At 46.0% G+C, this 57671-nt stretch carries 48 protein-coding genes and 1 riboswitch; of the genes, 13 read left to right on the forward strand and 35 right to left on the reverse strand.

Annotated elements, in window-relative coordinates; translation table 11 throughout:
* The 8 genes from AB4Z50_RS30955 to thiC all read right to left on the reverse strand — a co-directional run.
* Window positions 1–5391 (reverse strand): hypothetical protein (locus tag AB4Z50_RS30955; protein ID WP_441885409.1); only part of this gene is annotated, 5391 nt, incomplete at its 3' end.
* A 159-nt stretch (window positions 5392–5550) separates the two neighbouring features.
* Window positions 5551–6582 carry a FecCD family ABC transporter permease gene (locus AB4Z50_RS30960; RefSeq protein ID WP_441885411.1) on the reverse strand — a complete coding sequence of 344 codons (1032 nt, stop codon included), beginning with the start codon at window positions 6580–6582 and terminating at the stop codon, window positions 5551–5553.
* 2 nt (window positions 6583–6584) lie between these two features.
* Window positions 6585–7625: a FecCD family ABC transporter permease gene (locus tag AB4Z50_RS30965; RefSeq protein WP_441885413.1), complete on the reverse strand. Its 1041-nt coding sequence runs from the start codon at window positions 7623–7625 to the stop codon at window positions 6585–6587.
* A gap of 185 nt (window positions 7626–7810) precedes the next feature.
* Window positions 7811–8959, reverse strand: coding sequence for a glycine oxidase ThiO (gene thiO / locus AB4Z50_RS30970; protein ID WP_441885415.1), 1149 nt, complete (start codon window positions 8957–8959; stop codon window positions 7811–7813).
* On the reverse strand, window positions 8959–9777 hold the full coding sequence (locus AB4Z50_RS30975) for a thiazole synthase (protein ID WP_441885417.1): 819 nt from the start codon (window positions 9775–9777) through the stop codon (window positions 8959–8961). The genes thiO and AB4Z50_RS30975 overlap by 1 nt, the downstream gene beginning before the upstream one ends.
* 5 nt (window positions 9778–9782) lie before the next feature.
* Complete coding sequence (thiE, locus tag AB4Z50_RS30980) at window positions 9783–10679, reverse strand: thiamine phosphate synthase (RefSeq protein WP_441885419.1); 897 nt, start codon at window positions 10677–10679, stop codon at window positions 9783–9785.
* A gap of 1 nt (window position 10680) precedes the next feature.
* Window positions 10681–11748 carry a ThiF family adenylyltransferase gene (locus AB4Z50_RS30985; protein WP_441885421.1) on the reverse strand — a complete coding sequence of 356 codons (1068 nt, stop codon included), beginning with the start codon at window positions 11746–11748 and terminating at the stop codon, window positions 10681–10683.
* Window positions 11741–13504, reverse strand: a complete 1764-nt coding sequence (gene thiC, locus AB4Z50_RS30990) for a phosphomethylpyrimidine synthase ThiC (RefSeq protein WP_441885423.1) — start codon at window positions 13502–13504, stop codon at window positions 11741–11743. Before thiC ends, AB4Z50_RS30985 begins: the two co-directional genes overlap by 8 nt.
* 128 nt (window positions 13505–13632) lie before the next feature.
* On the opposite strand from thiC, the gene AB4Z50_RS30995 reads away from it, so the two are divergent.
* Window positions 13633–13755 carry a hypothetical protein gene (locus AB4Z50_RS30995; RefSeq protein ID WP_441885425.1) on the forward strand — a complete coding sequence of 41 codons (123 nt, stop codon included), beginning with the start codon at window positions 13633–13635 and terminating at the stop codon, window positions 13753–13755.
* A 61-nt stretch (window positions 13756–13816) separates the two neighbouring features.
* Window positions 13817–13921, reverse strand: a riboswitch (TPP riboswitch).
* A 74-nt stretch (window positions 13922–13995) separates the two neighbouring features.
* Here AB4Z50_RS30995 and AB4Z50_RS31000 read toward each other — a convergent pair.
* From AB4Z50_RS31000 to moaA, 7 genes are all read right to left on the reverse strand, one after another.
* Entirely contained in the window at window positions 13996–15153 is a 1158-nt protein-coding gene (locus AB4Z50_RS31000) for a glycosyltransferase family 4 protein (RefSeq protein ID WP_076270260.1), read from the reverse strand.
* A gap of 83 nt (window positions 15154–15236) precedes the next feature.
* On the reverse strand, window positions 15237–16268 hold the full coding sequence (ytvI, locus tag AB4Z50_RS31005; protein ID WP_076270261.1) for a sporulation integral membrane protein YtvI: 1032 nt from the start codon (window positions 16266–16268) through the stop codon (window positions 15237–15239).
* Between the two features lie 64 nt (window positions 16269–16332).
* Complete coding sequence (gene yfkAB / locus AB4Z50_RS31010; RefSeq protein WP_441885428.1) at window positions 16333–17472, reverse strand: radical SAM/CxCxxxxC motif protein YfkAB; 1140 nt, start codon at window positions 17470–17472, stop codon at window positions 16333–16335.
* Window positions 17473–17608: 136 nt separating this feature from the next.
* Window positions 17609–18727: an HD-GYP domain-containing protein gene (locus AB4Z50_RS31015; RefSeq protein ID WP_076270263.1), complete on the reverse strand. Its 1119-nt coding sequence runs from the start codon at window positions 18725–18727 to the stop codon at window positions 17609–17611.
* A 147-nt stretch (window positions 18728–18874) separates the two neighbouring features.
* Window positions 18875–20323 carry a bifunctional metallophosphatase/5'-nucleotidase gene (locus AB4Z50_RS31020; protein ID WP_441885430.1) on the reverse strand — a complete coding sequence of 483 codons (1449 nt, stop codon included), beginning with the start codon at window positions 20321–20323 and terminating at the stop codon, window positions 18875–18877.
* A 42-nt stretch (window positions 20324–20365) separates the two neighbouring features.
* Window positions 20366–20860 carry a hypothetical protein gene (locus AB4Z50_RS31025; protein ID WP_441885432.1) on the reverse strand — a complete coding sequence of 165 codons (495 nt, stop codon included), beginning with the start codon at window positions 20858–20860 and terminating at the stop codon, window positions 20366–20368.
* On the reverse strand, window positions 20850–21851 hold the full coding sequence (gene moaA, locus AB4Z50_RS31030) for a GTP 3',8-cyclase MoaA (protein ID WP_441885434.1): 1002 nt from the start codon (window positions 21849–21851) through the stop codon (window positions 20850–20852). Before moaA ends, AB4Z50_RS31025 begins: the two co-directional genes overlap by 11 nt.
* Window positions 21852–21953: 102 nt before the next feature.
* On the opposite strand from moaA, the gene AB4Z50_RS31035 reads away from it, so the two are divergent.
* The 5 genes from AB4Z50_RS31035 (at window position 21954) to AB4Z50_RS31055 (ending at window position 27267) form a co-directional block, all read left to right on the forward strand.
* On the forward strand, window positions 21954–22688 hold the full coding sequence (locus AB4Z50_RS31035; RefSeq protein ID WP_441885436.1) for a molybdenum cofactor biosynthesis protein: 735 nt from the start codon (window positions 21954–21956) through the stop codon (window positions 22686–22688).
* A gap of 58 nt (window positions 22689–22746) precedes the next feature.
* Window positions 22747–23823, forward strand: coding sequence for a ThiF family adenylyltransferase (locus AB4Z50_RS31040; RefSeq protein WP_441885438.1), 1077 nt, complete (start codon window positions 22747–22749; stop codon window positions 23821–23823).
* Between the two features lie 92 nt (window positions 23824–23915).
* Window positions 23916–24971 carry an HD-GYP domain-containing protein gene (locus tag AB4Z50_RS31045; protein WP_430063499.1) on the forward strand — a complete coding sequence of 352 codons (1056 nt, stop codon included), beginning with the start codon at window positions 23916–23918 and terminating at the stop codon, window positions 24969–24971.
* 161 nt (window positions 24972–25132) lie between these two features.
* Window positions 25133–26251, forward strand: a complete 1119-nt coding sequence (locus AB4Z50_RS31050; RefSeq protein WP_441885441.1) for a hypothetical protein — start codon at window positions 25133–25135, stop codon at window positions 26249–26251.
* A 215-nt stretch (window positions 26252–26466) separates the two neighbouring features.
* Window positions 26467–27267, forward strand: a complete 801-nt coding sequence (locus tag AB4Z50_RS31055; RefSeq protein WP_441885443.1) for a DUF2935 domain-containing protein — start codon at window positions 26467–26469, stop codon at window positions 27265–27267.
* 306 nt (window positions 27268–27573) lie between these two features.
* Here AB4Z50_RS31055 and sufB read toward each other — a convergent pair whose 3' ends face one another.
* From sufB to AB4Z50_RS31085, 6 genes are all read right to left on the reverse strand, one after another.
* Window positions 27574–28971, reverse strand: coding sequence for a Fe-S cluster assembly protein SufB (gene sufB, locus AB4Z50_RS31060; RefSeq protein ID WP_076270269.1), 1398 nt, complete (start codon window positions 28969–28971; stop codon window positions 27574–27576).
* Between the two features lie 28 nt (window positions 28972–28999).
* Window positions 29000–29428 (reverse strand): Fe-S cluster assembly sulfur transfer protein SufU, encoded by a 429-nt coding sequence (sufU, locus tag AB4Z50_RS31065; RefSeq protein ID WP_076270270.1) that lies wholly within the window; start codon window positions 29426–29428, stop codon window positions 29000–29002.
* The gene (locus AB4Z50_RS31070; protein WP_441885445.1) at window positions 29415–30641 is read right to left on the reverse strand and encodes a cysteine desulfurase; all 1227 of its coding nucleotides are present in this window, start codon (window positions 30639–30641) and stop codon (window positions 29415–29417) included. The genes sufU and AB4Z50_RS31070 overlap by 14 nt, the downstream gene beginning before the upstream one ends.
* Window positions 30638–31945, reverse strand: coding sequence for a Fe-S cluster assembly protein SufD (gene sufD / locus AB4Z50_RS31075; protein WP_441885447.1), 1308 nt, complete (start codon window positions 31943–31945; stop codon window positions 30638–30640). Before sufD ends, AB4Z50_RS31070 begins: the two co-directional genes overlap by 4 nt.
* Before the next feature lie 21 nt (window positions 31946–31966).
* Entirely contained in the window at window positions 31967–32746 is a 780-nt protein-coding gene (sufC, locus tag AB4Z50_RS31080) for a Fe-S cluster assembly ATPase SufC (RefSeq protein WP_076270273.1), read from the reverse strand.
* A gap of 282 nt (window positions 32747–33028) precedes the next feature.
* A complete protein-coding gene (locus AB4Z50_RS31085) occupies window positions 33029–33610 on the reverse strand; it encodes a DUF1802 family protein (RefSeq protein WP_441885449.1) in 582 nt (193 codons plus the stop codon).
* Between the two features lie 144 nt (window positions 33611–33754).
* Here AB4Z50_RS31085 and mtnK point away from each other — a divergent pair, with 144 nt between their 5' ends.
* Both mtnK and mtnA read left to right on the forward strand, forming a co-directional pair.
* Window positions 33755–34966 (forward strand): S-methyl-5-thioribose kinase, encoded by a 1212-nt coding sequence (gene mtnK, locus AB4Z50_RS31090; RefSeq protein ID WP_441885451.1) that lies wholly within the window; start codon window positions 33755–33757, stop codon window positions 34964–34966.
* Window positions 34967–34991: 25 nt separating this feature from the next.
* Window positions 34992–36047, forward strand: coding sequence for an S-methyl-5-thioribose-1-phosphate isomerase (gene mtnA, locus AB4Z50_RS31095; RefSeq protein ID WP_076270276.1), 1056 nt, complete (start codon window positions 34992–34994; stop codon window positions 36045–36047).
* 81 nt (window positions 36048–36128) lie between these two features.
* Here mtnA and AB4Z50_RS31100 read toward each other — a convergent pair whose 3' ends face one another.
* The 3 genes from AB4Z50_RS31100 to AB4Z50_RS31110 all read right to left on the reverse strand — a co-directional run bounded on the left by AB4Z50_RS31100 (window position 36129) and on the right by AB4Z50_RS31110 (window position 37308).
* Window positions 36129–36434 (reverse strand): YunC family protein, encoded by a 306-nt coding sequence (locus tag AB4Z50_RS31100; RefSeq protein WP_076270277.1) that lies wholly within the window; start codon window positions 36432–36434, stop codon window positions 36129–36131.
* Window positions 36435–36644: 210 nt separating this feature from the next.
* The gene (locus tag AB4Z50_RS31105; protein WP_441885453.1) at window positions 36645–36911 is read right to left on the reverse strand and encodes a hypothetical protein; all 267 of its coding nucleotides are present in this window, start codon (window positions 36909–36911) and stop codon (window positions 36645–36647) included.
* Window positions 36912–37113: 202 nt separating this feature from the next.
* Entirely contained in the window at window positions 37114–37308 is a 195-nt protein-coding gene (locus AB4Z50_RS31110) for a transcription initiation factor TFIIIB (RefSeq protein WP_441885455.1), read from the reverse strand.
* A 1057-nt stretch (window positions 37309–38365) separates the two neighbouring features.
* Between AB4Z50_RS31110 and AB4Z50_RS31115 the strand changes: the two genes are divergently transcribed.
* Together AB4Z50_RS31115 and AB4Z50_RS31120 are read left to right on the forward strand one after the other, a co-directional pair.
* Window positions 38366–38740, forward strand: a complete 375-nt coding sequence (locus tag AB4Z50_RS31115; RefSeq protein WP_441885457.1) for a DUF3992 domain-containing protein — start codon at window positions 38366–38368, stop codon at window positions 38738–38740.
* A 26-nt stretch (window positions 38741–38766) separates the two neighbouring features.
* Window positions 38767–39108 (forward strand): DUF3992 domain-containing protein, encoded by a 342-nt coding sequence (locus AB4Z50_RS31120; protein ID WP_076270281.1) that lies wholly within the window; start codon window positions 38767–38769, stop codon window positions 39106–39108.
* A 55-nt stretch (window positions 39109–39163) separates the two neighbouring features.
* Here AB4Z50_RS31120 and AB4Z50_RS31125 read toward each other — a convergent pair whose 3' ends face one another.
* Complete coding sequence (locus tag AB4Z50_RS31125; protein ID WP_441885459.1) at window positions 39164–39502, reverse strand: S-Ena type endospore appendage; 339 nt, start codon at window positions 39500–39502, stop codon at window positions 39164–39166.
* A gap of 419 nt (window positions 39503–39921) precedes the next feature.
* Complete coding sequence (locus tag AB4Z50_RS31130; protein ID WP_441885461.1) at window positions 39922–41544, reverse strand: hypothetical protein; 1623 nt, start codon at window positions 41542–41544, stop codon at window positions 39922–39924.
* 657 nt (window positions 41545–42201) lie between these two features.
* Here AB4Z50_RS31130 and AB4Z50_RS31135 point away from each other — a divergent pair.
* A complete protein-coding gene (locus tag AB4Z50_RS31135) occupies window positions 42202–42744 on the forward strand; it encodes a hypothetical protein (RefSeq protein ID WP_441885463.1) in 543 nt (180 codons plus the stop codon).
* A gap of 59 nt (window positions 42745–42803) precedes the next feature.
* Here AB4Z50_RS31135 and AB4Z50_RS31140 read toward each other — a convergent pair whose 3' ends face one another.
* Complete coding sequence (locus AB4Z50_RS31140) at window positions 42804–44705, reverse strand: EAL domain-containing protein (RefSeq protein WP_441885465.1); 1902 nt, start codon at window positions 44703–44705, stop codon at window positions 42804–42806.
* A gap of 151 nt (window positions 44706–44856) precedes the next feature.
* Window positions 44857–45237 (reverse strand): DUF423 domain-containing protein, encoded by a 381-nt coding sequence (locus tag AB4Z50_RS31145; RefSeq protein WP_430063522.1) that lies wholly within the window; start codon window positions 45235–45237, stop codon window positions 44857–44859.
* A gap of 63 nt (window positions 45238–45300) precedes the next feature.
* Here AB4Z50_RS31145 and AB4Z50_RS31150 point away from each other — a divergent pair, with 63 nt between their 5' ends.
* A complete protein-coding gene (locus AB4Z50_RS31150; protein WP_441885467.1) occupies window positions 45301–45798 on the forward strand; it encodes a hypothetical protein in 498 nt (165 codons plus the stop codon).
* A 78-nt stretch (window positions 45799–45876) separates the two neighbouring features.
* Here AB4Z50_RS31150 and AB4Z50_RS31155 read toward each other — a convergent pair whose 3' ends face one another.
* Both AB4Z50_RS31155 and AB4Z50_RS31160 read right to left on the reverse strand, forming a co-directional pair.
* The gene (locus tag AB4Z50_RS31155; protein WP_441885469.1) at window positions 45877–48969 is read right to left on the reverse strand and encodes an AAA family ATPase; all 3093 of its coding nucleotides are present in this window, start codon (window positions 48967–48969) and stop codon (window positions 45877–45879) included.
* Window positions 48966–50141 carry an exonuclease SbcCD subunit D gene (locus AB4Z50_RS31160; protein ID WP_441885471.1) on the reverse strand — a complete coding sequence of 392 codons (1176 nt, stop codon included), beginning with the start codon at window positions 50139–50141 and terminating at the stop codon, window positions 48966–48968. Before AB4Z50_RS31160 ends, AB4Z50_RS31155 begins: the two co-directional genes overlap by 4 nt.
* Window positions 50142–50356: 215 nt before the next feature.
* Between AB4Z50_RS31160 and AB4Z50_RS31165 the strand changes: the two genes are divergently transcribed.
* Window positions 50357–51601, forward strand: coding sequence for an MFS transporter (locus tag AB4Z50_RS31165; protein WP_441885473.1), 1245 nt, complete (start codon window positions 50357–50359; stop codon window positions 51599–51601).
* 68 nt (window positions 51602–51669) lie between these two features.
* Here AB4Z50_RS31165 and AB4Z50_RS31170 read toward each other — a convergent pair whose 3' ends face one another.
* The 5 genes from AB4Z50_RS31170 to AB4Z50_RS31190 form a co-directional block, all read right to left on the reverse strand.
* A complete protein-coding gene (locus AB4Z50_RS31170) occupies window positions 51670–53142 on the reverse strand; it encodes a CoA-acylating methylmalonate-semialdehyde dehydrogenase (RefSeq protein ID WP_441885475.1) in 1473 nt (490 codons plus the stop codon).
* Window positions 53143–53239: 97 nt separating this feature from the next.
* The gene (locus tag AB4Z50_RS31175; protein WP_441885477.1) at window positions 53240–53467 is read right to left on the reverse strand and encodes a hypothetical protein; all 228 of its coding nucleotides are present in this window, start codon (window positions 53465–53467) and stop codon (window positions 53240–53242) included.
* 70 nt (window positions 53468–53537) lie between these two features.
* Window positions 53538–54932, reverse strand: coding sequence for a dihydropyrimidinase (gene hydA, locus AB4Z50_RS31180; protein ID WP_441885501.1), 1395 nt, complete (start codon window positions 54930–54932; stop codon window positions 53538–53540).
* A gap of 1 nt (window position 54933) precedes the next feature.
* On the reverse strand, window positions 54934–56238 hold the full coding sequence (gene preA / locus AB4Z50_RS31185) for an NAD-dependent dihydropyrimidine dehydrogenase subunit PreA (RefSeq protein WP_441885479.1): 1305 nt from the start codon (window positions 56236–56238) through the stop codon (window positions 54934–54936).
* Window positions 56231–57604, reverse strand: a complete 1374-nt coding sequence (locus tag AB4Z50_RS31190) for an NAD(P)-dependent oxidoreductase (RefSeq protein ID WP_441885481.1) — start codon at window positions 57602–57604, stop codon at window positions 56231–56233. Before AB4Z50_RS31190 ends, preA begins: the two co-directional genes overlap by 8 nt.
* Between the last annotated feature and the right edge of the window lie 67 nt (window positions 57605–57671).

Raw genomic sequence — 57671 nt, forward strand, 5'->3', positions numbered from 1 at the left:
CGTCAGCTGTTCCGCACCTACGCTGCCAATTCCCAGCTTCGTCGTTGTCACGCTTCCGTCCATTAAGTGCTCTGAACCTATGCTATCATACGCCAGTTTCGATGAAGTTACGCTTCCGCCCATCAGCTGTTCTGAATCTACACTGCCATAAGCCAGCTTCGATGTAGTCACGCTTCCGTCTGCCAACTGTTCTGAACTTACGCTTCCATGCGTAAGCTTCGCTGATGTCACACTTCTATCCGTCAGTTGTTCTGAACCTACGCTTCCATACGCCAGCTTTGTTGATGTCACACTTCTATCCGTCAGTTGTTCTGAACCAATGCTTCCATTCGCCAGCTTTGCGGATGTCACGCTTCCGTCCATCAGCTGTTCCAAACCTACGCTGTCAAATGCTAGCTTGGTCGTCGTCACGCTTCTGTCTATCAAGTGTTCTGAACCTACACTGTCATATGCCAATTTTGATGATGTTACACTTCCGCCCATCAGCTGTTCTGAATCTACGCTTCCATACGCAAGCTTCGCTGTCGTCACACTGCCGTCCGTCAGCTGTTCCGAATTTACACTGCCAAATGCCAGCTTCGTTGATGTCACACTTCCGTCCATCAGCTGATTCGGACCTACGCTGCCTAGCGCCAGTTTCTCTGTTGTCACACTTCCGTCAGTCAGCTGGTCTGATCCAACGCTTCCATACGTAAGCTTCGCTGATGTCACACTTCTATCCGTCAGTTGTTCTGAACCAACGCTTCCATACGCAAGTTTCGCTGATGTCACACTTCTATCCATTAGTTGTTCTAAACCAATGCTTCCATACGACAGCTTCGATGTTGTCACACTGCCATCTGCTAGCTGCTCCGAACCTATGCTTTCATACGCCAGCTTCGATGTCGTCACACTGCCGTCCGTCAGCTGTTCCGAATTTACACTGCCAAATGCCAGCTTCGTTGACGTCACACTTCCGTCCAACAGCTGATTCGAGCCTACGCTGCCAAATGCCAGTTTCTCTGTTGTCACACTTCCGTCTGTCAGCTGTTCTGATCCAACGCTTCCAAACGCTAGTTTCCATGCAGTCACGCTTCCATCCATTAACTGCTCCGAGCCTATGCTCTCTAACGCAATCTTTGTTGTAGTTACACTTTCATCTGACAACTGATCCGTACCTACGCTGCCTAGCTCAAGCTTCGATGTCGTCACACTGCCATCCGACAACTGATCCGTACCCACGCTGCCAAGCACCAACTTCGTCGTCGTCACACTGCCATTCGACAACTGATCAGAGCCTACACTGCCTAGTTCCAGCTTCGATTTTGTTACACTGCCGTCCGCCAACTGATCCGTACCCACGCTGCCAAGCACCAACTTCGTCGTCGTCACACTGCCATTCGACAACTGATCCGAGCCTACACTGCCTAGTACCAGCTTCGATTTTGTTACACTGCCATCCGCCAGCTGCTCCGTACCTACACTGCGCAGCTCCAGCTTCGATTTCGTTACACTACCATCCGCCAACTGATCCGTACCTACACTGCGTAGCTCCAGCTTCGATTTCGTCACACTGCCATCCGACAACTGATCTGGGCCTACACTGCCAGGTACCAGCTTCGATGTCGTCACACTGCCATCCGACAACTGATCCGTACTCACGCTGCCAAGTACCAGCTTCGATGTCGTCACACTGCTATCCATCAACTGATCCGTACCCACGCTGCCTCGTACCAACTTCGTCGTCGTCACACTGCCATCCGACAACTGATCCGAGCCTACACTGCCTAGTACCAACTTTGATTTTGTTATACTACCGTCCGCCAACTGCTCCGTACCTACACTGCCTAAATCAAGCTTCGATGTCGTTACACTGCCATCCGTCAACTGATCCGTACCCACGCTGCCAAGTACCAGCTTTGATGTCGTCACACTGCGATCTGATAACTGCTCCGTACCTACACTGCGCAGCTCCAGCTTCGATTTGGTCACACAACCATCTGACAACTGCGCCGAGCCTATGCTGCCTAGCTCCAGCTTCGACGAACTTACACTTCCGTCCGACAACTGCTCCGTACCCACACTGCCTAGTTCCAGCTTCGATGTCGTTACGCTGCCGTCCGACAACTGCTTCGTGCCTACGCTGCCTAGTACCAATTTCGTCGTCGTCACACTTTCATTCGCCAGCTGCTCCGAACCTACACTGCCTAGTACCAGCTTCGATGTCGTTACGCTTCCGTCCGACAACTGATCCTTTCCTACGCTACCTAGCTTCAGCTTCGACGTCGTCACGCTTCCGTCTGCCAGCTGCTCCGTCCCCACACTGTCGACTGACAACAACTTACTATCGATAGAGCCTTCCTTAATCTTTCTTCCCAAAATACTGTTGTCAGCAATTCGGTCAAACACAAGCACGTCATTAGCCAAATGAGCTAGTGTAATCGTGCCCTTGCGAACGTGATAGCCTTGAATCGAATCGGATTTCAAATGTTTGCCGGCAAGTGATTCGAGCTGTACATGCTCGCTTGAGACGGCATCTTGAGCCAGCTTTGCACTCGTCACCGACTCATCCTGCAATGCATGTTCGTTTACACTATTTATTGTTAAATGCGTTGCATTTACCGACTCTGGCTTAAGCTGCTTCGCGCCGATGGACAATTCCGCTATTTTACCCGACGTAATGGCTCCTGGTGCGATATGATCCGTACCTACAGCACCTTTGCTTATAACATCAGCACCTACGGAATCGTTTTGCAATTGCGCTGGTCCAATACTGTTTGCTGTCAGCTTTTCAATCGTAATCGAATCATCCGCCAAATGCGCGGCATGAACCGCTCCTTCTCCCAAATGGATTCCAAGCACGGATGCATTTCCCAAATGACGGCTAAGCACCGCTTCATTTGCTATCTGCTTTGATTGCACAGCGCCGTAAGCTAGTTTAGCAGATGTAATGACACCATCTTGAAGGTGCTCATTTCCGATCGATTGATCAGCCAAATGTTCAGCTCCAATTGCATGAGCTTCAATATGGGTCGAGCGAATCGATTCTGCTTGTATGTGGTGGGAAGCAATCAAATTGGCTCCGAGATGCCCTGGCATAATAGCTTGAGACGCAATCTTGACACTCGATACGCTTCCGTCTGCGAGCTTGCCAGTCGAGACGCTTAAATCAGCCAGCTTATCCGTCGTAACCGATTCAGGGGAAAGCTTTAATGAATTTACAGTATGATCTGCCAAATGATGCGAAAAAACTGCACCTGAAGCAATAGCTTGATCCGTGACAGCGCCTTTCGTTAGCTTGCTGCTCGTAACTGAACCGTCTTGCAGCTTTTTGTTATCTACAGCATCCTTTGCGAGATGGCGTCCTTCAATGATCTCCGATTTTAAATGCATGCTGTTCACTGCTTCAGAAGAAATCGCTTCACCCGTTACGGCACCCTTAGTAAAATGATACGACCTTAACACTTCAGGAGCCAGCTTCTGAAACGTTACCGATTCATCCTGAAGATGCCGGGATTCAATAGCAAAGTTTGCTATGACTTTACTATCAACAGCACCATCAGCCAGCTTACTTCGCGTTATTGAAGCATCCGCTAATTGAGTAGTACCAACAGCCTCCATACCAATATGGTCAACACGAATGGATAATGGCGCGATTTTATCTTCATTAACAATGCCGCTTTGTAGATGATCCCGTTTAATTGCATTTGGTGCAATATGCTTCATGTTTACTGCATCTGTTGTCAGATGCGCCTGCAATATTTGCCCATCAGCAATTTTGTCGGATGTAATGCTTCCAGAGCCCAAATGACGGCTGTGAACGGAGTCATTCGCGAGCTTCTGAGCATTAACGGATTGATCAGAAAGCTTGGAAATCGTTATCGAATGATCAACAATTTTAATGGTGGATACCGATTGATCCGCAAGCTTCCTAGAGTTAATGGACTGATCCGCGATGTGCTCACTTGTTATTTGCCCTGTTCCAATGTGGGAGCTTAGAACGGCCGCTGCTTGCAGATGAGATGAAGATACCGATTCGTCCGCTAATTGTTCTGCTTTTACCGCTTTTGGCTGCAGTTCCCTTGTTCCGACTGCTCCTTCTGCTAGATGTTCCGCGGCTATGTCTCCGAGGGCCAAATGCTTTCCCTGAATAATACCAACTGCGACATGCTCAGATAGCAGCAATCCAGGCTTCAAATGCTCCGCTTCAATCGCTTCTGCTGCTATCTTCTCACTCGTAACTGCAGAGTCACGAAGCTTGGAGTGTGTTACTGCTCCTTCAGAAAGCTTTGAGTTGTCAATGGCTTCATTAGCCAAATTTTCCGGCCCAATCGTACCGCTTTTAATTTTATCGCCAGTAACGGCTTGATCGGCAAGCAGGTCTGTTGTAATGAGCAATGACTTCAAATGCCTGGATTCGATCGACCCTTCTGCAATTTTGTCCATACTGATCGTACGATCTGCAAGCTTCTCCGACGAGATGCTGCCATCTTGAATCTTATTTCCAGAAATTGAATAATCCAAAATTTTGTTTCCGGTAATCGAGTGGTTTACCAAATGCTCGCCCATAATCGATTCTGTTGCAATTTTAGCGGAGTTGATTGTGCCGTCAGCTAAATGGATGGTGTGAATGGAATAATCGGCAATCGTGCTTGCCTGCACGCTGCCAGCTGCCAGCTTGCTGCTATCGATCGACCCAGGTGCAATTTTCTCTGATGTAACCGAAAAGTCTACCAAATCATCCGTGTATATAAAAGCTGGAGGACCTTCCGGCGCCAATTTCTCATCAAGTTTCTCAAACTTTTCTTCCAAGCTTAACTGAGCAATCTGCTGGGCAAGCTCTTCGACAGCGAGCTGCTCTTGCTCTTCAATCTGGTGCAGCTGCTCCAGCGTATCCAAATGCTCTAATTGCTCCTGCAGCTCTTCTCCATGCGATTGTTCCAATTGTTCATTTAGTTCCAGCTGCTCCCCTAGCTCCAACAGCCTTGCTTGCTCCTGCTGCTCTTCTTGCGATTGTTCCGATTGTTCCAGCTGTTCCCCTTGCTCCAACAGTTCTACTTGCCCCACTTGTTCCTGCTGCTCTACTAGTTCCAGCTGCTGCTCTTGCTCCACCGGTTCCACTTGAATAAGCTGTTCTAACTGTTCAATCTCCTCAGCGTCCTCCACCGTGACAACTTCCGAATCCATCTGCTCTGATGGATTCTCAAGTATGAGAGCGAGTGCGTTAATGCTCGCTTTCTCCTTCTCTTCTTCCTCTTTTTTAATCAACGTTTTAGCTGCATGTGCTTGTGCAACAGCGGCCTTCTTCCTGTTCAAATCATCTAGCCACTTTAACTCGGAAGCATTCGGATTATCAACATAAAAAAGCGGCTTTCGCCCCTTCGGGCTTTTCCCTTTTCTGTTTTTTGTCATAGTCCTCTCCTTCTTCCACCTGAAATGTCATAGGTAATATATGCAGGTACCTATGGGCTCGCTACAAGGAGTACAGACAAATGTACATAAGCGGCTTTTAAAAAACAAAAAACCGCGGGAGCATGCAGCTCTCCGCGGTTTCTGTTTCAACTGTTTTAACTATTTCGATCTGGACAATAAGTATAAGAAATAAGGTGCTCCAATAACAGCAACAACAATGCCTGTTGGAATTTCGTTTGGCTGGAATGCCCATCTGGCAAGTGTATCCGCCACAATAACGAGCAGCGCGCCTACAAAAGCTGAAGCTGGCAATAATACCTGATGCTGCGGACCGACAAGTCTTCTTGCCAAGTGAGGCGCTATGAGTCCGACAAATCCGATGCCCCCGCCGACAGCAACGCAAGAACCAGCTAGGCCTACCGCTGCAGCAAGCAGCAATGCCCGCTCCTTGTTCACTTGAGCTCCAAGTCCAACTGCCAATTGATCGCCTAAATTTAATGCATTCAATGCTTTCGCCTTATATTGCACGATTGGAAAAATAACGATTAACCATGGGAGCAGTGCAACCACATACTTCCAGTTCGTTCCCCAAATGCTCCCCGCCATCCATATAGCAAAAAACTGATATTTCTCAGGCGTTAGACGCAAAATCAGAAGCTGCATCGCTGCGCTAATACCCGCCGCTACAGCGATACCTACCAATATCATCCGAGTTGGCAATAACCCTCGATGTCTTTTATACGAAAGTACAAAAATGAGCAATGCGGTAAACGATGCTCCGATTAATGCWAGAAACGGCATCAAAAATATAGAGCCCTTTTCCGTCGTCGGATAAAAAGAAATAAACAAGATAACTGCAAGCCCTGCGCCCGCGTTTATACCCAGCAGCCCTGGATCAGAAAGCGGATTGCGCGATAATCCTTGAATAATACAGCCCGATACTGCAAAACCTGCACCAATTAATATAGAGATGACAATCCGCGGCAAGCGGAAATCAAATAGAATTAGCTCCTGCTTAGCCGTTCCCGATCCAATTAACGTTTTGAATACGTCAAGCGGTGCTAAGCGAATAAATCCTGTGTTCATACTGATGATAACGGACAATACAATAAGTACGCTAAGCACGGTCATTACGAGGACTGCGCGTTTTCTTCTACGCTGTTCGGTTTCGGTAATAAAGTAAGTATTCATGCTTATTCTCCCTTCATTCTTGTTACAAGATAGAGGAAGAACGGAACGCCTATAACCGCGATTATAATACCGATAGCCACTTCCTGAGGCGGATTAATCAATCGCCCGCCAATATCAGCCAGCACCATAAGTAAACTTCCCAAAACCGCCGAGCATGGAATGATCCATCTATAGTCGACACCAACTAGGAATCGTGAGATATGAGGAATAATCAAGCCTACAAAACCGATAGAGCCGACCGCTGAAACGGCGGTGCCTGCCAGCAATAAGACTATAATGACGCCAGCTGCTTTTACTAGGCCAGTTCGTTGTCCAAGACCTGCAGCAACATCATCGCCTAAGCTTAACAATGTAATGGAGCGCGATAACACGATGGCGCCAAGCAGTCCACCAACTACCCATGGCCATACAATTTGAATTTGCAGCCATTTCGTTCCGGCTACCCCGCCAGCATACCAAAAAGCCAAATCCTGACCAATTTTATAATAAATCGCTATGCCTTCTGTTATAGCAAGCAGCAATGCCCCTACAGCCGCACCAGCCAGTGTAAGCCGCACAGGTGTTAGGCCGCCTTTTGCTAATGAGCCGATTCCGTATACGAGTCCCATTGCAACTGCTGCACCCGCAAAACACACAAACWTAAGACCAAGATAAGATATCGAAGGGAAAAAAGCGAAGCAAAGCGCCAACATAAAACCTGCTCCTGCGTTAATTCCAAGCAAGCTCGAGTCTGCTAATGGGTTTCTAGTCATGCCTTGCATAACAGAACCTGCGACAGCGAAAGCTGCTCCCACCAAAGCAGCGGCTAACGCACGCGGCATACGAAGCTCTTTAATAATTTGATGCTGAATGTTTTCCTCATTGAAGTGGAATACGCCATCCCAAACCGTTGAGAGACTGATATCTGCTGCACCGACGGAGATAGATAATGCGAGCGATAATAAGAGTGCTGCAAACCCGCCAAATAAAATAATCGTAGCCACTAGCGGCCGTGTGCGCAGCTTTGTGCCTGCCAGCGCTTTATTGCTTGATAGAGAAGACATTGAAAACTACCCTTCTGTATGTATACTTTGGTTGATAAAAAATGCTTCATAAAGGAAGTCTGTTTCCAGACATAAAAAAAAACCTACTCAACTGATAACGATTCTCGTTTTCAATATAGCAGATTTTTCATATGTTTTCAATGCAATAATTTAGATATTTCGTGCTGCCTTAATGCAGCTTCCTATCAAGTAGAAAGTCTTCCTCTCATAGCAATAGTCGTAAAGCGGTTAGGAGAAAATCTGCTGATCGACGGTTCTCCCTGCTTTTCTTCCAATAGATCAGCAACAATATGAGCTGTGATTGGACTTAGCAAAATACCGTTGCGATAATGACCTGCGGCCATAATAACGGCTGGCATTCCCTCTACTTGCCCAAGCATTGGCATTCCATCTCGCGTTGCGGGACGCAAGCCTGCCCACCGATGTGCGGTTTCTTTGCCTTTAAGAAATGGAAAAAGCTGATTGCTGCTGCGAATTAAGCGGCCGATGCCTCGTTCTGTCACACTCGTCTCAAAGCCCGCGACATCTTCAGAAGCACCGCATACGAGCCGAGCATTTCTTTTTCCGACCCAATAGGCTTGGCTGGAGAAGATCATATGGCGAACTTCAGTTTCTTGATGCTCGTAAGAACAGATTTGTCCCCGAATGGGATGTATCGGAACAGAAAGTCCGAACCATCTTTCATATTCACCTGACCAAGCGCCCGCGCAGACGACTAGCCGATCGGCATGAACCTTCTTTATCATCGTTTCTGCTCGGACAGACGCTCCCCCGCTCTGTTGAACTGCAACCTCTTCAATTTTACCCGCATGGGATAGGATGACGACACCTAACCTCCGGCAAGCTTCTTCAAGCGCTGCAACAAGCTTTGGCGCGTAAACATGGCTCTCCTTTGGCGTAAATACGCCAGCAATTGCCGAATGAGCAAGCATCGGCTCCAGCTTCCTAAGCTGAGCTGCATCAATAAGCTGAGCTTCGGCTCCCCATTCATTTTGCCACTGCAATCTGGATTGTATGGGCAAAACGTCTGCTTCATGCATAAAAACGTTAATGCTTCCGCTCTGCACCCACTCCGTCGACATGCCGGATTGTTCCTCGATCGCTTTAATCCACGCCGGGTAGCTGCGGTGACTGTTTAGGCACAGCTGAAAAAATTGATCGGGCTGCTCCGTATTTTCTGAAAATGGAGCAAGCATGCCTGCCGCTGCGCCGGATGCTTGCCCTCCGAGTGCGCTTGGCTCAATGAGTGTTACGTTCATGCCTCTACGCGCCGACTCGAAGGCACAAGACAAACCAATAATGCCGCCTCCTAGTATAATTACCGATTGGGGCATTATTGTTCCCCTCCTGCGCTAACTCCTGTTTCAAATAATGAACCTGCCCAATCACTGCTTGCAGATGCATAACGTTTTTTCGGTATGCGGCCAGCCAGCCATGCCAATCGCCCTGCTTCAATCGCTAATCGAAATGCGCGAGCCATCATAATCGGGTCCTGTGCCTTAGCGATAGGCGTATTAGCCAAAATGCCGTCCGCACCTAGCTCCATCGCTTCCGCAGCATCCTTCGCCGATCCAATACCCGCATCGATGATGACTGGAACCCTCGACTGCTCCGCAATAAGTCCGAGGTTATAGGGATTGAGCAATCCGAGCCCAGATCCAATTGGCGATCCTCCAGGCATGATTGCTGAAGCTCCAGCTTCCTCTAATTTCCGGCATAGGATTGGGTCATCGGATGTATAAGGAAGAACGATAAAACCCTCGTTCGCAAGCTGCTCCGTAGCACGCAGCGTTTCTATAGGGTCAGGCAGAAGTGTTCGATGGTCTCCGCTGATTTCAACCTTAATCCAGTTGCCAAGCCCAGCTTCTCTCGCCAGACGCGCGATTCGAACAGCCTCCTCCGCTGTTCTCGCACCAGATGTATTCGGCAAATATTGCATTTGTCTATCTTCAAAGTGTTGAAGTACCGAATCATCCTCTACACTCTCTAGATTAACCCTTCTAACCGCGAACGTAATAACCTCCGAGCCCGACGCTTCAAGCGCCTGCTGCAGTACAGCAGGACTTGGAAATCGCCCCGTACCGAACAAAAAACGCGACCGCAGCGCATGTCCTCCAATAAGAAGGGTATCTTCATGATCCCAATTTCCCAAAATGTTCAGCCCCCTCCAACAAAATGTACAAGTTCTATAGAGCTTCCGCCAAGTAATTCAGTTTCAGCCCACCTTGCACGTTGTACGATCATACCGTTAAGCTCAATAACGAGCTTTTTATGTTGTTGTCCCAGCTGGACGACCAGTTCCTCCACTGTTTTAGCGCTGGTCTGCTCCTCGCGGCCATTAATCTTCACTATCTTAAAGGGAGGAACATATTCAGAACGGTGGGCATCGATTTTCTTTAAGAAAGCCTGACAAACACTAGCCGGGTCATTATGGCCAACAATGGCTGAAACTGCGCATATTCGTGTCGCTCCCGACGCTAGTACGACATCAACATTTTCAAGTGTGATACCTCCAATAGCCACGAACGGTATCGATATATGATGCGCTGCTTCCCTGACATAACTCGTAGTAACAGCCGTACGGCCCGGCTTTGTTTCGGTAGGATACACTGGCCCAACGCCGATATAATCGGCTCCCTCCTGTTCAGCAGCTAGTGCTTGCTGCAGGTTATGCGTGGATATGCCAATTATGCGGTCAGTACCAAGCCATTCTCTTGCTTTGGCAATTGGCATATCATCCTGACCTAAATGAACACCGTCAGCATCCGTCTCAAGAACAAGATCAGGATAATCATTAATGATAAGAGGCACTTTATATTTTCGCGTTAGTATTCGAAGGGCTTTGGCCTCTTCAAGCACCTCTTCCCTCGTCCCCGTTTTGTTGCGAAGCTGAACCATTTGAGCTCCGCCAATCAGCGCCTGCTCCATCACTTCAACGACTGATCTGCCAGGGTGATTAGATTTCGCTGTAATGGCGTAGAGCTTGAAGTTCCGCCAGCCTTGTCTACTCATTCTCAAACACAACCTTTCATCAAAAAAATCATTTATTTCCATTTCATAAGAACGTTTTAACGAGATTAATTGCATTCTCCGCATCCGCTGTGCCTTGCACAAGCACCCTTCCATCTGGGAAGAGAATCAGCTGCTCTCCGCTAGAGATCATCGCTTTCACTAAATACCGATTCACGGTGAGCGTGCAGCCAAGCGCTCGCAAAGTTTGCTCTACCTCTTTTAAATCAACCGGCTTGCCTAACGTCACCTGCACCGTATCCCTACCGCATAATACGGTAGAGCTTATTTGAGTATCTTCCACTCTATCAGCTTCAAAACAAAGCATGCCGTCAGTTGCTACATCAGGCGTTTGAGCACAGAATGGGCACTCGGTACTGAATGCCGGAAGCTCCGATTCCCGCATTCGGAATGACCATAGATCAATGCTCAACCACGTTTTACGCAGCGCCGAATTATTGCCAGTGAGCCATTTTATCGCCTCAGCTGCTTGCATAGATGCAATCCATTCAACCGCTGGAGCGAGTACGCCCACCGTATCGCAAGTATCGGCCTCCTGCTCCATATCATCTGCTCCGATTAAGCAGCGCAAGCAAGAAGTCTCTCCAGGAATTAATGTTGCCTGCATGCCCTGCGCCCCAGCCACCCCGCCATAAACAAATGGGATTCGCTGTCTAAAGCATTGGTCGCTGACCAGCAGCCTTGTCGCTGCATTATCCGTCCCATCAAGGACGAGATGAACTCCTCCGGCGAGAAATCCAATGTTCTGTGCATTCACATCCGCTACTGTCGCCATAATGTTTACACTGCTGTTAATTTGGCGAAGCCGATTGGCAGCGGCCACTGCTTTGGGCATCACTGCCAGAGCGTCCGCCTCGTCAAAAAGCATTTGGCGCTGCAAGTTGCTTGGCTCAACAAAATCCCTGTCTACCAGCCTAACTTCCCCGACACCAGCTCTTACCATATGCTGCGCAAGCGAAGCGCCTAATGCGCCAACACCGACGATAAGCACCGAGGCATCGGCCAGCTTCCGCTGGCCTGCCTCTCCAATGAAAGCAAATCTCGTTTGCCTCGAATAACGATCTGCAAAAGCATCAAGAACAGAATCAACCATAAATCTTGCTCCCTGCCGCCTTGAATGCATCTGATTTTTCCTTCATTCCCGCTTCAATGGCTTCCGTTGTTTCCATATCGTTTTGCGCGGCATACTCTCTTATATCTTGGGTGATTCGCATGCTGCAAAACTTCGGCCCGCACATGGAGCAGAAATGAGCGGATTTCGCAGCATCAGCTGGAAGCGTCTCATCGTGGTAAGCCATCGCACGCTCTGGATCAAGCGATAGATGGAATTGATCCCGCCAACGAAACTCGAATCGCGCTTTGGACAATGCATCATCACGCAGCTTCGCTCCACGGTGCCCTTTCGCCAAGTCAGCCGCATGCGCTGCGATTTTGTACGTAATAACGCCTTCCTTCACATCCTCCTTATTCGGAAGGCCAAGGTGCTCCTTCGGTGTTACATAACAAAGCATTGCCGTGCCGAACCATCCAATCATTGCAGCACCAATTGCCGAAGTAATATGATCATAGCCTGGCGCGATATCGGTCGTTAGCGGTCCTAATGTATAGAAAGGCGCTTCATCGCACACCTCTAGCTGACGATCCATATTTTCTTTGATCAAATGCATAGGCACATGGCCAGGGCCTTCAATCATCACTTGTACATCATGTTTCCATGCGATCTTCGTTAGCTCACCCAATGTATCCAGCTCAGCAAACTGAGCAGCGTCATTGGCATCTGCTATAGAACCGGGTCTCAGGCCGTCACCAAGCGAGAATGATACGTCGTATGCTTTCATAATTTCACAAATGTCTTCAAAATGCGTATATAGGAAATTCTCCTTATGGTGTGCCAGGCACCAAGCTGCCATAATTGATCCGCCTCGTGAGACAATACCCGTAACGCGCTTTGCCGTAAGTGGTATGTAGCGCAGCAGTACACCTGCATGAATCGTAAAATAGTCGATGCCCTGCTCGGCTTGTTCAATAAGCGTATCGCGGAATACTTCCCAGCAAAGGTCTTCTGCTTTGCCGTTCACTTTCTCCAGCGCCTGATAAATGGGTACTGTGCCAACCGGAACTGGTGAATTTCGCACGATCCACTCCCGCGTCGTATGGATGTTTTTCCCCGTGGACAAATCCATAATCGTATCGGCTCCCCAGCGCGTCGCCCAAGTCATCTTCTCCACTTCCTCTTCAATCGAAGAAGCTACAGCAGAGTTGCCGATATTAGCATTGATTTTAACGTGAAACTGCCGCCCAATAATCATCGGCTCACTTTCAGGATGGTTGATGTTAGTCGGAATAATGGCACGACCGGCTGCAATCTCGCTGCGTACAAATTCTGCACTCATCCCTTYGCGAATAGCGATGTATTCCATCTCAGAAGTAATGATCCCTTTGCGGGCGTAATGAAGCTGCGTAACATTTTGCCCTGTTTTGGCACGAAGCGGTTTCCTCGTTAACCCCGGGAATCGTTCCGCGCCTCGCTGCTCTGCTTTTTTAGCCGAAATAAATCCATTATCCTCCGGTTTGATTTCCCTGCCCTCATAGGGCTCTACATCACCACGCTGCAAGATCCATTCGCTGCGAATACCGGGCAAACCGCGCCGAACATCTGCCTCATACGTTTCATCGGTATAAGGACCGCTTGCATCATAAACTTTTACAGGTTCATTCGGCAGCTCTTCACCATTTCTGCCAGTACTAGCTTCAAGTGCAATTTCTCTCATCGGAACACGGATGTTTCCCTTTGAGCCCTCGACGTACACCTTGCGGCTGCCCGGAAGCGGAGTAGAAAAAATAGACATAACAAAAACCTCCTAATGGAATAATAGAATTCCTCCTGGAGGCATACGCAAGCATATGAGAAAGTTTAAAACACCGCTGCTATACAAGTAGCTAGGCTGCTACAAGAGCTGCAATTGCTGGAGCGTGCATGGCGGCCACAAAGCTTTATCGATTCACTGGCGCCAAACAAAAAAACCGCTCCAGCAAAGGAGCGGTCGAAGAGTGTCGTCATGCGAGTGTTATCTTGCAAGGGTTCCCCTTAAGCAGATAAAGTCATGCCGCATAAGCTGAGGCTTCAGCAGATTCCGGCAGAGCTTTCACGCGCAAAGCATAAACGCACAATCCCACTTTCCTACGCTGGCATAACCCAGATCAGGTTCAAAGGGACCAAAGCGATTCGCTTTATCTCAGCCATTACGGCGCCCCTAGTGGATTTCCTTGTTTGACTATACCGTTTAGTAAAGAAAGGTGTCAACCCTCTATTTTCCAAACCGCGGAAAAATACAGCCTGCTACAGTCCGCTTTCCTTCAGCAGCCTTACCCATCGATCTGCGGTGTGACGCCATGTAAATGTCTGCTCCACACGCTCGCGGCTGCGGCGCCCCAGCTTCTGCCTGAGCTGTTTATCGCGAAGCAGCAGATGCAGCTTTTCTCGCAGCTCTCGCTCGATATGAAGCTGATTGACCAAATAGCCCGTTTCGCCATTACGGATAATTTCTTTCATTCCGCCAGCACGTGTTGCGACTACCGGAACGCCGCAGGACATCGCCTCAACATTAACGAGCCCAAATGCCTCCCTCTGTCCAGATGGCACGACCGCTACATCGGCAACGAGCATCCAGCTGGGCACTTCCGAATGCGGCACGTAGGGCACAAAACGAACATGACCCGGACATTTGCGTCCAAGCTGTTCAAGCTTGCGCGCATAAGCCGTTTTGCGATGCGAGCCATAAAATGGGCTCCCTACGATGATAACAACGAGCTCCGGGTGGCTTTTAGCAAGCTGCGGCACGATATTGAGAAGATGATGAACGCCCTTAAGCGGAATAAGCCTCCCCATAAAAAGCACCACTTTTTTACCATTCAATCCTCTCTTTTGCCTTAAACTCTCCCGTTTAGCGGCTCCTTCGGAGGAATATTGTGAAGGAAACCTGGCCGTATCTACCCCAGGATAAATGACTCGCAGCTTCGAAGCGACCTCTGGCGCTTTCGACACTACAATTCGTCTTAGAAACTCGCTATTTACGATGATTCTATCTGCGGCCTGCAAGCACTTATGCAAGTTTGCAGAAGAAATATAGGAGGGTGAAATAAAGGTGGAGGAATGCAAATAAAGCCAGACTCGTTTGCCTGGATTCAATCGCTTCATCGTTAGCACAAATTGGGGACGATTCTCGACGTCGATGACGTGAGGAGAAAAACGGTGAACCGCATGTCCTACCTCTTGAATATATCGCTGCTTATTGCCCGCTGCAAACCGTTCACAAACAACACCGTTAAATTGTCCTTGACGAGGCAATCGCTTGCTCAGTCTTCCAAATATACGAGGTTCCGCGTAAGGCTTAAGCAGCGGGGCAAATTTCTCTACCACTCGCTCAACAGAGCTGCTTCCTGATGATGGAATCGGGAAGGAGCCTGGTGTTACAATTGCAACTTTAATAGGTGCCATTTATTCGTATGCCTCCTGCATGATCTGCTTTTTTTGCAGTATCATACGTATCTAGCAACGGCTTTGGCACGGCTTTTCCAAGGCTATAGCTTGAATTTCATTTGGAATAACCCAGCTCTTCGAGCTGCCATATAGATGATCACGACAAGCGGTCCGATGAATACACCGATAACACCGACGAGCTTGAAGCCGACATATAAACTTACAAGCGCTGACAATGAGCCAATTCCTACAGAATCACCGAGAATTTTAGGCTCTACGATGCGGCGGAATACGGTAATAACTAGAAATAGAATAATTAGCCCTACCCCTACAAATACATTGCCCGTCAGCAGCAAATAACTTCCCCATGGCACAAGTACAGAACCTGTTCCAAGAATCGGCATAATATCAACAATGATAATAAGCAGCGCGATAGCAAGCGGATATTTGACATTAAGTATGAGCAAACCGATCAGCGAAATGATGTAGGTGAGTGCACTCAAAATAAACTGCGAACGCAAGAAACCAAAAATCGACTTTTTGAGATTATTCAGCACATCATTGACCTGAGGCTGCGATTTTTCTTCAAATAATGAAAGCACCGTTGCCTTCATCGTATTTAGACTAAAGCTCATCATGTATACCGCCACCAAGAAAACGATAAAGAAGATGAACATGCCCGGGATGCTTGAGGCGAAAGCGATAACGGTGTTCGATAACGTACCCACCATTTTCGTTAATGTACTCGTTAGCTCCATTAGCCATTTCTCTAACGTTTCAATGGCGTCAGGAGGGAAGTTTTGATATAACGATTGTGCCTGAAACATGAGATCGTCTACCATCCCATTGGCATTTTCGAAGTATTGGGGCACTTTTTTGAAAAAGGCTATTAATTCGGCTACCACTTTCACGCCAAGCAGCGCGATTAGTCCGATGAGAATAACCGTAAACAGGCTGCTTGATATTGTAGCTGCCACCAGCCGGTTCATTCGGAATTTTTTCATAAACAGCTGATTAAGCGGCTCAAGAAAAATAGCTACAACAAGCGCAAGCAAGAAAGGAGCACCTACCGTAAAAAACAGATAGAGCAACAATAACCCTAAAGCGATAAATACGATTGTCTTAATAGACACAGCTTCTCCTCCTCTCTATTCTTTTATATGCACTTTACGCCACTCTTAAACCAGCTCTTTCATACTAATCCAGCACTGCGCTGCGCTCATGGAAATTAACATCTTTATAGTACATATCCTTAACAAGGAGGTTAGGTCCGCAGCATGAAGCGACCGGGCAGTGACAATTCACACTTTGCGCAAGGGAATGGTCCAGCCATTTATCAAATAAATCCTCCAATTTGGACGAACCGATGTTRCCAAAAGCGGGCACGTCAGAAAAGTCGGTTACAAATACATCGCCTGTAAACAAGTTTACGTTCAGCCGATTGCGGCCGTCAGGATCGTTGCGTACCGTTACATTTGGCTCATTCGCTAATCTTCGCAGCAGCTCACGTTCTGATTTGCTGTCACTGCATGGATAAAAGGGAAGTGTACCGAACAGCATCCAAACGGATTGGTCTCGCGCTTTCAGCAAGCGTTCAATAGCTTCCAGCATTTGCTCGCGTGAGAGAACCGGTAAATCCTTCGCAAAGGAGCTAGGATACATCGGATGCACCTCATGCCTCTGACATCCCATATCCACGATCAGCTGATGAATCTCATCAATTTTGTTATACGTTTTGTAATTGATCATAGACTCCGCAGAAACGAGTACACCTGTCTCGCTAAGGCGACGCGTGTTTTCGATCATTCGTTCATAAAGCTTGGTCGCAGCTTCGAGCGATACATGGTGATTGGCTTTCGCAAATCCAATTTGGTGAAAATCTTCCGGAGACGTGTAGTTAAATGAAATGTGCATGACATCTAGATAAGGAGCTAGCTGCTCATAACGGCTGTAAGGCAGCGTCACGTTCGAATTGATTTGGGAGCGAATGCCGCGGCTGCGGGCGTATTGAAGCAACGGCACCATGTAATCACGAACCGTTCGGTCGGAGAAGGATGGCTCCCCGCCTGTAATGCTTATCGTTTCGAGATGCTCCACTTCATCCAGTCGGTCCAGCATCTGCTTAAGCGGCAGCTTGGCGGGTTCTGTCATTACAAGTGTATCTCCAACAGCACAATGCTCGCATCGCATATTGCATAGGTTGGAAACGGTCATTTCGACGCTTGTTAAGCGATGTCTTCCATATTGCTGCAACGAACGAATGGGATCCCACGGATCATTCGTTGGCGAAAGTGTGGATAACGGTGTTCTTGCTTGTTGAAATTGTATTGTGTTCATTTTTCTTCAGCACCTGACTTATTTTCTGGAATGAATCATTCTTTAGTTATTGTAATGCGCGACTGCAAAGGAAGCAAATAAAACGGCAAAAAAAGAAGCAAAAAGGAGCCCTAAGCGGCTCCCAATCTGTCTTTCGTTAAATGCCTGAGGCAAATTGCACTTCGCTCGCGTCATCGTTCACGCTGACAATCATCATCGTGAGCTGCTTCGACAAATCGATCTCGTAAGGCGATTTCAGTTCCTCGCCCGCTTCATTATATAGAATACGAATAATAGGTCGATGCGGGTAAGAATGATTAAGATCTGCTACGATCCCCGACTCTCCTGTTTGCAGCTTTACTGTTATTCCTATTGGGTAAATAGCAACCTTATCACGGAAAAGCTGCAGCATTCGCTGCTCGTATAACGTTCCCGTACCAGCATAAAGCCGCTCAATCGCGTGATGCGGCAGCATTGGAGCACTATAGACGCGATTTGTTGTCATAGCGTCGTACGAATCGACCAACCCGATCCACTTGGCATAATCATGAATTTCATTGCCTTTGATTCCGCGCGGATACCCGCTTCCGTCAATTCGCTCATGATGCTGGAATGCACAGTGGGCAACAAGCAGCGGCAGGTTAGGCTCATCCTTGAGCAGCTCGTAACCGATTCTCGCATGCTGCTTCATCGCTTCGAACTCTTCTTTGGAGAGGGAGCCTGGTTTTCTTAACACATCGATCGCAATCTGCGTCTTGCCGATATCGTGAAGAAGAGCGCCCATGCCAAGCGTCGTAAGCTCATCCTTGGAATAGCCGTTCGACATACCGAGCAGGGTCGTATAAACGCAGACGTTTAAAGAATGCTGGAACAAATAATGATCAACGGAGCTCATGTCCATTAACATGATCATGGCATCCTTATGACCGGAGAGGTCATCGATAATCATATTCATCATATTTTTAAATGGCTGTGCGATATAGGGGTAGGTTACGCCTTTTTTGCGTTTAGGACGATCCATCATTTCGCGGAAATTCGTTCGAATTTCCTTCAGCGCGATTTGCATCGTTTCCTCTCTAATTAAAGAAGGCAGCACAATATCATCCGTCTTCGGATCTGTTATATAAACATATTGAATTCCGCATTGATCCAAGCGGGATATAAGTCTCTCTGTCAGTTCCATATTTTCGCCAAGAAGAACGATACCCTCTTGAGAAAATATTTTTTTGGCCAGCTTCATACCCGGCCTGCATTTCGCTATTGGCAACAACCGCATTTTCTCGATCCTTCCCCATTAAAAGTCGGCTAACTATTACATCGGAAAAAATCGTTCGTAATGTTAATGTACGGGATATACGGGAAAATCGCAACCATTTTATACTATTTTTTCGACATGAATTGTCGATATTTTTCATATTCTTTGTCAAATCGAGGTATTTTCCCATCTTAGCTGACAACATTCCGCCAATTCAGACGAATTTTGCAGCTGCGCTTCGATCACGTCTCGAATGAATTCAGGCAAGTAATAGTTCACTTGCACCGCGTTGGCGAGCGACTCGTAACCCGCCTTGAAACTGAACATATCGATCGTTCCCAGCTTATACAGTCGTTCATCATCCAGCGTTTCTCCATTAACCGTTACCTGTATGAGTCTATCCATCGGCATTCTGTTCGAATCGTAGGTAACGGACAAGCCATCTATGGCAAGCGTTCCAAGCACTTCACCGCGAAAGCCGTATCCCTTGATCGGCTTATGGATAAATTCGGGCAGCAGCGCTTGCTCCAGCGCTGTCCTTATATCCGTGCCTGCGATGAGCATAAGGCACGGATTAATCGGCGACGGACAGAGGGCGTGCAATTCGCCCGCTGTCACGTCCCCTTGCGCGAGGCCGCCGAGCAGCTGTCCAGCGTTGACGATGCCGATCTCGGCATCGGTCCAGCGGCGCAAGCCAGCGGCCAGCAGGTTGCCGAGCGGTGATTCCCGCTCGGCTCTGGCGGGCAGCGGTGCAGAAAGCCGGGCGATAACCCGGCTTAGGCGCTGCTGTCCCGCCTTTAGATAGCTGCCGATGATGGCGGCAGCTTCCGGATGCTCTGCCATTGCGGCCGTAGGAACGCAGGTTGCGCGGAACATTGGGCGCGAGGAAACGTCGTCCATTCCGATTTCTACTCGCCCAATATACTCGCCGAATTTCCCGGCTGCACAAATCGTCGTATTACCGATAACAATCGGCTCTTCCAATAAATGATGGGTATGTGCTCCCAAAATAAGATCGATGCCCTCAAGCTTCTCCGCCATTTGCTTATCGAAGGTAATCCCGATATGGGACATCACTACCAGCACATCTACCTTATCTCTCAGCTTTGCCGCCTGTTCTTGCACCGCCGCGAATGGATCGGATACTTGCCAGCCTAGTAAGGAATAAAAGTCAGAAAAGGCCGCTGTGACGCCTATGATACCGATTCGAAGTTCATTTTTATCAATAATAATACTTGGCAGCAGCCAATCAGGCTGCTCACCTGAAGCAGCCTCGTGCATATTGGCACAAACGACAGCAAACTGAGCGCGATCGGTATACGCCTCCGAAATCGTCTGAGAAGAATAAGTGAGTCCTTCATTATTGCCAAGTGTTATTACTTCATAACCAGCTTGATTTAAAAGTTCTACATTAACAATCCCATCGCTGCCTTCGGTCTCCACTCGCATGCGATCCATATGGTCTCCGCAGTCTACCGCAAGCACTCGCTCATTGCCCCAGCTTCGTCTTTCCTCTGCGATAAAAGAAGCGATCTTGGCGGCATGCTCCAGACGACTATGTATATCATTGCTATGAAGAAGCACTACCCTTGTACGAAAACTGTCCGTCAAATTCATGCACGCCTCCTTAATGCCTGTACTCAGCGACACAAAACCAGTCTACTTGTTATTACGCAAATCATTCATCGAAAATGTATGCTTAAAACCATATGCTGCTTCAACCTGCGTATTTGGCTCATCGTGTCCCATTTTGAGTTTAACGATGCGTTTCACATTTAAGCATTTGCTGCTCCCGTTGGGCACATAAAGGCGGATAGGGCCTGCCTTCTGCAAAGGCAAGCCATTAATCCGGTAAAGCACAGCCGCCTGCTCAAGCTGCTCCCATGGAATAGTAGCCTCGAAAGAATCCGCCGCTTCTACGATTAAATAAGATGGCGTCTTGGACACTGCAGCATTCTCAGAATTATTGTCCCTCATCCATGCAGCGTACCATTGATATAAGTCAAATGCTTCACCTTCAGCATCCGGCACTCTGCCTGCAATAAGGAAGCTTGCGCCCGAAAGTTTTGCCATCTCCTCTGGGGTCGTAACGGACATTCCTATCTCAAAATGTTCAATCTTGATCTCATGCATCAGCTGCTTCTCAGCCTCCAATCTGCGACATCCGCCGTTCGGTAGGAATATGCGTTTGTGCGCTGTCAGCCAGCTTAGCCGCCATTTCATGATTTTCCGGCTTAATGTCCATCGATTTCAGCAGCAATTGCTGCATTTCCTCTGGATGCCCGAATGCTTCTCTTACATTCAGCTCATCTACCCAATATAAGCAAGGCTTAATGGACCCATCCGCTGTCAAGCGCAGCCGATTGCAATTGCTGCAGAAGTGATCGCTGATAGGATGAATAAGCCCGAAGGAGCCGCGGCCGCCCTTCATTTGCCAATCCTCTGAAGGACCGTTTCCATGCACGTTTGGTCCGCGGCTAATCGTATAGCCCTCTTGCTCTGCTACTTCCAGTACACGCGAAAGCGGCAAATAATGCTTTTTCCAATTTTCATCCGCATGTCCGATTGGCATATATTCAATAAATCTAACATGCATCGGCTGCTCGTAGGCGAGTTTTAAAAATGCGGCAATTTCATCCTCATTTACTTCTTTAAGAAGCACGCAATTCAGCTTAATTGGGTCGAAGCCTACTGCTGCTGCCGCTGCGATTCCTTCCATCACACGTTTTAATTCCCCGCTTCTTGCAATAAAACGAAATCTTGCGGGGTCCAGTGTATCTAAGCTAATATTGACACGATTCAAGCCTGCTGCTCGAAGCGCTTCCGCTTGTTTGGCTAGAAAAACACCATTCGTCGTTAATGCTATATCTTTAATGCCAGCTATGGCAGATAATCTTTTAATTAAACCATCGAGACCCGGCCTTATAAGCGGCTCGCCTCCGGTAATGCGCAGCTTCGTAATGCCAAGCGCCGCACCCGCTTCAACTACCTCGACAATTTGATCATAGGAAAGTAAATTTTCTGATTCTGTGAATTCCATTCCTTCCTCTGGCATGCAATACAAGCATCGCAAATTACAACGATCCGTTACTGAAATACGTAAGTAATCGTGTACCCGTCCAAAACGATCCGTCAATGTCGGCATGACCTTCACTCCCTTTCTGTACGAGTATAAGCATAACATTTTTTCTTGAATTATGATATTCTATAAACAGCTTCAAGCCTATACGATGAGAGGTTTTATACCATGAAATATGACTGGATTATTAAATTATTTGCAGGGCTTCCCGAGCGAATTGGGGCCCCTTCCATACAGCTGCAATCGGATTTGGAGAAAATGAGCGTAGCCGATCTGAAGGCCGTCATTTCTGACGAATACCCAGATCATCAAGCATTAATACAGATAGCTTTTATCGCATGCAACCACGTTTACGCCGCCGAGGATACGATCATACACGCCTCTGACGAGCTAGCCCTGCTTCCGCCAGTATCCGGAGGAGAAGAGAAACAAGAGCTTGCCAAGGAGCCTATAGAGCGCTATATCGTAACAAACGATGTCATTAGCTCCGATGCTGTGCTTGCAAAAGTTATCGTACCGGAAAATGGTGCCTCTATTGCATTTGTAGGAACAACGCGTGAATGGACACATGGGCAGCGTACGGTACGGCTTGAATATGAAGCCTATGCACCGATGGCCATTGCAACGATGCAGCAAATTGGCAATGAAATTGCCGAGCGCTGGCAAGGCGCCTTATGTGCCATCAGCCATAGAATTGGCGTTGTTGGCCTCGCTGAGACAAGCGTCGTTATCGCGGTGTCATCCCCCCATCGTGACAGCTGTTATGAGGCAAGCCGCTACGCCATTGAACGTCTTAAACAAATCGTCCCTATATGGAAGAAAGAAATTTGGGAGGACGGATCAGAATGGAAAGGGCATCAGCTTGGCCCGTGGAATCCTACTGAACAATTAAAGGACTTTTAGAATTACAACTAGGCATGTCGAACATGGCTTCACGATGCTTTTAAGGAGATTAGCAAAAATGAACAAACCAATCACACAAAATAACGCTGCACCTGAAATATCGGGCGTGGGATCAGCTCGTTATGCGAGACAAGTCCGCTTCTCACCCGTTGGAGAGAAAGGACAACAGCTGCTTAACGGCAGTCGCGCAGCGGTCGTTGGCATGGGTGCGCTTGGTTCTGTCATCGCCCAGCATTTGGTCAGATCCGGCGTTGGATATGTGCGTATTATAGACCGGGACATTATTGAATGGAGTAATTTACAGCGGCAAATGCTGTATACCGAAGAAGATGTATTATCGCTGCTTCCCAAAGCAGAGGCCGCTGCTGCGCATTTGCGAGCCATGAACAGCTCTGTCTTCATTGATCCGATAGTTGCTGATTTAACGGCAATGAATGCGGAGGAATTACTCACTGATGTTGATCTTATTGTTGATGGCAGTGACAACTTCTCTGTTCGATATTTAATTAATGATTATAGCGTGAAGTACAGCATTCCTTGGATTTATGGCGGAGCCGTCGGCGCATCGGGCATGACAATGACGATTATACCAGGCGAATCCCCCTGCTACCGATGCTTGTTCAATGAACCGCCTCCGCCTGGAACGACCGATACTTGTGAAACGGCAGGTGTCATCTCTCCAGTCGTTGACATCATCGGCTCTCTTCAAGCAACGGAAGCCATTAAGCTGCTCTCAGGCAACAAGAACGCACTTCACGGCACCTTATTTCAAGTTGACCTTTGGAATCATGCTTGGCTTCCTATTTCTGTGGCCAAATCGAAGCGAAGCCATTGCGACTGCTGCGGAAATAGGCAGTTCGCATTTTTGGAAGACCAAATGTCGGGATCAGCTGCTGCTCTATGCGGTCGCCATTCTGTGCAAATTACACCGAGTCAAGATGCTCTACTGAACTTGGAAGAGTTAGCTGAACGCTTAAAGCCGGTTGGCACAATAACACGCAATCGTTTTTTACTGCGAATTGAACTTGAGGCTGATTTGACCTTAGTCCTGTTCCAGGATGGCCGAGCCATCGTCCAAGGCACAGATCAATTATCAAAAGCAAGGTCGCTTTATGCTGAATTATTAGGTAATTAGTCGCTATTATAATACCCTCATATTGCCAATCCGATCAATCATTGCTACTATTGTAGGTATATCTTTTCTACTACTACCAATGAGGTGTCTCGATGAGAGTTCATGTTACAGAATTAATTAATGGAGACCGTTTAAGCAATGACACTTTCAACAATTACGGACTTCATGTACTCTCCAAAGGAACAGTACTCAATAACCAAGATATATCAAGATTATTTCAACATCAAATGGACTATATTGATATAGATGAAAGAGTAAGCGAAGAAACGGAAGGTCGTACACTTGAATCTACTATAAATCCCAAGTGGCTTCCTACCGTTCAGCCCCTTTACGAAAACGCTGTCAAAAGCTTTGAGGGATTATTCACGAAAGCGAATCAGCAAGGAAAAGTGGATGTCGAGGAAGTAACGTCCATCTTCCAGCCTCTACTGAGCAACCTCCAAATGGAACGCGATGTTGTATCTATGCTGCTATTACTCAATTCTAAAGACGATTATACGTATCAGCATTCCGTGCAGGTCGGTATGTTGTCGTATTATCTCGCTACTTGGGTCGGGTACTCCAATGAAGAAGCTGTTCGTATCGGCAATGCCGGCTTCCTCCATGATATCGGAAAATGCCGAATTGAAGAGAGCATTTTAAATAAGCCTGGGAAGCTGACTGATGAAGAGTACGAAGAAGTGAAGAGACACACCTTATACGGACATGAAATTATTTTAGACTCTCTGGATGAACCATTTGTAGCCATTGGAGCACTTCAACATCATGAGCGAAATGATGGCACTGGATATCCTCAAGGTCTGAAGGGTGATGAGATTCATCCCGTATCCAAAATCATTGCTGTAGTCGATATTTACAGTGCGATGATTTCCCAGCGCGTGTATCAACAGAAGCGTGATTTGCTTTTTGTACTAAAGGAACTTTATCAGCTGAGCTTCAAAGAGCTTGATCCCTATACAACCCACACCTTTATTAAACATATGATGCCTAATTTCATAGGCAAAAGAATCGAGCTTGTAGGTGGAGAAAGTGGAATTATTGTCATGACTCACCCTACCGAGTTTTTCCGCCCGCTTATTCAAATTGGTGAAGAATTCATCGATATGGCCATTGAGCGTGAGTATGAAATCCAGCAGGTTTATATTTAAATGTTTCAAAAACAACCCGAATTGCAGATCATATCTGCGATTGCGGGTTTTTTTTATGCTGCCGCTTATTCTTATCAACCACGTTCGCAACTTATACAATGATTTTATCGTTGTTATTGTAAATGATACCAAATATGCAAATTAAGACTAGAGGTGATGGAGTGAGAAGCATTTTAGCAATAATCATTATTGCTTTAATGATGACCGGATGCAAATCCGAAGCAATTAGTAATACACCAACTGTTCAACCAAGCGAGCTAACAATCATTGAACCGAACGAACAGCCGAATCGAGTCCGTGAAAAAGTTGTCATTTATAACCTCAAAAATGCTGATGGCAGCAAGGCAGCTATTGAAACCATCTATCAGACCATAACGGAAGCCGACCTTGTAGATGTATTTAAACAAACTTTTGAAGAAGCTGAACCATTAAAAGGTATCGTGAAAATGGCAGCTCCAACTTATAAAGTAATAATCGGCAGCTCTGAATATTATCTTTTGATCGGTGATGATAAAACAGATTCAATCGTTAATTTAGATGACTCGCATACGATGTTCAGGCTATCTCCTTCTAACACGATTAAGATTCGGGAAATACTATCTTGGTCAGAGCCAGAGAAAGTGGTCGAAGGACTTGTAATGGACAAAAAAGTAATCAATCAAAATAATTCTTATCGTGTTTTAATCGCAACAAATTGGACTAAACAAGAGAAAAATACGATGGATGAATGGATCGAGAAAGCAGAACAAAAGCACGAGCTAGCGTGGTATGAAATAGACAAAGAAGTTTATTTGAAGCTAAATATTAGTCAGCCTATTGCAGTAAGAGCAGCCAATATGCAGCTGGACTCGTTGCCACCGATTCGATTTGCAATTACCGTTCAAATTATTGAGCCAGAAGTTGTGGCATCTTCCCTTTATTTAAATCTAATCGAAGAAGAATTATACAATCAGCAGCTGCTTTTGACTCCGATCCGTCCAGATAAGGAATGGATTTTGGATGGTATTAAGCCTAGCAGATATACGGTTAGTCCTTTAAACAATGAAACGGACTCTACTCGCCTAGAGCAGCTTTCCATCTACATTTTTAATTCGAAGCAGCAGCTTGAAGAGGGTCTAAAGGATTTTCAAAAACAAACCGAATTGATTAATATGCTTTACCCTCGTATTTATAAGTTAAACAACGCGATGATCTTTTATTGGGCTCATGGCAACATGGAAGAAACCGCTAAGCTTAGCAGCTATTTCGAGAAAGCAGTAAAGCTTCTACTCGAAAAATAGACGGATACGATGAACATGGAAACGGGGCTGCCCTAAAGTAGAAAATTCTACTTTGGGACAGCCCCTTTTTCCTATTGGCTCTATCGTTAACCGATTGAACCTTCCATTTCGACTATGACTAAATGAAGCTACTTAGAATACTAGGAAGGGAATAGAACAAACCTTCCTTTCATACAGTACTCTTAAAGATAATGTATCAAGGGAGGATTTCGCCATTGTTAGATCAGTCATTTGTAGCTCGTTCTCTAGAGGAAGTTAGGTTTTGGTCTCGTATTATGAAAGAGCATTCTCTTTTTCTTAAATTGGGTTTCCGATGTGAAGATACACAACTAATTAATGAAGCAAATCATTTCTATGCCGTTTTTGAATCAATCGAAAATAAATCTAATGCTTATACAATTGAAACAGATCCTACCGTAATTAAAAGATTCAATGAAGAAGTTTATACTGCTGTTTCTTACATTTGGGCTTTCAAAAGAAAAGTGCTCGGTTTAATTCTGACTTGCAAACTTCCAGGTGCAAACAACTTCCCATTGTTAGTTGATCATGTGAGCAGAGAAGCTAATTATTTCAGAAATCGTTTGTCGGAATTAAATTTAGGTCAGTTACAGCCACTGCCTGATGCTATTATCGACGAGAATGTTTTCTTTCTAAGAATCATGGCAGACCACGCCAAATTCATTAGTCACTTGCTTGATCCTTCAGAGCGACAGTTAGTGGAACAAGCGAATAACTTCAGTGAAGAATTTGACACGTTACTATTTCAAGCAAGGGACTTAGAGTCTATGCGACCTCAATCGCAAACTGTTCCGCTACTTGACCAATTTCTTGATCAAAATAGAGTGTCAGTTAAATCGCTTCGTGACTTTAAAAGTTCAGCTCGAGACCTTATTGAAGCCTGCCGTATAAAAAGTATCATTCATCCGTTATTGGCGGATCATGTATTCCGAGAAGCAGAACATTTCCTCGTTATAATTGATATGTTTGAAAACAGTCTGACAGGTAAACCTGTTTAATCTTTGAATCATAGGGTTATTTCTATACAGTCTGTATTAGTTATCTCCTCGACCTAGCCAGTCGAGGATTTTTCGATGTCATTTTTTTTACTGTTCATTTATAATCATTTTTGATTTCCGTTTCCCCGATTTATTGCAGAAATTGCTTAAAGAAATAAAAAAAAGAATCCGTAGAAAAAATCTACGGATTCACCGATTTACTAGCAAATAGAAATTCAAAGTAGTAGCGTATTTGACTAAACGGTATCAAAACGGTATCATACGATATTTTGAAACCGTTTAGCCCTTGATACGCCTACGTTTTTATTAACCGATTGAACCTTCCATCTCAAACTTGATCAAACGGTTCATCTCTACCGCATATTCCATCGGCAGTTCTTTCGTGAACGGCTCGATGAAGCCCATTACGATCATTTGCGTTGCTTCCGCTTCGCTCAGACCACGGCTCATGAGGTAGAACAGTTGATCCTCAGAAACCTTCGACACTGTTGCTTCATGCTCAAGTGTGATGTTATCGTTCAAGATCTCGTTATAAGGAATCGTATCTGACGTTGATTCGTTATCGAGAATAAGCGTATCACATTTGATATTAGCTTTCGCGCCGTCAGAGTTGCGTCCGAAGGATGCAAGACCACGGTATGTTACTTTACCGCCGTGCTTACTAATTGATTTGGAAATAATTGTCGAGCTCGTATCTGGTGCAAGGTGAGTCATTTTTGCCCCTGCATCCTGATGCTGGCCTTTGCCGGCAACGGCAATGGACAATACCATACCTTTTGCGCCGCGACCGCGAAGGACAACAGCTGGGTACTTCATCGTCAGCTTAGAGCCGATGTTTCCATCTACCCATTCCATCGTTGCATTCTCATCAGCTACCGCACGTTTAGTTACCAGGTTGTAGATATTCGGTGCCCAGTTTTGGATTGTTGTGTAACGAACGCGTGCATTTTTCTTAACCAAGATTTCAACTACCGCACTGTGCAAAGAGTTTGTGCTGTAAACTGGTGCTGTACAGCCTTCTACATAGTGAACGGAGCTGTCTTCATCGGCAATAATAAGCGTACGCTCAAATTGACCCATGTTCTCGGAGTTAATACGGAAGTATGCCTGCAAAGGCACTTCGCATTTTACGCCTTTTGGTACGTAGATAAAGCTTCCGCCTGACCATACCGCACTGTTCAAAGCAGCAAATTTATTGTCATTCGGAGGAATAATCGTTCCGAAATATTCTTTCATAAGCTCAGGATACTCACGAAGCGCAGTATCTGTATCTGTGAAGATAACGCCTTGCTTCTCAAGATCCTCTTGCATGCTGTGATAAACGACCTCGGACTCATATTGAGCCGATACGCCAGCTAGAAACTTTTGCTCAGCTTCTGGAATACCCAGCTTGTCGAATGTTTCTTTAATTTCGGAAGGAACTTCCTCCCATGTTTTCCCTTGCTTGTCTGAAGCACGAACATAATATTGGATGTCGTCAAAATCAAGCTCATCCATGTTGCCGCCCCATTTAGGCATCGGCATTTTGAAAAATTGCTCCAGTGATTTCAAGCGGAAATCCAGCATCCACTCCGGCTCACCTTTAATATCCGAAATCGTACGTACGATTTCTTCCGTTAAACCTTTGCCTGATTCGAATACGGCTTTGTGCTCGTCACGGAAACCATACTTATAATCTTCCATTTCCGGCATTGATTTAGCCATGGTCATTCACGCTCCTCATAAATCTAGTTTAATGTGATTCTTGCTGCTCGATCCCTTTGCGTAAGGCGTTCCACGCTAGTGTCGCACACTTAATTCTTGCAGGAAATTTGTTTACACCAGAAAGTGCATCCAATTCCTCATATTCATCAAATTCAACCGGTTCGCCTTTCATTAGAGCTGAGAATTTCTCAGCCATGGCAAGCGCCTCATCAAATGTTTTTCCTTTTATCGCCTCTGTCATCATCGATGCAGAGCTCATGCTGATAGAACAGCCTTCTCCACTGAACTTCGCATTGGCAACTTGGCCGTCTACGACCTGCAGCTGTAGCGAAATACGATCCCCACAGGTAGGGTTATTCAGGTTGATGGTAACTGATTCTTCATCCAAGGTACCGCGATTTCGAGGGTTTTTATAATGATCCATAATGACTCTGCGATATAAATCATCCAATTGCATGACCGAAGAACTCCTTTGTTTGTAGTAAGGCATCGGCTAAGCGGTCAATTTCATCTTCAGTATTATATAAATAAAAGCTTGCTCTTGCCGTTGCCGATACATTCAACCAACGCATTAGCGGCTGGCAGCAGTGATGGCCTGCACGAATCGCAATGCCTTTGGAATCAAGCACGGTCGCAACATCATGCGGATGTACATCATCCAAGTTGAATGTGATGAGTCCTACACGATTTTGCTTCGGACCGTACAATGTGATGCCTTCCAGCGAAGATAGCTTCTCGTAAGCATATGTGGCTAAACGTCTCTCATGCTGATCAATTTCATCTAGTCCAATTTCTTGTAGGAAGTCAATTGCAGCACCGAGTCCAACCGCACCCGCAATAATGGGAGTGCCGCCTTCAAAGCGGTACGGAATCTCTTTCCACGTAGACTCATAAAGATCAACAAAATCAATCATCTCGCCGCCATACTCAATCGGCTCCATCTTGTTAAGCAGTGCCTTCTTGCCATATAATGCGCCGATGCCGGTAGGACCACACATTTTATGACCAGAAAAAGCATAAAAATCAACATCCAAATCTTGGAGATCGATCTTCATATGCGGTGTGCTCTGAGCACCATCCACGACCATAATGGCACCGTTACGATGCGCAATTCGGGTAATTTCTTTAATCGGATTTATGAGACCGAGCACGTTCGAGACGTAAGTGATGGAAACCACCTTCGTCTGTGGAGTGATCGTTTTCTCAATATCCTCAAGAGAAATGGTACCATCGGGCTGCATCGGGATATATTTCAACGTTGCGCCAGTGGCCTTAGCAGCCTGCTGCCACGGAATTAAATTACTGTGATGCTCCATCGGTGTGATGACAATTTCATCACCTTCACCGCATACACTGCGTGCATAGCTTGAAGCAACCAAGTTTAGTGCTGTTGTAGTACCGCGTGTGAAAATAATTTGCTCCGGTGCTCCCGCATTCAGAAACTTCGCTACCTTCTCGCGCGCTCCCTCATAGGCATCAGTCGCCCTGGAACCAAGTGTATGCACACCGCGATGAACGTTCGCGTTATCCAGCTCATAGTACCGATTAACCGCATCAATGACGGAGCGCGGCTTCTGCGAAGATGCCGCGCTGTCCAGATAAACGAGCGGGTGCCCGTTTATTTCTTGATGCAATATCGGGAACTGCTCCCGAATCGCATTTATATTCATCCCTCTAGCTTCCTTTCGAGCAAACGCTGAAGCTGACCGCGTACCGCCTCGACTGGAATTTCCGATACGACTGGAGCCAAAAAGCCGTAAATAATTAGACGTTCAGCGTCTTGCTTAGATATACCGCGAGACATTAGGTAATATACCTGCTCAGGGTTTACTTGCCCCACGCTTGCTGCGTGGCCTGCTGTTACATCATCTTCATCTATAAGCAAAATCGGATTGGCATCGCCGCGCGCTTTAGGGCTCAGCATGAGCACCTTCTCGGTTTGTACACCGTTCGCTTTCGTCGCACCCTTCTCGATTTTTGTAATTCCGTTAATGATCGCTGAAGCGGAATCCTTCATTACTGCACGTGTTACCATGTTGCTGTCGGAGCTTTTGCCGAAGTGAACGGCTTGCGTCGTCAAGCTGTTTTGTTGAGCGTTTTTGCCTACGCTGATAACTTTTGCATCAGAAGTAGAGCCTGTGCCCTTCAACATGGATTTCGTGTCTGACAACGTATTTCCGTCATTCAAATCACCGATAATCCATTCCATTTGGCCGTCATTTTCAATAACCGAACGACGGATTGACATATCCACGCCAGTCTCAGCCATATGGTGAATGGAGCTGAAACGAACATGAGCGCCTGGCTTCACGAACACTTCAACAACAGATGGATGTACGAAAGGAGCACTGTTTGCTCCCGGTTCGGATACAACACAATCCACATATGTCACTCGGCTATTATTGTCCGCTACGATCAAGATATGCGGAGCAAATGTCGCTTCAGCATTATCATTGTAGAAAATCGCTTGTAGCGGCAGCTCAACTTCAACATCTTTAGGAACGTAAACGAATACGCCGCCGTTCCAAAGTGCTGCATGAAGTGCTGTAAGCTTATCTTCGTCCTTCGCTACTGCTTGGAACAAATATTTTTGAACGAGGTCGCCATGCTCTTTGCATGCCGTCTCCAAATCTGTGAAAATAACGCCTTTGCTAGCCAATTCGTTTGAAAACTGATTCCATACGATGCCGGAATTACGTTGAACAAGCAAATTTTCAGTTCCTTCTGTGATCAATTCACGAACAGCTTGTGGAAGTTCGCTAATTGCTCCAACCGTTGTCGGTTGCTCGTAGTTTCCTAGTGCTGTCAAATTCCACCGTTCAATACGAACCTTCTCCGGCTTAGGCCATCCGAGTGTTCCGGCAAGGTCTGCCGCTTCTCCGCGCAGTTCAACAAGCCAGTTCGGCTCGCCTTTACTACGTGCCAGCGCTTCAGCAGCTTGACGGTTGGCCTGCGTTGATAGTTGTGTACTCATCCGTTTTGCCCCCTTCTCTGCTTAAGCCTGACCGACCGTTTCATCTTCGATTCCAAGCTCTTCTTTTACCCAATCATAACCTTCGTTTTCCAAACGCTCAGCCAGCTCAGGACCACCCGATTTAACGATACGGCCTTGCATCATAACATGTACATAGTCTGGAGTAATATAGTTAAGCAAACGCTGATAGTGAGTAATGATAAGGAAACCGCGATCTTCCGAACGCATAGCATTTACGCCTTGTGATACGATACGAAGTGCATCTATGTCAAGACCTGAATCGATCTCATCAAGAACAACGATTTTTGGATCAAGAAGCATCATTTGCAAAATTTCGTTACGTTTTTTCTCGCCGCCTGAGAAACCTTCGTTAAGGTAACGATGAGCGAATTCAGCATTCATTTCAAGCTCTTTCATTTTGCTTTCCATTTTGCGAATGAATTTAATCAACGAGATTTCATTGCCTTCGCCAAGACGTGCATTTAGCGCACTGCGTAGAAAGTCAGAGTTTGTTACGCCTGGAATTTCACTTGGATATTGCATTGCAAGAAACAAACCAGCAAGTGCGCGCTCATCAACACCCATTTCAAGGATGTCAGCGCCATCTAGTACTGCCGTTCCTTCTGTTACTTCATATTTAGGATGTCCCATCAAAGCGGATGCCAGTGTAGATTTACCGGTACCGTTCGGGCCCATGATCGCGTGAATTTCTCCACCTTTAATTTCTAGGTTAATACCTTTCAAAATCTCTTTTCCGTCGATAGCCGCTTTCAGACCATCAATGACAAAATGAGTAGACATAATATGCTGATCCCTCCAAGGTTGGTTTAATTCGCTCAGTCACTTCTATAAATAATAGACTTTCTATTATAGAGTGATTCTCAATGATTCTCAATAATCATTTTAATATAGTTTTTGTTATAAATCAATGTGAGATGTCTTTGATTCATTGATAATGTCTTTTTATTGTAGATATAAAACGAAAAGCTAAAGGTTGATTTCGGCTTATATTTCTCCTATTTCACCTTTAATCGGCAATTAGATGGGTTTTCCTCGTAAGATCCTTTGATCAAAATAAATCTTTTATGCCAATGCATTTTTAATTTTTTGAACTTCTGACAGAAATGTTTCTTCATCCAGTACAGGCAACATTTTTGGAGATGGTATTTCATCTTCCATTCTTACCCAAGATTTGCATCCATTATAAGCAGGCCTCATCGAAATTTCCAAAGGCGTCTCCAATCGGTAAACACGGAGCAATAAAACATGCAGCGGCTTGGTTTTTTTCCAGCGCAATCTTTCCTCTGCAAACGTATCTGTCCATATATGTAAATCGCGTAAACGATCGAGTGTTTCTTGATCCGTTACTTCAATATCTTCAACGACCTCAGCGTAAGCTTCTAGCTTAATCGTTTCCATGTCTATCGACCAATTCGCTAACGTTTCATCCAAACCGTCAACATATTGCTCCTTTAGAAGATGTTTCTTCTGGTGCTCGTAAGCAGGCATTAAATAAAAGCTAGGGCTAATAAGCTGAAAATCTCGCGTTTCTTCAATGATTCCGCCTTTACGCATAACGATAATTTGCTGCCCCTCTGCGAGCGCTTTTACACTGACAGCCCACTCTTTCAAAGCGATCGACTGTTGTTCTTTTTGTGCAGTCACTATACTTCCTCCATCCAACTTGTCTATAATTGATAACATTATATCAAATGAGGGTATTCCAAGGCGAAATAATATACATTATACTATGTTGAGATGAATACTGGGCATTGCTGCCCAACTACTATAAACCGGAGGTGGACAGCCGTGTCTGCATATCATCCATTATCAGAACAAGAAGCCATTCAAATAGCTCTTTCGCTTGACGGTTATTTCCCAGAGGGAGCAAGTTTAACCAGCCGAGAAATTGGGGACGGTAATTTAAACTTGGTTTTCCACATCGTTGATTCTAGCAGCGGCAAGAGCCTTATTATGAAACAGGCGCTTCCTTATGCTAAAGTTGTTGGTGAGTCTTGGCCGCTTACACTCGATCGTGCACGTATTGAAAGTGATAAGCTTATTTTGGAAGGCGAGCTTGCTCCTGGACTTGTTCCAAACGTTTATAAATATGACCCAGAGCTCTATCTCACCATAATGGAGGATCTCAGCGATCATATTATTATGCGTCAAGGGTTGATTGGCGGAACACGTTATCCTAAATTCGCGGACGATATTTCAACATTTATGGCGCGGACTTTATTTTTCACCTCTGATCTTGGCATGAACCAGCAGGAAAAGAAGCAGCGCGTAAAAGCTTTTATTAATCCTGAGTTATGTAAAATAACAGAGGATCTTATATTCGACGATCCTTATACGAATTCGCCTAACAACAGCTTTGATCCAGCTATTCAAGATGCTGCTGAGGCGCTCTGGCAGGATTCACAGCTTCATTTTGAAGTAGCGATTCTGCGTGACAAATTTTTAACAAATGCACAAGCGCTCTTGCATGGCGATCTTCATACGGGCAGTGTTTTCGTAACGCCTGAATCTACAAAGGTCATCGATCCTGAATTCGCTTATTATGGTCCAATTGGCTTCGACATTGGTGCTGTTATTGCGAATTTGCTTCTCAACTTTGCAGGGCAAGAGCATTGGAGCACGGATACAAAAACGAGAAATGACTTCCGTCGTTATTTGACCGATTCGGTGCGTGATGTGTGGAATCTATTCGATCAAAAATTCCGTGCATTATGGGATGAGCATGGTCTTGATCGTATTGCTTCTTCAACACCAGGCTATCAAGATTACTATATGAATCGTTTGCTGCAGGACGCTGTTGGTTTTGCAGGCTGCAAAATCGTACGCCGAATCGTTGGTTTGTCTCATGTAATCGATGTAGATCGTATCCCTGATGCAGCTGCTAAAGAGAAAGCTCAGCGCCTCGCTCTTGCTATTGGAACATCGCTGATTCGCAACAACCGCAATACGCAATCCATTGAGGAAGTTATCGACGTTGCCTTATCACTTGCAAATAAATGATTGAACACAGAGAGGAAATGACACCATGACAACAAATAATTATGCTGGCTTGCAATCGGTTATCTGGACCGAAGACAGGCTTGATTTACTTGACCAACGGCTTTTGCCAGAAGAAATCGTTTATTTGCCTTTAACGACTGCAGAGGATGTATGGGAAGCGATTCGCCACTTAAAAGTACGCGGAGCTCCAGCCATCGGCATTTCAGCAGCTTACGGAGTCGTTCTAGGCAGCCGAGATGAGCAAACCACTGAGGCATGGCTCGCGCAAGTCGTCAAGCAAGCAGAATATCTTGCGACTTCAAGACCAACCGCTGTTAACTTGTTCTGGGCACTTGATCGCATGAAAGCAGCTGCCGCTTCTTACATCGAGAAAGGCTTGTCGCTTGAGGAAAGCAAAGCCGCTTTGCTAACGGAAGCAATCGCGATTCAAAGCGAAGATGAAGAAACAAACAGAATGATCGGTGAACATGCACTATCATTGTTTAAAGATGATATGGGTGTATTGACACACTGTAATGCTGGCGGCTTGGCTACGGCTAAATACGGCACAGCTCTTGCACCCTTCTACTTAGCCTTGGAACGCGGTATTACACTGCGTGTATATGCTGACGAGACGCGTCCTGTCCTTCAAGGCGCTCGGTTAACTGCATTTGAATTACAGCAGGCAGGCGTCGATGTTACGCTTATTTGCGACAACATGGCTGGTATGATTATGGCTAAGGGCTGGGTAGATGCGGTTATCGTAGGTACTGACCGCGTTGCTGCAAACGGTGATGTAGCTAACAAAATCGGAACGTACAGCGTAGCTGTACTCGCTAAAGCTCACGGCATTCCTTTTTATGTAGCGAGTCCTCTTTCCACAATTGATTTGAATACGCCGACTGGTTCTGAAATTCCAATTGAAGAGCGCAATGCGGAAGAAATTACAGAAGGCTTCGGCAAGCGTACAGCCCCTCAGGGCATTAAAGTATACAATCCGGCCTTCGACGTAACGCCTAATGAATATGTAACAGCCATTATTACTGAAAAAGGCATCGTCCAAGCGCCATACGATGTTAATCTTCGCAAACTTTTTGAATAATCATTAGAGAATAAAAGCCCTAATCTGTTGTTCGCGGCATTCACGCGTACAGCTTGATTGGGGCTCTTTGTTTTCTTTTGGTTAAAGCATCAATTGGAGCGCTTCCGAGCCCTTCATGCCTACTACAACACCCTTTGTCTCTGCTGTTAAAGTAACGGATTCCAAAGGGGCTTCCATCAACTCTTCCAACGTTTTTACTCCAACAGCTCTGCCAGCTATAATTTCCCGGTCTTTGAGTCGCTCATTAAGCAGAGAAACATCAAGCGCACCGCACATAATATATCCTTTGTCCGTCATGATAGCGAGCAAAGTTGTTTTGGGCAACTTCACTTCAACGCCAAGAACGGTTTCTCCATTCTCCAGTGTGAAAGGAACCATCCGCATCATATAGGATCCACCCCCTTCTTTTACATAATGTAAAAGGCAATGCACTGCAACATCAGTATATGCAAAAGTAAGTTTGCAGTGTTGGATGTTTGCTTATTTATGCAGTGGTTGAGGGGTGAAATCACAAATGCGATCACAAGTTGATAAGTGAATCAATCTGCACTGTCGGCTCTTGTTGCATGTTGGGAGCCACATGAAACAGAGTTTTCATTACCCTAAAAAATTCAACTCTTCTTTAATTTTCTTTATCTCATTTATAGCATGTTCAATCAAATTTCTATTGATTTTTTCACCTGTGTATACATTGTAATCATCAATTACTTCTATTAGATATTCCTTCAATTCGGTATCAGACTTATCCAGCAATTCTATACCATGCCATTCTCCATCCCAAATCGCAGCAACACGCTGCCTATCATCATCATTTGATTCGTCAAAATAAAATACCCAATAATTATACTTCTTATTGATTTTCATCTCCTCATCTCCCTAAAATGAAACCGTGATATGTACCTCTCCCGACTGAAGTCCAAATGAAGTTATCTATCTGCATTATATGATTGGGAGAAAATTGACCCAATGATCTATCGTAACTCCTGCTTACATCAATAATTTCCTTTCATGTTGAGTTTTCGATGAAACACTTGTTTTATTATATTCGCAAATGTCGATATTCACTTTATTTATCCTCAAATTTATGTGGCTCAATAACAAAACTTTTTAAAATATATCCACACTTCATACAAATTACATGAGTAACATCTGATCCTAAAGTTAGCATTTTTTTCATAGGGTATACTCTGGCTTCACCGTGCGACTTACCTTTCCCAAAGTTGGTTCCTCCACATTCGGGACAAACTTCTTCTTTTTTCATCTCGAACCTCTCCCTTTGAACTTAACCTTTCCTTGCCTTTCTAATCAAACTAATCACAACAAAACGGATACTTACTATCCTTATACTTATACTTACACGTCAGGCACTCCTGCACCTTACCTCTTCAAAAAAGAAAATCAACAGGTTAACAAACTCGGATGTTTTTCATTTTAACTTATAGCAGCCTACTTATCGGCAATATGGCATGATGCAAATGTCCTGCTTTTGTATTTACGGACTTCTAACGAAGATACTTCAGTCGAAAAAGAGACACCAGTTAATTCCCAGAATTTATGCCCATCTAATTGATAACCAATATAGAAGCCGTCCTATGGCCTCCTATAACTACAACATCGTCACCTTCACTCAAGCTCCTCAGCACCCTTTATATGTATTTACATCATTCAAAACATTTCTCCTCCCTATGAAATAACCATTTCACCAAACCTTCCTAACTTTCCAATAATTATACAATTTGGCATATAATTTGTCTCAAACTATGTCGAAACAAAATTAATCAAAAAAAGACTCCCCTCAAACGTGGAAAGCCAGCTACATATATTTCTCACAATCACAATTCAACTCAACAAACTCACAAACTGGTCTCAAGATTAGTAAAAAACTAGTCATTTAAAAAAGTTTACACTTAATTTTCATTTAAGATAATAATCATGAAAAACCAAATGAAAGCCTGTCATGATAGGGCTTTTTTGTGTTTTTCGAGGGTTTTGGACCCCCTTCTTTTACATAATGTAAAAAGCAAGGCACTGCAACATCAGTATATGCAAAAGTAAGTTGGCATTATTGGATGTTTGCTTATTTATGCTCCTGCATTCTTCTGAAAATGCTAGGCTCTAATTATGTTTCTCCAATGACAAATCCCTTCGATCTTCATTTTGTATGGTTCTTCTTCTCTCTCTAGTCTATTACCCATAGAAATTGCATGATCGTATGTCGTCTTGTTTAAAAGATATTTCTCACCTCAGGCAGATGTCCAAGCGGGCAGGTTAATGCCTGCATTAAATAGTTAGAAATTATAAATAGGAGGGATTTAGGTATGGGTTGTAATAATTCTGCAACTGCTTTAACTTGTTGTGCTGATAAAAACTTTGTACAAGATAAAGTATGTACACCATGGAGTGGCACCGTTGTCGCTGCTGATGTCCTAGTTGTCGTCTTCACAAATAATATTAATCAAAATATTGTCGGTACCGGGTATTTGCAATACGACATCGGTCCAGATGATATTACATTTGATTTTCTCGACAGCACGGGAAATCCAATCAATGCTGCTCCATTTACACTCTCTCCCGGAACGAGTCTTGCTTTTACGTATAGGCGCTTCAGTGCCATTCAAATAACGCTTCCAGCAGCTTCACCAGGTACCTATCAAGGGGAGTTCTGCATAACTACCCGTTACCCTGTCCAATAAAATAATGAGTGGAGGGATAAAGGAATATGTGTGAAACAAATTCTACACTTAGTTGTTGCTCAGATAAAGTCATTGTGCAAGATAAAGTGTGCTCAAATTGGCAATTAGCTGCAGCTGGGACCCAAATCATTTATTCGGACAATATATCACAAACCATCAATGGTACAGGATATGTTAAATATGAAACCGGTACAGCACCATTAACAGTAAACTTCTTCAGAACAGGAATCGTAGCAGCTATTCAAACCATAGTTATTCCTGTTGGAGGCAGTGCATCATTTACGGTAGCACGATTTAATACCATTTCCTTAACTACGACGGCAGCAGCACAAGGGGAGTTTTGTATTACTGTCCGTTATAGTCTTTAATCTTATAACTTAATAATAAAGGGTGGTTCTTCATTTATTGAAGAACCACCCTTTATTATTGTTCATTTAATGGAATGGGGTTTGAATGCAGACCAATCGTAGTTGAAATTACATATTTTCCTTCAATATAAAGTAACTCATTACCTTTTGCAGAAACTTTTACAGATTTAATGCCTTCACCAATAAAATTAACCGTATTACCAGGTGGTACAATCATTAGTTTAGTTTCTGTACCAACAATTTCTACTTCCAAAGGATCTGTGCTCGATGGACTCGAGTATATAGTAATTTGCGCCACCTTAACTTTTGCTTCAATATCTGTTTCCCATATTTGAAGTCCCGTTAGATTACCTTGAAGTAATATATTTCCACAGCATTCTTTTTCGACCAGCATAGTCGCAGGATCAACGCAAGGTGAATCCGGGCAAGGACACGGCCTAGGCCTTGGACATGGTCTCGGTCTTGGCCTGTGACATCGCTTAGGAGGACACGGAAATATCGGGAAACATCTCTTCCTTCGGGCTCTTTTTTTACAGCATTTTTTCTTTATTATATATTTTGATTTTTGCTTATTTATTTGAATAAAAGAGGGTTTCACCATGAGAACATTCATTGATTCAAATAAGGGCTTTTTCTTTGAACAGAATCTCCTTTTCAGCATATTCCCCCCTCTTTCAAAAAAACCATATTCCAGTTCATACTTATATTAAATGTATCTTTCCGGCACATGGTTATACATTATCTGAATTTATTCCAAAAGAAGTCATATGCCTAGTAGATTTGACCTCCATTAACGAAATGAATGATTGAATATTACGTAAGTTCGTGCATAGACCAAACTACACCATTTGTAGAACCGCCGCCTATATTAAGTGATATTGTCAGACCGTTCGCATTGTAGTAAAGCCCAATAACATCTCCAGCGGAGAGCGTAACCTCACCTGCCAAAGTTACTGTTCCATTACCAAGTACAGCTCTTAAGGTTAGAAGCAATGCAATATTAACATTCAAAATAGGTAATAATCCAGTAACCAAACTTGTTGTAGTAGGCGATGTTCTTTGAACTAGAAAGAAAGGGTTTACTCCAGCTCCGAGGCTTACGCCAATAGCTGCAGTGGTTATATAATTTACTGTTGCTAAAATAGAATATCTACCAGTGACCGGTATCGTGTAATTGCCTGTTGCGGCATTGAAATTCGCATTTCCATAATAAGGATTCGCTACAGACCAGTTAATAAGCTGACCTGTTGCTGATAAAGTAAGAGTAGACAAATATGCCGAAAACCCTTCAGCAGCAAAGTTCGGGCCAGTAGCTCCTGTGGCTCCTGTCGTACCGGTTGTTCCTGTTGCACCCGTAGCTCCTGTCACTCCTACTCCCGTTGCTCCTGTAGCTCCGGTTGCCCCGGTTGCTCCTGTCACTCCTACTCCCGTCGCTCCTGTAGCGCCGGTTGCTCCTGTCACTCCCACTCCCGTCGCTCCTGTAGCGCCGGTTGCTCCTGTTGCACCCGTCACTCCCACTCCCGTCGCTCCTGTAGCTCCGGTTGCCCCGGTTGCTCCTGTCACTCCCACTCCCGTTGCTCCTGTAGCGCCGGTTGCTCCTGTCACTCCCACTCCCGTTGCTCCTGTAGCTCCGGTTGCCCCGGTTGCTCCTGTCACTCCTACTCCCGTCGCTCCTGTCGTGCCTGTAGCCCCAGTTGCACCCGTTACTCCTACTCCTGTTGCTCCTGTCGTACCGGTTGCCCCTGTTGCACCCGTCACTCCTACCCCTGTCGCTCCTGTAGCGCCGGTTGCCCCAGTTGCTCCGGTCACTCCCACTCCCGTAGCTCCTGTAGCGCCGGTTGCCCCGGTTGCCCCGGTTGCTCCGGTCACTCCTACTCCCGTAGCTCCTGTCGCCCCAGTTGCACCCGTCACTCCTACTCCCGTCGCACCTGTAGCTCCGGTTGCTCCCGTTGCACCCGTTACTCCCACTCCCGTCGCTCCTGTAGCGCCGGTAGCCCCAGTTGCTCCTGTCACTCCCACTCCCGTCGCTCCTGTAGCTCCGGTTACTCCTGTTGCACCCGTCACTCCTACTCCCGTTGCTCCTGTCGTGCCCGTTGCACCAGTTACACCCGTCACTCCTACTCCCGTCGCTCCTGTCGCACCTGTAGCTCCGGTTGCTCCCGTTACTCCTACTCCCGTCGCTCCTGTAGCACCGGTTGCTCCCGTTGCACCCGTTACTCTTACTCCCGTAGCACCTGTAGCTCCGGTTGCTCCTACCGTCCCCGTCGCCCCTGTTACTCCCGTTGCTCCTGTCGCCCCTGTTTCACCTGTCGCCCCCGTCGCGCCAGTTATGCCTTTCTTACGCGTCCCGTCGCAGCTTAAAGAGCCGGAGCAGGAACAATTGCTACTTGAACATTGCGATCTGTTAAGTTTTGAGCTGCCACAATTCATATCCATTAGCCCCATCCTTTGTACAACAATCTTGAATCATATATCAAAAAAATCAGAATCGATGAAAATTTTCAATTCCAATTTCCCTATCATTAAATCTATATAAAACTTATCATTTAAAATAAAAATTCACCCAGAAACAGAAAACATTCTACCCCTCTATCGGCAGACTCTATTAATAGTAAATGAATTTTCCTCAGTTTTTGATTGTACTCAAGCCTTATTTTCCAAATAATAGTCATTTAGTACATACCTAAAAATAGAGCCACCGCTGCCTTCATCAAGGCAAAGTGACTCTAGCTTTTTCACTACTTTTAACCTGTCTAACCCTTCCCATACAAAGGCCACATAATATATCGAGACCAACAATCCATTTTTTATTTTTTTATAAAATTTTACATTTATTCTGCATTAATCTTTACAACAGAACTTCCGTTTAATGTTTCAAAGAAATAATAATATATGCTAAAATAGATCAGCCATAACTTTATTATAAGTAGTTAGGTCTTTATACCGTATAGCACAGATTTAATCTAAATCCTGTATCTATCCATTTGAATGCGGATACATTTTCTTGCATCACTCGAGTTATCACTGCTCACTACTACATGAAAAATCGATTTAGTGGTATATTAGTACTATATCGAATCGTCCGGAGGTCCTATGGAAAAACATAACTCTTCTCAAGACCGAGCATCCTTTATTTTTAATATTGAGGTGCTTGTAGAAGGGAAAAACAACGCTGCAGCGCTTGAGCAATTGCTTCATTCGCTAAATGGTTCTGACTTTGTTGATTTCCGTATATTATCCGGCATCCAACTTGGAGAGCAAATCGAACATCACAAGAACAATACAGGCTCCACACGAGAAATTCCTTTGCCGCCTAACCTAACTAAAGATGCTAACAGCGTACAACCTAACAGAACTTCAACCACCACTCCTGAGAAAACAAAAGAAGCTAAAAAGGCCGACAAACCAGCAGCAGATGCTCTAGAAGCTTTAAGCTATTACGACAAAATAAGAGCGCTCATGAAAAACAATACTTTAATCCGGCTCCTCGTTAATAAAGGCTTAGGTATTAAGCTCAGCATTCCTTGCCGGATCATTAATATGGATGAGTCGGAAAATATTATTACTGTTTATCATGTCGACGAGAAGCAAGTGTATACGTTTCGAATGAACGAAATTGAAGACTTCTCATACTAATCCACGCATGAAGAAAAAAACCGTTCCAATGACTGTTTATCAGCCATAGAACGGTTTTTTTATGCATAACCCGGAGATAACATTTGTTCAATGTTGTCACTTGATACAGGCGGACTCCAAAAGAAGCCCTGCATTTCATCGCATTTATGCTTGCGAAGAAACTCCATTTGCCCTTCAGTTTCCACGCCTTCTGCGATAACCTGAATATTCAGGTTATGAGCCATTGCAATAATTGCAGCAACGATTTCTGCATCACTCGGGTCCTGCTGAATATCACGTACGAAGGAGCGGTCAATTTTCAACCGATCAATCGGGAAGTTTTTTAAATAATGGAATGAACTATAGCCTGTGCCAAAATCATCAACGCTAATATTAACGCCTAGTTCCGTTAAGTCGAGCAAACAGCGAGACACATGGCTAACATCCATCGTCATCGACTCCGTGATTTCCAGATCCAAGTATCTTGGATCGAGGCCTGTTTTCTCAAGTACTGCCGCTACCTTGCCTGCGAGATCCGTTTGAACGAATTGCCTAATCGATAAATTGACGGATACCGGCATTAGTGGCAATCCAGCGTCTTGCCATGCTTTGTTTTGACGGCAGGCCTCTTCCAGTACCCAATCGCCTATTTGGACAATCATGCCGCTCTCTTCAGCTAACGGAATAAAGCTCCCTGGCGGTATCATGCCTTTAATCGGATGATTCCATCTTACTAGCGCCTCTACGCCAACCATAGTACCTGAGCTCAAATCATATTGCGGTTGATAATGCAAAATGAATTCTTCGCGCTGAATAGCGCGGTACATCTCATGCTGCAGCGTAAGTCGCTCCAATGACGAATTGCTCCAGTCCTCCGAATAAAGCAGGCAATCATTTTTCCCGCTTTCCTTCACTTTGACAAGCGCCATATCTGCTTTCTTGATAAGCGAATAACTATCATCATCCGCGTTGCGGTTTGTAACCAAACCAATGCTCGCTGTAATATGTAACGGGAAGCCGCTCAGCTCATAGGGCTCTTCAATCGACTTGAGGAGATTTCTGCACAGCTCCAGCAAATGCTTCTCCGATCGTAAATTGCAAAACAATAAAGCAAATTCATCGCCTTCCATACGCGCTGCAAAATCATTGTCATCAAGATCTCGATTTAGTCTTTCTGCAACTTGCATGAGAAGAATATCACCAAATTCGCGTCCAAAGGATGCGTTGACCAGCTTGAAACGATCTAAATCCAAATAACAAATACCAACGGTACGTTCTTCTTCCTTCGCCCTTGTCAACGTCTCCGTCAGCTTCATTTGAAACAAAGTGCGATTCGGCAAGCCGGTCATATCATCGTGATAGGCCATATAGCGAATTCGTTCAAGATTACGTTTGCGATCGCTTAAATCCTGGCTTATCACTACCGTTCCGATGACTTCATCCATCTGTATCATAGGCGAGCAAACAACTTGTAGCTCGAGCGGAAAACCTGAACCATGCGTAATGTTAATATTGATCTGTTTCGTTTCACCAAGCAAAGCATGCTCAAATGTTTCTTGCAGCAATTGCCGGCTGCCCGGCTCGACTAATCGCAAAATCGTTTCTCCAAGAAGCTCGGTTCGGTCATAGCCAAGTGTACGGCCGGACGCCTCGTTCAACTCCATGACAATCCCGTTTTTATCCAATATCGCCAGCGGAACGGCATCTGAACGAAGCAAGGTCTCTACAATTGCCGTATGATAATTTTGGAAACTAAACGTCACATTTCGCTTTATATAAACAATTACTGCAGTTACGATTAACGATGCCGCGATAGCCAAAGCTGTCCATTTGTACATCGTGTTAGATATTAATATAAATGGTACGATAATCCAGACCAACCCGAGTGCTGCAAGCAAACAACTAATAACCAACGATCCATTCAATGATTGCTTGAGGAGTTGCCGCTTTCTATCAGGAAAACCATCTATCCGTTTCGTCACGCACAAACGTCCTTCCTCTATTTCGAGTCAAGTCAGTGTTCGCTTTATTATAAACGATGTACGCGCTCTGGTATAGAAATATTTACTAAAGCAGCTTGTTTATTTGTTGTAATACAGAGTAATATGTCGTCAAATCATTATTTATTTCTAACTAATTACTTTCTTTCTTAAGTGCTGCAGTAATAATACATATCCAGCCAGCAATAATCGCAACGCCGCCAATAGGTGTAATCATGCCAAGCTTGCTGAAGCTCGTAAGCGATAATACGTACAAGCTGCCGCTAAAAATGATCATTCCTGTCAAAATTAATCGACCGCCATTTAAAGCGAGCTTGCTCGTCCCCATTTGTTTGGCGAACAAGGAAATTAGCATTAAACCGAGTGCGCTGTACATGTGATAACGAACTCCTGTTTCAAAAACCTCTAAATAATGATCACTCAATTGTTTCTCTAATCCATGTGCTCCGAATGCGCCTAAAGCAATGGCTAAAGCCGCGTTTATTGCTCCGATTGCAAAATATTTTGGAAACATTTGTTTTCAATCCTCTCGTATTTGTGTATAATTTTACCGTAATTAGTAAAGGAGCTGATATAAATGGAAAATGAAACCAATAACAATGCTAATCCATCTTCCAACAATGAGCCTTATGGTTCAAGACCCGTTTTTTCAAATGATCAAACCATCTATGAAGGCCCTAAGAAACATTCAGGAATTGGCATTACATCCTTCATCATTGGGCTGCTCTCAGCCGTATTGCTTATTATTGCAATCGTCTCAGGCTTCTCATTCGCTGATCAGATCGCAAATACAGACATCATTATAGCAGACCCTTCTGATAGAGTAGCTTTTCAAGCTTCAATCGAAGCGCTTGGTCAAGAAGTTCTTGTTTCTATGATGCTTACCATCGTTTGTATTTTTGGAGCAGGGCTACTCTCCCTTGCAGGTCTTATATTAGCCATTATCGGTGCCGTCTCCAGCAAGCGTCGTAAAACGTTTGGCGTTATTGGCATTGTACTTAACGTTGTCGTATTTGTAGGCGGCATTGCTTTATTTTTTGTAGGCTCTGCTTCTATTGCTTCATCTGTTGCCTAATTAAATTTCGACCAGCTGTAAAAAGTCTGTCTCAGCCTCAATGGAGTGCTCGAAGCAGGCTTTTCTTATTTCTGCCGCTTATCTCACCGTTAATTTCGTCCGACTAAAGCCTTCCTTCGTCTTATTAACCTCAAGGCAAGCCGGGAATGCATCCTTAAGCTCCTGAACGTGAGATATAACACCGATCATTCTTCCAGATTTCTGCAAATCAACAAGCGCCGTAATCGCTTTCTGAAGCGATTCCTCATCCAGTGAACCAAAGCCCTCATCGATGAACATCATTTCAATCGTCACGCCGCCCATATGGGATTGAATAACATCCGTCATACCAAGTGCAAGACATAACGAGGCGTTAAACTTCTCACCGCCGGACAATGTTTTCACGTCACGATTCTGACCCGTATACGCATCATAGACATCGAGGCCTAGTCCGCTTTGCTTGCCGCGAGTTTCAAGTCGATCACTTCTTTGCAGCATAAATTGCCCATTCGATAAATCATGCAAACGCGTATTGGCAGCAAAAAGAATCTGCTCCAAAAACTCAATCAGAATATAGCGCTCGAACGATACCTTGAGCGCATTATCCCCTTTCAGCATTTGGAATACATCCATGACCTCTTCAAGCTTAGCCTCTAGCTCGCTCACATAATCATTGGCCTTCCCAATTGAAATGGCAAGTCGCTCAGCAACTTGACCGGTCCGTATTGCCGTTTGTGCGGCGGCAAATAGCTTCTCCTGCTGCTGCTTCAAAGCAGCAAGCTGCTCCTGAAGCTGCGACAGATCCACTTTAGGTTTGCCTGCAAGCTCGCTTTGCAGTTCAACTAGCTGCTGCATAAGTGAAGCAACGGCTGCTTGGTATGCAGCAATTTCTTTTTTCAACTGTTCTCTAGCTGAGTCAAGCAATGCTGCTTCTACATATTGCTGAACCGTGTCAAAACCCGCTTTCACGAGCTCATCCAGCAATCGCTGCTCTGCTAGCTGCCTGTTTTTTTCCGCTTCTAGCTGCTGCTGCTCGGATTGCACAGCATATGCTTTCTGTTCGGCCAGCTTCGCAGTCATTGTTTGCTGCTGCTCTTGAACAGACTTCCAAGCTGCTGACATTCGGTCATAAACTACTTGCTGCTTATTTAGTTTTTCAGTCAGCTTCTCAGGAGTTCGCAGCGCTTCTGGAATGCGGCTCAACTCCTGCTGCAGCGCCGATTGCTGTGACGTTCGCTCAACGATTAAGCGCTGCTGCTCCTGTTGTAGTTGCTCCTTAAGAAGCTGTTGCTTCTCGAGCTGCTGCTCCTGACGTTCGATCAACTGCTTGAGCTCAGGAAGCTGCTTCACTTTCAATAAAGACTTGTCCGTTTCTTCTTTAAGGCCGCGCCAAAGCTGCAGCAGCTGCGCTCGTTGCTCCTCCAGCATGACGGCTTTCAACCCAAATTCCGCCAGCTCTTTAGCACCATCCTCGCGTGTTGCTTGTGCTGCAGCTGCTTGTGCTCGCGCTTCAAGCCATTCCCGCTCCACTGCGGCTAATTGTAACTTTGCCTCTTGCAGCCGTTCACGAGTAGGAATCTCTGAATGGATGACCGACTTTGCTGGATGTTCCTCACTGCCGCACACAGGACAAGGCATGCCCTCATGCAGATGGGCAGCCAGCAGAGATGCTTGCCCCTCAAGCCATGCAGCCTCAAGCTGATCGTGGTTGTCTTTTGCTTTGCTGAGCGTTTGAGCAAATTCTTTCTCTAATAGAGCGATTCTCGTCATTTCCTTCTCGACGTCAACTACTCGCTTTAATTGTTTCCCTTGTTGCTCAATAAGACGCAGCTTGTCCAGCTTATCTGTCAGCTCTGCCGTTTCTAGCTCTGTTTCCTTCACTTGTGCATTTGCAGCGAGCTTCACTTCTCGCAGCTTTATTAGCTCTGCATCCAATGCCTCAAGCTTAGCTGTACAACCCTTCTCCCCAAGTGCGAGCTTGTCGATCGCTTGCTGCTGACTAGCGAGCGTTCTTACGATTGGAGCCATCTCTAGCAATTTGCTGAGCTCACGTTCCGCTTCTCGCCGTTCGTCGCTGCGCTGCTCTTCTACTGCAAACCTCTCAACTGCAAACTTAAAGTCGCGCTCCGCGCTTTCCAGCTCCGCTTTCCTCGTAGCAAATTGTTCCCGCTTCAACTTCGCATCAGCAGCGGTTCGTTCAGCATGCTCCTGATAAGGAGCCAAATGGGCTGCTTTTTCAGCAAGCGCCAGCCGCTGCTCCTTCAAGCCGTATTCCGGCTTCTGCCCATCCAGCTGCTCAAGCTGCGTCCGCTTCCTCTCATGCTCCTCGTACTTGCTATTAAACGCCATCGCAACCCTCAGCTGCACCTCAGCCGCTTCAAGCCTTCCCGCAAGCAGCTCCTTTTGCTCTTCCGCTTCTCCTGCAAGCTTCTTATAAAATTCGAACTCCAGCGCCAAAGCGTCCGTCACTTGCGTCGCACTATATACTTCCTGCTTAAAGGTTTCAACAAGCTTACTATTTTCTCGCGCTGGCAGCGCCTCTTGCACTTGCTTCATATAAGCATTAAGAGTCGCTTTTGCTTCTTTCAGCTGATCCTGCAGCGCACGATTTTTTTGCTGAAAACGATTTTCCAAACGCTCATACAGCTCTGTCCGAAAAATCCGGCGCAAAATCTCTTCCTTATTATCTGTGTCGGAAGTCAGCAGCTTTCGAAACTCTCCTTGCGGAAGCATGACAATCTGGCTGAATTGCTCCTTGGTGAGGCCAATAATCTGCTCCAGCTTAGCATTCACGTCTGACAAAATAAAGCGGTCTACAGCTGGAATGGGTTCCCCGCTAGTCGTCTCGTACAGCTCGCATTTACCGCCTGTTTCACTTTTGTTCCCGCCCTTGCGATGAGGCATCTGCCTAAGGACCAAGTAGCTTCTGCGACCGATAGCGAAATAGAAATGAACCGCAGTGTGTATTTCTTCTGCAGCAAAATGACTGCGAAGCATACGGGGATCAGCTCGATCCTCTCCACTTGCCGTTCCATAGATAGCAAAGCAAATCGCATCAAAAATCGACGTTTTCCCTGCGCCTGTATTACCTGAAATAACAAACAGGCGCCGATCCTCCAGCATGCTGAAATCAATCGTTTCCGTGTCTCGATAGGAGCCGAAAGCTGTCATTGTTAATTTAATTGGCCTCATAGCATACCTCCTTCCTCACGCAGCAGCTCTGCATACGTATTCGCAAACAACTGTTTTTTCGCTTCCGAGAGCGGTTGCTGCTTTACTTCTTGATAAAAAGCTGCAAACAGCTCGATTGGATCAGCCTCACGCCGTCCTTTAGCCGCTCCGGCGTCCAAGCTGCCGCCATCGCTCGAATGGCTGCCTGAAGATAATGGCCTGCGTTCCACATGAAGCGCATTCGGATAAACTGCACGCACCTTCTCCATTGGAAACAATACGGGATTATCATTCAAAAGAGTAACAAAAACATAATCCTCGTTTATTTCATGCTTCGTTATCTCTTCAATAGTAGCAGTTATACGGCGCATGTTGCGAAGCGGAAGCAGCTCGCGCTTCTCGATCTCTACTTCACCCATTTCATTGAGCTCAATGACGAAATAACCCTTCGCATGGTTTTCCTCAGAAATCGAATATTTAAGCGGAGAACCCGCATACCTTATCTTGTGATTGCGAACGAAATGGGCCTGATGCAAATGTCCAAGCGCGGTATAATTAAATTTCTCAAAATAAGCCGCACTCACATGTTCCGCTCCGCCAACAGACAAGGGCCGCTCGGAGTCGCTTGTATTAAGCTCCGGCTCTCCGGTTGCCGTAACAAAAGCATGCCCGACAAACACATGCCGAGCTTCTGGATTCATAGACTCAGCAATGTTTGCTGTAACTGCCCGCATCGCATCGTCATGCGTTTTTATCGATTCATCGCCAAACTCGTAGCGTACTTGCGCTGGATCTGCGTACGGAACAAGATGAAAGTGAACCTCGCCGAATTCATCATTTAGCACGACAGGTCCGAGCTTTTTGCGAAGCTGTCCCGCCAAATATAAACCGCGGTTTTCCATCATTTTTGTACCAAAATTAATACGGTCTGGACTGTCGTGATTCCCTGATATCGCAAGCACTGGCGTACCTAAATCGATGACGATCCGGCTGAGCAGCTCATCAAGCAATTCTACCGCTTCCGTAGGCGGTACAGCCCGATCATAGAGATCGCCAGCAATAATGACCGCATCCGGCCGTTCTATTTCGATCGCTTGCAGCAGCTGCATCAGAACATAACGCTGATCCTCTGTCATATATACGCCTTGAACGAGCTTGCCTAAATGCCAGTCCGCAGTATGAAATAGCTTCATTCGTCACAAACATCCCTTCCTCGCATTTCTATCTATCTTAACACGTTATTGGTCTATCATTTATTTTAACATCCGATTCATCATGCCGCATAGTAAAGCTGAAATTGCTTGCCGCCAACTATTGCACATCGCATAAATACACGATAAAGTTAGACACGGCATACGTTTATCAAACTCTATTCCTATTATAATGACAACGATGGAGGACTACCAAATTGTCTCGTTTCACTTCTGCTTTATCCAAAAACTACATACTGCTGCTTACTGTCGTATTCGGAGGTTTTCTCATCTTTGGCTTCTCCGAAAATATTAAAGGGCCTGCGCTTCCTAGAATGCAGAGTGAATTGAAGCTTGACGAGCTGCAAGTCGGAATTTTGTTAGCATTTAACTCCCTTGGCTATTTGCTTGCATGCAGCTTTACCGGGTGGCTTACCCGCAAAGCAGGCATGAAACTCACCCTGATGCTCACATTTGGCTCTATGGCGGTATCGGGTGTTTGCATCTATTTTGCAGCTAATTACACCTCACTTTCATCCGCTTATTTCCTCATGTATGTCGGAAATGGCATGTTGGAAATCGCGCTAGCCATCCTTGCCGCTCGAATTTTCATCAAAAACACAGGCACGATGATGAACCTCGCACACTTTTTTTATGGGCTCAGCTCAACCTTTGCTCCGATCATTGCTGCTTCGCTGATGGGTGTTCAAGTATTCGGCTCTGCGCTAGGCTGGCGGGGGATGTACATGCTTATGCTCGCGCTCTCGATTTTGCCCATGCTTCCAGGACTTTTCGCAAAATATGCCGGTGATGAGCAAAAACACGAGGATCGAATCACTTTAAAGGAATTTGCTCGTGACAAGATCGCTTGGCTCATTGTAGTCGTGCTATCTTTCGGAGTAATATCGGAGCTTGCTGTTGGCGGTTGGCTCGTTAACTTTTTGGAGAAGGCTTATGGCTGGAGCGGCGATGCGTCAGCTAAAATGCTATCTGCGTTTTTCTTCTGCTTTATGCTCGCAAGGCTCGTTCTCGGTCCCGTCACTGACAAAATCGGCTATACGAGATCGCTCATTTTGTTATCTACTTTTTCTGGGTTATGCTCAGTTGCAGCCATTATCATCGGTGAACCAGGTGCCTTTTTGTTTGCACTCGCAGGAGTTGGTATCGCACCAATCTATCCAACCGTCATGGCCTTGCTTGCCAAACGTTACCCGAACAACGCCGATACCGCTATTACCTTTACCGTAACCTTAATGGGTATAGCGAGTGTCATCGGCAACCTCGCTATCGGCGCCATTACAGAATGGACGAAGCAGCTGTTTGCCGGAAGTGAAAACTCACATGCCAGCCTCGTTGCAGGTCTGCAAGGCGGTTATCTATTCATCGGGGCATGTGCGCTCGCCTGCTCGGTCACTTCGATCATTCTTTATCGCATGCTTAGAAATAGGAATGCAATATTGTAAATAGAAATGCCCCTGCCAGCGCTGAAGCTCAGCACGCTGCGGGGGCATTTTTATTCCAAGCAGCCTTTTCAAAAATATCTCGATGTTATCATTTTTTTCTTCGTATAAAATTCCACTCCATCCTTTCCATTGGCATGCAAATCTCCGTAGAAAGAGTCCTTCCAGCCCGAAAATGGAAAAAAAGCCATTGGTGCTGGCACGCCTACATTAACACCCAGCATACCGGCTTCCGCTTCCTCGCGGAATTGACGAACAGCCTTAGCATTTTCCGTATAAATGACTGCTGAATTACCAAATCTAGAACTGTTCACTATAGTAAGCGCCTCATTTAAATCTTCCGCGCGCAGGACAGATAATACTGGACCAAATATTTCCTCCGTGGCAATCGTCATTTCAGGTTTCACTTGGTCAAAAATCGTCGGCCCAAGAAAATATCCTTCGCCGCTGCGCTCCGTTGCAAGCCTGCCATCAAGCAGAAGCGCAGCCCCTTCAGCAATCCCGCTCGCAATGTACTTTTCGATGCGCTTGCGATGCTCATCGCGTATGACTGGCGTTAAGGTGACGTCATCGCGCATTCCGGAACCGATGATCATCGCTTCCGCTGCAGCTTGCAGCGCCTTCATAAAGCTGCTCCCATCACCGACTGCAACGACAGCAGAGCAAGCCATGCATCGCTCACCAGCACTGCCAAAGGATGAGGCAATGATGTTCTCAACCGTTTTATCGATATGCGCGTCCGGCATTACAATATGGATGTTCTTGGCGCCGGCAAGCGCTTGAACTCTTTTGCCGTTATACGCAGCACGTTCATATACGTATTTGGCAACAGGCTGCGAGCCGACAAATGAAATGGCCTTAACACTGGGACTGCTCGTCAATACATTTACAACATCGTTAGCGCCATGCACCACATTCAGTACACCATCCGGCAATCCCGCTTCCCGCAATAGCTCCGCAAGCTTGTTAACGGTAAGCGGCGTACGTTCTGATGGCTTGAGCACAAAAGTGTTGCCAAGCGCGATGGCAAGCGGGAACATCCAGCAGGGTACCATCATCGGAAAATTAAATGGCGTGATGCCTCCCACTACACCAAGCGGCACCCGGAACAGCTCCGAATCGATGTCCGTTGCAATGTTTGCAAGCGTTGCGCCCATCATATGCGTCGGCGCTCCTGCCGCAAACTCCACATTTTCGATGCCGCGCTGCACTTCTCCGACCGCTTCTTTGTAGCTTTTTCCGTTCTCTATCGTTATAATCTCCGCCAGCTCCTCCGCATGCTCCTGCAGAAGCTGCCAGTAACGAAATAGCACCCTCGCCCTGCGTGGAACAGGGGTTTTGCTCCATGCTGGATAAGCCTGCTCCGCAGCATGCACAGCAGCTTCAACATCCTCTTGGACGGATAACGGGACGTATGCGATTACTGCCCCTGTAGCTGGATTTATCACTTTATCTGTTCGTTCATTTACAGACTCCACCCAAACACCGTTAATAAAATTACGTATTTTAAGCGAATCCTGTAGGGAAATAGGTTCTATAGCCATCCTATCAGCTCCTATGTTTGTTAATTATCGTTGGGAACAAAGCTTCCTTTATCGTACTCAAGCAGCTATCTCCTTTTGGAAAACTACGCTCAAATTTTTACTGCGCGTCTTTTTGTTCTCTAACATCTTGTTTAAGCAGCACATTAACAAAATATTTGCGAGCATCCGCCGTCTCAATGAGCAGCGAAGCTTCATCCCCGCCGGGGTGCTTAAGCTCCAGCCAATCGCCGCTCAGCCCTTCACGCACGCCAGTAATGACATACTCCTGATTCAAGTATGCATCAATCTTGTTTTTCTCCTCGACGAATTGCTCATAGGCGGACATATCTCTTCCTCCTTTGGCGCTATGCCTTCCCTTTATCCCTCATGTCGCAAGGCAGCGATGCGAAAAGCAGCTATCGATTAGCCCCCTTGTAAGGAGCCCGCTTCACATATCGTCCAGCTCCAAGAGAGCCAACAAATTGACAATCTTGAATGACAAATTCACCACGTGATAGTACACTAACGGGTAAGCCTGTCACCTTCAATCCTTCAAACGGGTTATAATCGACATTCATATGATGTGTTTCAGCTGATAGTGTACGCTCTGCAAGCGGATCAAAGATGACGATATCTGCATCACTGCCAACGGCAATCGTCCCCTTCTGGGGAAAAAGACCAAACAGCTTGGCGCTGCGCGTCGATACAATGTCTACGAATTGATTAAGCGTAATACGCCCTTGATGAACGCCCTCCGAATAAAAGAGCGAGAATCGATCCTCTATAACGGGGCCGCCATTTGGAATTTTACTAAAATCCCCCCGCCCCAAATCCTTCTGTCCGTCAAAATTAAAAGAGCAGTGATCCGAACCCAGCGTTTGCAGCTGGCCGCTCTTCAGTGCATTCCAAAGCACCTCTTGATGGTGCGCTTCACGAAGAGGCGGCGACCAAACGTATTTTGCCCCTTCAAAATCCGGCTTCTCCAGCTGCGACTGATCAAGCACCAAATATTGCGGACACGTTTCGCCCCACACGTCCACACCTTGATTGCGCGCCTCTGCGATTTGCTGGACTGCTTCGGCGCATGTCACATGCACGACATACAGTCTCGCTCCAGCAAGCTCGGCTAGTTTTGCTGCCCGTCCAGTTGCCTCTCCTTCAATAATCGACGGTCTCGTAAGCGCATGATAAATAGGATCGGTGTTGCCTTCCTCCAACGCTTTATGAATGAGAAAATCGATGACATCGCCATTCTCGGCATGCACCATCACCATCGCTCCATGCTCCTTGGCTGCGAGCATCGTCCGAAACAACGTGCCGTCATCCGCTTGAAACACGTTTTTGTACGCCATAAACACCTTCAACGAGGTAATGCCCTCTTCATTAATAATCGATGGAAGCTCAGCAAGCACTGCATCGTTTATTTCACTAATCATGAGGTGAAAGCCATAATCGATAACGGCTTTACTGCCTGCTTTTTGATGCCATGCCGCAATGGATTCCTTCAGTGGTTTCCCTTTCGTCGTCAAGCAGAAATCAACAATCGTTGTAGTTCCTCCGAAAGCTGCAGCTTTTGTGCCTGTCTCAAAATCATCCGCCGTAACCGTGCCGCCAAACGGCATATCAAGATGGGTATGTGGATCAATGCCGCCTGGAAATACGTATTTGCCTGTTGCATCGATAAACTCATCCGCTTCCGATTCGAGGTCAATGCCGATTTTGGCGATGATGCCTTCCTTAATTAGCACATCAGCTTTATACGTGTCGGCTGCCGTTACAATAACCCCATTTTTAATGAGCTTCACCGTCATCCTATACAGCCTCCTTCTTATCGCCATCGTCAGAATCATTGCTTTTTCCTAGTGACGCAATTGCCGCTTGCCGTTGATTCCAGCTTAGAGCCGGCTCCGTCATGGGAACCTCTACCATCTCAATCGCACCTTCAACCGGGCAAACAATAGAACAAAGGTTGCAGCCTACACAATCTTCCTCGCGAACCTTCAGGTATGCTGCGCCAGTATCGTCTATATGCCGCTCAATACACTGATGCGAAGTATCCTCGCAAGCGATATGGCATTTATTGCAAACGATGCAAGTATCCTGTTCAATTCGTGCAACGACCGCGTAATTAAGATCAAGATCTCCCCAATCCGAATAGCGCTCTACCGATTTGCCTATTAGCTCATTGACTGATTTTAAACCCTTTTCATCCAAATAATTGTTTAAACCGTCGATCATATCCTCTACGATGCTAAAGCCATGATGCATGGCAGCTGTACATACTTGAACGCCAGTTGAGCCCATCAAAATAAACTCAACCGCATCCCGCCAGCTCGATATTCCACCTATCCCGGAAATGGGTACGCCAACGAAAGGATTTCGGGCACATTCCGCAACCATATTAAGCGCAATCGGCTTAACAGCAGGCCCGCAGTAGCCCCCATGCGCGCCTTTTCCGCCAACATGCGGAATCGTATTCCATGTATCGATATCAACTCCAGCTAGTGAATTAATGGTATTGATCAGCGAGATCGCATCCGCTCCTCCGCGAACGGCTGCTTTCGCTGTCGCGGTAATGTCCGTAATATTGGGCGTAAGCTTGACTATGACTGGCGTCCTCGCTGCCTCCTTGACCCACATTGTCTGCATTTCAACCAAATCCGGCTGTTGTCCGGAAGCAGCGCCCATCCCCCGCTCCGCCATGCCATGGGGACATCCGAAGTTCAATTCCAATCCATCCACACCGACAGCCTCTACTTTTTTTACAATTTCATGCCATTTCTCGCGTTTAGGCTCCACCATCAATGAAACGACAAGCGCATGCTCCGGAAATCGCTTCTTTGTCTCGTATATTTCCTTTAAGTTCACTTCAAGCGGGCGATCCGAAATCAGCTCAATGTTGTTGAATCCTGCTACTCGTTGACTATTGAAATGAATAGCTGCAAATCGCGAGGATGTATTAATAATTGGATCGCCCAGCGTCTTCCATACCGCTCCGCCCCAGCCCGCTTCAAATGCTCGTTGAACTTGATAGCCGGTGTTCGTTGGCGGCGCTGATGCAAGCCAAAAAGGATTCGGAGAAGCTATGCCTGCTAATTGAATGCGCAGATCAGCCATCATTTTCCCTCCCTGCAACTAGCGTTTTGTAAATCGAATAAGCTGCCAGCTTGCCTTGCTGTGCGGCGGCAACCACCATCGCATCACCTTGGCCTTCACCGAAAATAACGTCGCCAGCAGCGTAAATTTTGGGATTAGAGGTCTGATAGGTTTCCGTATTCACCATCACCATTCCTCGCTTATGATGCAAGCCCAGCTGCTCAATTAGCGGCAAGTGACGTGTCTGACCAATTGCCTTAATGACAACATCAACATCAAGCAGGAAAGAGGAGCCTTCTACCGGTGTCACCTTTTTTCTTCCTCCTTGTTCATCCTCTTCAAGCTGCATCCTCATGCATTCAAGCGCCTCGACATTTCCATCAGCATCTCCGATAATCCGGCTGGGAGCGCTTAACCATTCAAACTCCACACCATCTTGCTTCGCGAATTCGAATTCAAAATCGTAGGCGGTCATTTCCTCTCTCGTCCTGCGGTATACCATCTTGACCTTTGCAGCCCCGAGCCTCACCGAGCAGGTGGCCGCATCAACCGCCGTATTGCCCGCACCGATTACCGCTACACGTTTACCAGCAAAGTCATTTGTAAGCTCCCTTTTGGTCGCTTCTACAAAATCAATGGCGTCATACACACCGGTTAATTGTTCGCCCTCGATGTTAAGATAAGGCACCTTCGACATTCCTATCGCAAGTAAAACCGCATCATACTGCGCAAGCAGCGAATCTGTGGCTACGTCAGAACCAATTGCTGTATTCGTCCGAATATCAACGCCCAGCTTCTTCACCTGTTCAACCTCCCACAGAGCGATGCTCTGCGGCAAACGAAACGAAACGATGCCATATGTATCAAGACCGCCCGCTTGTTCCTTCGCTTCGAATATCGTAACGGCGAATCCGAATCTTGCAAGCTCGCGCGCAGCAGACAGACCTGCTGGTCCGCCGCCTATAATTGCCACCGATTTGCCGTTGCTTTGACCAGGTTCGAACAGCTGTTGATTATTTTTTATCGCCCAATCCGTGGCATAGCGCTGCAGGCTGCCGATCATAATCGGCTTTGAGGATTCGTTCATTACGCATGCGCCCTCGCACAGCTCCTCAGTCGGACACACTCTGGCGCAGGTCGCTCCAACGGGATTGGCATCCATAATGACGCGAGCAGATCCCTTCATATTGCCGGAAGCAATTTTTTTGATAAAAGAAGGAATGTTGATGCCCGTCGGGCACGCTTTTATGCACGGAGCATCGTAACAGTACAAACAGCGGTTCGATTCCTCTATAGCTTCCTTTGGCCGCATGCCTGCCTTCACTTCTGCAAAGTTTCGCCGCAGTGATTCGACCGGAATAAACACCGCCTTTCCTATTGCGCCCATGCCCATCTCCTCCTTATTCAACTTCAATATTTTTATAGGTTTCAAGTATTCAGTCACGCTGAAAGCT

Origin of the sequence: Paenibacillus sp. 2TAB26 (genome assembly GCF_052115145.1) — a bacterium.
GTDB lineage: Bacteria > Bacillota > Bacilli > Paenibacillales > Paenibacillaceae > Pristimantibacillus.

Excerpts from the sequence above, each read along its gene's own strand:
- thiO (WP_441885415.1), bottom strand. The coding sequence starts at position 8,959 with ATGCCCCAATCGGTAATTATACTAGGAGGCGGCATTATTGGTTTGTCT.
- thiE (WP_441885419.1), bottom strand. The coding sequence starts at position 10,679 with ATGGAAATAAATGATTTTTTTGATGAAAGGTTGTGTTTGAGAATGAGT.
- AB4Z50_RS30985 (WP_441885421.1), bottom strand. The coding sequence starts at position 11,748 with ATGGTTGATTCTGTTCTTGATGCTTTTGCAGATCGTTATTCGAGGCAA.
- AB4Z50_RS30995 (WP_441885425.1), top strand. The coding sequence starts at position 13,633 with ATGGCGGCCACAAAGCTTTATCGATTCACTGGCGCCAAACAAAAAAAC.
- AB4Z50_RS31000 (WP_076270260.1), bottom strand. The coding sequence starts at position 15,153 with ATGGCACCTATTAAAGTTGCAATTGTAACACCAGGCTCCTTCCCGATT.
- AB4Z50_RS31015 (WP_076270263.1), bottom strand. The coding sequence starts at position 18,727 with ATGCGGTTGTTGCCAATAGCGAAATGCAGGCCGGGTATGAAGCTGGCC.
- AB4Z50_RS31020 (WP_441885430.1), bottom strand. The coding sequence starts at position 20,323 with ATGAATTTGACGGACAGTTTTCGTACAAGGGTAGTGCTTCTTCATAGC.
- moaA (WP_441885434.1), bottom strand. The coding sequence starts at position 21,851 with ATGCCGACATTGACGGATCGTTTTGGACGGGTACACGATTACTTACGT.
- AB4Z50_RS31035 (WP_441885436.1), top strand. The coding sequence starts at position 21,954 with ATGAAATATGACTGGATTATTAAATTATTTGCAGGGCTTCCCGAGCGA.
- AB4Z50_RS31040 (WP_441885438.1), top strand. The coding sequence starts at position 22,747 with ATGAACAAACCAATCACACAAAATAACGCTGCACCTGAAATATCGGGC.
- AB4Z50_RS31045 (WP_430063499.1), top strand. The coding sequence starts at position 23,916 with ATGAGAGTTCATGTTACAGAATTAATTAATGGAGACCGTTTAAGCAAT.
- sufB (WP_076270269.1), bottom strand. The coding sequence starts at position 28,971 with ATGGCTAAATCAATGCCGGAAATGGAAGATTATAAGTATGGTTTCCGT.
- sufU (WP_076270270.1), bottom strand. The coding sequence starts at position 29,428 with ATGCAATTGGATGATTTATATCGCAGAGTCATTATGGATCATTATAAA.
- AB4Z50_RS31070 (WP_441885445.1), bottom strand. The coding sequence starts at position 30,641 with ATGAATATAAATGCGATTCGGGAGCAGTTCCCGATATTGCATCAAGAA.
- sufD (WP_441885447.1), bottom strand. The coding sequence starts at position 31,945 with ATGAGTACACAACTATCAACGCAGGCCAACCGTCAAGCTGCTGAAGCG.
- sufC (WP_076270273.1), bottom strand. The coding sequence starts at position 32,746 with ATGTCTACTCATTTTGTCATTGATGGTCTGAAAGCGGCTATCGACGGA.
- mtnA (WP_076270276.1), top strand. The coding sequence starts at position 34,992 with ATGACAACAAATAATTATGCTGGCTTGCAATCGGTTATCTGGACCGAA.
- AB4Z50_RS31100 (WP_076270277.1), bottom strand. The coding sequence starts at position 36,434 with ATGATGCGGATGGTTCCTTTCACACTGGAGAATGGAGAAACCGTTCTT.
- AB4Z50_RS31105 (WP_441885453.1), bottom strand. The coding sequence starts at position 36,911 with ATGAAAATCAATAAGAAGTATAATTATTGGGTATTTTATTTTGACGAA.
- AB4Z50_RS31110 (WP_441885455.1), bottom strand. The coding sequence starts at position 37,308 with ATGAAAAAAGAAGAAGTTTGTCCCGAATGTGGAGGAACCAACTTTGGG.
- AB4Z50_RS31115 (WP_441885457.1), top strand. The coding sequence starts at position 38,366 with ATGGGTTGTAATAATTCTGCAACTGCTTTAACTTGTTGTGCTGATAAA.
- AB4Z50_RS31120 (WP_076270281.1), top strand. The coding sequence starts at position 38,767 with ATGTGTGAAACAAATTCTACACTTAGTTGTTGCTCAGATAAAGTCATT.
- AB4Z50_RS31125 (WP_441885459.1), bottom strand. The coding sequence starts at position 39,502 with ATGCTGGTCGAAAAAGAATGCTGTGGAAATATATTACTTCAAGGTAAT.
- AB4Z50_RS31130 (WP_441885461.1), bottom strand. The coding sequence starts at position 41,544 with ATGGATATGAATTGTGGCAGCTCAAAACTTAACAGATCGCAATGTTCA.
- AB4Z50_RS31135 (WP_441885463.1), top strand. The coding sequence starts at position 42,202 with ATGGAAAAACATAACTCTTCTCAAGACCGAGCATCCTTTATTTTTAAT.
- AB4Z50_RS31145 (WP_430063522.1), bottom strand. The coding sequence starts at position 45,237 with ATGTTTCCAAAATATTTTGCAATCGGAGCAATAAACGCGGCTTTAGCC.
- AB4Z50_RS31150 (WP_441885467.1), top strand. The coding sequence starts at position 45,301 with ATGGAAAATGAAACCAATAACAATGCTAATCCATCTTCCAACAATGAG.
- AB4Z50_RS31155 (WP_441885469.1), bottom strand. The coding sequence starts at position 48,969 with ATGAGGCCAATTAAATTAACAATGACAGCTTTCGGCTCCTATCGAGAC.
- AB4Z50_RS31160 (WP_441885471.1), bottom strand. The coding sequence starts at position 50,141 with ATGAAGCTATTTCATACTGCGGACTGGCATTTAGGCAAGCTCGTTCAA.
- AB4Z50_RS31170 (WP_441885475.1), bottom strand. The coding sequence starts at position 53,142 with ATGGCTATAGAACCTATTTCCCTACAGGATTCGCTTAAAATACGTAAT.
- AB4Z50_RS31175 (WP_441885477.1), bottom strand. The coding sequence starts at position 53,467 with ATGTCCGCCTATGAGCAATTCGTCGAGGAGAAAAACAAGATTGATGCA.
- hydA (WP_441885501.1), bottom strand. The coding sequence starts at position 54,932 with ATGACGGTGAAGCTCATTAAAAATGGGGTTATTGTAACGGCAGCCGAC.
- preA (WP_441885479.1), bottom strand. The coding sequence starts at position 56,238 with ATGGCTGATCTGCGCATTCAATTAGCAGGCATAGCTTCTCCGAATCCT.
- AB4Z50_RS31190 (WP_441885481.1), bottom strand. The coding sequence starts at position 57,604 with ATGGGCGCAATAGGAAAGGCGGTGTTTATTCCGGTCGAATCACTGCGG.